The organism is Lysinibacillus telephonicus, assembly GCF_003966145.1.
In the GTDB taxonomy this organism is placed as follows: Bacteria; Bacillota; Bacilli; order Bacillales_A; family Planococcaceae; genus Ureibacillus; species Ureibacillus telephonicus.
The window spans coordinates 1-57671 of sequence record NZ_RXNR01000017.1 but is presented as its reverse complement, the minus strand read 5'-3'; the positions used below and the strand labels follow the sequence as shown (position 1 = coordinate 57671).

The 57671-nt window shown below is 36.3% G+C and carries 47 protein-coding genes, 2 rRNA genes and 1 riboswitch (1 of these 50 running past the window's edge); of the genes, 7 read left to right on the top strand and 42 right to left on the bottom strand.

Annotated elements, in window-relative coordinates; translation table 11 throughout:
* The 10 genes from brxL to EKG35_RS07930 form a co-directional block, all read right to left on the bottom strand.
* Window positions 1–3 carry the start of a protease Lon-related BREX system protein BrxL gene (brxL, locus tag EKG35_RS07975; protein ID WP_126293914.1) on the bottom strand. The gene continues 2055 nt to the left of window position 1, outside the view, so 3 of the gene's 2058 nt are visible here — the first part of the coding sequence; it begins with the start codon at window positions 1–3; its stop codon lies beyond the left edge, outside the window.
* 18 nt (window positions 4–21) lie between these two features.
* Window positions 22–2580, bottom strand: coding sequence for a BREX-1 system phosphatase PglZ type A (gene pglZ / locus EKG35_RS07970; RefSeq protein WP_126293913.1), 2559 nt, complete (start codon window positions 2578–2580; stop codon window positions 22–24).
* A gap of 47 nt (window positions 2581–2627) precedes the next feature.
* Window positions 2628–3464: an abortive infection family protein gene (locus EKG35_RS07965; RefSeq protein WP_126293912.1), complete on the bottom strand. Its 837-nt coding sequence runs from the start codon at window positions 3462–3464 to the stop codon at window positions 2628–2630.
* Window positions 3465–3536: 72 nt separating this feature from the next.
* A complete protein-coding gene (gene pglX, locus EKG35_RS07960) occupies window positions 3537–7022 on the bottom strand; it encodes a BREX-1 system adenine-specific DNA-methyltransferase PglX (protein WP_126293911.1) in 3486 nt (1161 codons plus the stop codon).
* Window positions 7023–7033: 11 nt separating this feature from the next.
* A complete protein-coding gene (brxC, locus tag EKG35_RS07955; RefSeq protein ID WP_126293910.1) occupies window positions 7034–10606 on the bottom strand; it encodes a BREX system P-loop protein BrxC in 3573 nt (1190 codons plus the stop codon).
* 19 nt (window positions 10607–10625) lie between these two features.
* Window positions 10626–11192, bottom strand: coding sequence for a DUF1788 domain-containing protein (locus EKG35_RS07950; RefSeq protein ID WP_126293909.1), 567 nt, complete (start codon window positions 11190–11192; stop codon window positions 10626–10628).
* Between the two features lie 3 nt (window positions 11193–11195).
* Window positions 11196–11792: a DUF1819 family protein gene (locus tag EKG35_RS07945; RefSeq protein ID WP_126293908.1), complete on the bottom strand. Its 597-nt coding sequence runs from the start codon at window positions 11790–11792 to the stop codon at window positions 11196–11198.
* 26 nt (window positions 11793–11818) lie between these two features.
* Window positions 11819–12061 (bottom strand): TIGR04540 family protein, encoded by a 243-nt coding sequence (locus EKG35_RS07940; RefSeq protein ID WP_246020257.1) that lies wholly within the window; start codon window positions 12059–12061, stop codon window positions 11819–11821.
* 157 nt (window positions 12062–12218) lie between these two features.
* A complete protein-coding gene (locus tag EKG35_RS07935) occupies window positions 12219–13316 on the bottom strand; it encodes a hypothetical protein (RefSeq protein ID WP_126293906.1) in 1098 nt (365 codons plus the stop codon).
* Between the two features lie 414 nt (window positions 13317–13730).
* Window positions 13731–14165 carry a helix-turn-helix domain-containing protein gene (locus EKG35_RS07930; RefSeq protein ID WP_185807679.1) on the bottom strand — a complete coding sequence of 145 codons (435 nt, stop codon included), beginning with the start codon at window positions 14163–14165 and terminating at the stop codon, window positions 13731–13733.
* Between the two features lie 448 nt (window positions 14166–14613).
* On the opposite strand from EKG35_RS07930, the gene EKG35_RS07925 reads away from it, so the two are divergent.
* Window positions 14614–14994 (top strand): hypothetical protein, encoded by a 381-nt coding sequence (locus EKG35_RS07925; protein WP_126293905.1) that lies wholly within the window; start codon window positions 14614–14616, stop codon window positions 14992–14994.
* Window positions 14995–15494: 500 nt separating this feature from the next.
* Here the strand turns inward: EKG35_RS07925 and rlmD are convergent, their stop codons facing one another.
* From rlmD to EKG35_RS07850, 16 genes are all read right to left on the bottom strand, one after another.
* Window positions 15495–16871: a 23S rRNA (uracil(1939)-C(5))-methyltransferase RlmD gene (rlmD, locus tag EKG35_RS07920; protein WP_126293904.1), complete on the bottom strand. Its 1377-nt coding sequence runs from the start codon at window positions 16869–16871 to the stop codon at window positions 15495–15497.
* A gap of 810 nt (window positions 16872–17681) precedes the next feature.
* Window positions 17682–17786: a cytochrome bd oxidase small subunit CydS family protein gene (gene cydS / locus EKG35_RS21600; protein WP_400195155.1), complete on the bottom strand. Its 105-nt coding sequence runs from the start codon at window positions 17784–17786 to the stop codon at window positions 17682–17684.
* Between the two features lie 12 nt (window positions 17787–17798).
* The gene (locus EKG35_RS07915; RefSeq protein WP_126293903.1) at window positions 17799–18824 is read right to left on the bottom strand and encodes a cytochrome d ubiquinol oxidase subunit II; all 1026 of its coding nucleotides are present in this window, start codon (window positions 18822–18824) and stop codon (window positions 17799–17801) included.
* Window positions 18821–20167 (bottom strand): cytochrome ubiquinol oxidase subunit I, encoded by a 1347-nt coding sequence (locus EKG35_RS07910; RefSeq protein WP_126293902.1) that lies wholly within the window; start codon window positions 20165–20167, stop codon window positions 18821–18823. Before EKG35_RS07910 ends, EKG35_RS07915 begins: the two co-directional genes overlap by 4 nt.
* A gap of 294 nt (window positions 20168–20461) precedes the next feature.
* Window positions 20462–21388: a diacylglycerol kinase gene (locus tag EKG35_RS07905; RefSeq protein ID WP_126293901.1), complete on the bottom strand. Its 927-nt coding sequence runs from the start codon at window positions 21386–21388 to the stop codon at window positions 20462–20464.
* A 114-nt stretch (window positions 21389–21502) separates the two neighbouring features.
* Window positions 21503–22066, bottom strand: coding sequence for a thioredoxin family protein (locus EKG35_RS07900; protein ID WP_126293900.1), 564 nt, complete (start codon window positions 22064–22066; stop codon window positions 21503–21505).
* A gap of 151 nt (window positions 22067–22217) precedes the next feature.
* Window positions 22218–23663, bottom strand: a complete 1446-nt coding sequence (gene gatB, locus EKG35_RS07895; RefSeq protein WP_126293899.1) for an Asp-tRNA(Asn)/Glu-tRNA(Gln) amidotransferase subunit GatB — start codon at window positions 23661–23663, stop codon at window positions 22218–22220.
* A 2-nt stretch (window positions 23664–23665) separates the two neighbouring features.
* Complete coding sequence (gene gatA, locus EKG35_RS07890; RefSeq protein ID WP_126293898.1) at window positions 23666–25129, bottom strand: Asp-tRNA(Asn)/Glu-tRNA(Gln) amidotransferase subunit GatA; 1464 nt, start codon at window positions 25127–25129, stop codon at window positions 23666–23668.
* Between the two features lie 25 nt (window positions 25130–25154).
* The gene (gatC, locus tag EKG35_RS07885) at window positions 25155–25448 is read right to left on the bottom strand and encodes an Asp-tRNA(Asn)/Glu-tRNA(Gln) amidotransferase subunit GatC (protein WP_126293897.1); all 294 of its coding nucleotides are present in this window, start codon (window positions 25446–25448) and stop codon (window positions 25155–25157) included.
* 315 nt (window positions 25449–25763) lie between these two features.
* The gene (locus EKG35_RS07880; RefSeq protein ID WP_126293896.1) at window positions 25764–26909 is read right to left on the bottom strand and encodes a CamS family sex pheromone protein; all 1146 of its coding nucleotides are present in this window, start codon (window positions 26907–26909) and stop codon (window positions 25764–25766) included.
* Between the two features lie 14 nt (window positions 26910–26923).
* Window positions 26924–28924 carry an NAD-dependent DNA ligase LigA gene (gene ligA / locus EKG35_RS07875; RefSeq protein ID WP_126293895.1) on the bottom strand — a complete coding sequence of 667 codons (2001 nt, stop codon included), beginning with the start codon at window positions 28922–28924 and terminating at the stop codon, window positions 26924–26926.
* Between the two features lie 71 nt (window positions 28925–28995).
* A complete protein-coding gene (gene pcrA / locus EKG35_RS07870) occupies window positions 28996–31251 on the bottom strand; it encodes a DNA helicase PcrA (RefSeq protein ID WP_126293894.1) in 2256 nt (751 codons plus the stop codon).
* 75 nt (window positions 31252–31326) lie between these two features.
* On the bottom strand, window positions 31327–32019 hold the full coding sequence (gene pcrB / locus EKG35_RS07865) for a heptaprenylglyceryl phosphate synthase (protein ID WP_126293893.1): 693 nt from the start codon (window positions 32017–32019) through the stop codon (window positions 31327–31329).
* Between the two features lie 382 nt (window positions 32020–32401).
* Window positions 32402–32719, bottom strand: coding sequence for a YerC/YecD family TrpR-related protein (locus tag EKG35_RS07860; protein ID WP_126293892.1), 318 nt, complete (start codon window positions 32717–32719; stop codon window positions 32402–32404).
* A 16-nt stretch (window positions 32720–32735) separates the two neighbouring features.
* On the bottom strand, window positions 32736–33785 hold the full coding sequence (locus EKG35_RS07855; protein WP_126293891.1) for a DUF3048 domain-containing protein: 1050 nt from the start codon (window positions 33783–33785) through the stop codon (window positions 32736–32738).
* Between the two features lie 14 nt (window positions 33786–33799).
* Window positions 33800–35530, bottom strand: a complete 1731-nt coding sequence (locus tag EKG35_RS07850) for an adenine deaminase C-terminal domain-containing protein (RefSeq protein ID WP_126293890.1) — start codon at window positions 35528–35530, stop codon at window positions 33800–33802.
* A 264-nt stretch (window positions 35531–35794) separates the two neighbouring features.
* Here EKG35_RS07850 and EKG35_RS07845 point away from each other — a divergent pair, with 264 nt between their 5' ends.
* A complete protein-coding gene (locus EKG35_RS07845) occupies window positions 35795–36337 on the top strand; it encodes a hypothetical protein (RefSeq protein ID WP_126293889.1) in 543 nt (180 codons plus the stop codon).
* Between the two features lie 87 nt (window positions 36338–36424).
* On the opposite strand, the gene purD is transcribed toward EKG35_RS07845, so the two are convergent.
* The 13 genes from purD to EKG35_RS07780 all read right to left on the bottom strand — a co-directional run bounded on the left by purD (window position 36425) and on the right by EKG35_RS07780 (window position 50082).
* Window positions 36425–37681 carry a phosphoribosylamine--glycine ligase gene (gene purD / locus EKG35_RS07840; RefSeq protein WP_126293888.1) on the bottom strand — a complete coding sequence of 419 codons (1257 nt, stop codon included), beginning with the start codon at window positions 37679–37681 and terminating at the stop codon, window positions 36425–36427.
* A gap of 185 nt (window positions 37682–37866) precedes the next feature.
* Window positions 37867–39393: a bifunctional phosphoribosylaminoimidazolecarboxamide formyltransferase/IMP cyclohydrolase gene (gene purH, locus EKG35_RS07835; RefSeq protein ID WP_126293887.1), complete on the bottom strand. Its 1527-nt coding sequence runs from the start codon at window positions 39391–39393 to the stop codon at window positions 37867–37869.
* Window positions 39394–39453: 60 nt separating this feature from the next.
* A complete protein-coding gene (gene purN / locus EKG35_RS07830; RefSeq protein WP_126293886.1) occupies window positions 39454–40020 on the bottom strand; it encodes a phosphoribosylglycinamide formyltransferase in 567 nt (188 codons plus the stop codon).
* On the bottom strand, window positions 40020–41075 hold the full coding sequence (gene purM / locus EKG35_RS07825; protein WP_126293885.1) for a phosphoribosylformylglycinamidine cyclo-ligase: 1056 nt from the start codon (window positions 41073–41075) through the stop codon (window positions 40020–40022). Before purM ends, purN begins: the two co-directional genes overlap by 1 nt.
* A gap of 126 nt (window positions 41076–41201) precedes the next feature.
* Window positions 41202–42626 (bottom strand): amidophosphoribosyltransferase, encoded by a 1425-nt coding sequence (gene purF / locus EKG35_RS07820; protein WP_126293884.1) that lies wholly within the window; start codon window positions 42624–42626, stop codon window positions 41202–41204.
* Entirely contained in the window at window positions 42602–44830 is a 2229-nt protein-coding gene (purL, locus tag EKG35_RS07815; RefSeq protein ID WP_126293883.1) for a phosphoribosylformylglycinamidine synthase subunit PurL, read from the bottom strand. Before purL ends, purF begins: the two co-directional genes overlap by 25 nt.
* Window positions 44820–45500, bottom strand: a complete 681-nt coding sequence (purQ, locus tag EKG35_RS07810) for a phosphoribosylformylglycinamidine synthase subunit PurQ (protein WP_126293882.1) — start codon at window positions 45498–45500, stop codon at window positions 44820–44822. Before purQ ends, purL begins: the two co-directional genes overlap by 11 nt.
* 2 nt (window positions 45501–45502) lie before the next feature.
* A complete protein-coding gene (purS, locus tag EKG35_RS07805; RefSeq protein WP_126293881.1) occupies window positions 45503–45751 on the bottom strand; it encodes a phosphoribosylformylglycinamidine synthase subunit PurS in 249 nt (82 codons plus the stop codon).
* A gap of 2 nt (window positions 45752–45753) precedes the next feature.
* Window positions 45754–46464, bottom strand: coding sequence for a phosphoribosylaminoimidazolesuccinocarboxamide synthase (gene purC, locus EKG35_RS07800; protein ID WP_126293880.1), 711 nt, complete (start codon window positions 46462–46464; stop codon window positions 45754–45756).
* 77 nt (window positions 46465–46541) lie between these two features.
* Complete coding sequence (purB, locus tag EKG35_RS07795) at window positions 46542–47837, bottom strand: adenylosuccinate lyase (protein ID WP_126293879.1); 1296 nt, start codon at window positions 47835–47837, stop codon at window positions 46542–46544.
* 14 nt (window positions 47838–47851) lie between these two features.
* Window positions 47852–48976, bottom strand: a complete 1125-nt coding sequence (gene purK, locus EKG35_RS07790) for a 5-(carboxyamino)imidazole ribonucleotide synthase (RefSeq protein ID WP_126293878.1) — start codon at window positions 48974–48976, stop codon at window positions 47852–47854.
* Complete coding sequence (gene purE / locus EKG35_RS07785) at window positions 48973–49461, bottom strand: 5-(carboxyamino)imidazole ribonucleotide mutase (RefSeq protein ID WP_126293877.1); 489 nt, start codon at window positions 49459–49461, stop codon at window positions 48973–48975. The genes purK and purE overlap by 4 nt, the downstream gene beginning before the upstream one ends.
* 192 nt (window positions 49462–49653) lie before the next feature.
* Window positions 49654–49753: riboswitch (purine riboswitch) on the bottom strand.
* A 140-nt stretch (window positions 49754–49893) separates the two neighbouring features.
* Window positions 49894–50082 carry an NETI motif-containing protein gene (locus EKG35_RS07780; protein ID WP_126293876.1) on the bottom strand — a complete coding sequence of 63 codons (189 nt, stop codon included), beginning with the start codon at window positions 50080–50082 and terminating at the stop codon, window positions 49894–49896.
* A 200-nt stretch (window positions 50083–50282) separates the two neighbouring features.
* Between EKG35_RS07780 and EKG35_RS07775 the strand changes: the two genes are divergently transcribed.
* The 4 genes from EKG35_RS07775 to EKG35_RS07760 all read left to right on the top strand — a co-directional run bounded on the left by EKG35_RS07775 (window position 50283) and on the right by EKG35_RS07760 (window position 53917).
* Window positions 50283–50999 (top strand): response regulator transcription factor, encoded by a 717-nt coding sequence (locus EKG35_RS07775; protein WP_126293875.1) that lies wholly within the window; start codon window positions 50283–50285, stop codon window positions 50997–50999.
* The gene (locus EKG35_RS07770; protein WP_126293874.1) at window positions 50989–52359 is read left to right on the top strand and encodes a sensor histidine kinase; all 1371 of its coding nucleotides are present in this window, start codon (window positions 50989–50991) and stop codon (window positions 52357–52359) included. Before EKG35_RS07775 ends, EKG35_RS07770 begins: the two co-directional genes overlap by 11 nt.
* Window positions 52356–53147: a PepSY domain-containing protein gene (locus EKG35_RS07765; RefSeq protein WP_126293873.1), complete on the top strand. Its 792-nt coding sequence runs from the start codon at window positions 52356–52358 to the stop codon at window positions 53145–53147. Before EKG35_RS07770 ends, EKG35_RS07765 begins: the two co-directional genes overlap by 4 nt.
* A 101-nt stretch (window positions 53148–53248) precedes the next feature.
* Entirely contained in the window at window positions 53249–53917 is a 669-nt protein-coding gene (locus EKG35_RS07760) for a PepSY domain-containing protein (protein ID WP_126293872.1), read from the top strand.
* Window positions 53918–54012: 95 nt separating this feature from the next.
* On the opposite strand, the gene EKG35_RS07755 is transcribed toward EKG35_RS07760, so the two are convergent.
* A complete protein-coding gene (locus EKG35_RS07755; protein WP_246020255.1) occupies window positions 54013–55095 on the bottom strand; it encodes a mechanosensitive ion channel family protein in 1083 nt (360 codons plus the stop codon).
* Between the two features lie 276 nt (window positions 55096–55371).
* Between EKG35_RS07755 and EKG35_RS07750 the strand changes: the two genes are divergently transcribed.
* Window positions 55372–55881: a VanZ family protein gene (locus EKG35_RS07750; protein WP_126293871.1), complete on the top strand. Its 510-nt coding sequence runs from the start codon at window positions 55372–55374 to the stop codon at window positions 55879–55881.
* Between the two features lie 1454 nt (window positions 55882–57335).
* On the opposite strand, the gene rrf is transcribed toward EKG35_RS07750, so the two are convergent.
* Window positions 57336–57451: ribosomal RNA gene (rrf, locus tag EKG35_RS07745) — 5S ribosomal RNA — on the bottom strand.
* 101 nt (window positions 57452–57552) lie between these two features.
* A 23S ribosomal RNA gene (locus EKG35_RS07740) occupies window positions 57553–57671 on the bottom strand; the annotation flags it as partial.

The following is a 57671-nucleotide window of genomic DNA, read 5'->3' as shown; positions in this document are numbered from 1 at the left end:
CATTCTCACCCCTCCAATCTATTAGAAATCAAAATCACCGACAATTCCCAAGTTAATCGTGAACGGAACTTTTTCTGTAATTACTCCTGTTTCTCTATCTTTGATGATTAAATAATAGGTCTTATTCCGATCATACGGAATGCTTTTTAATACAAACTGTATCTTGAATGTACGGTCGGCAGGATTATCAAATGAACGATCACCAATAATGGTTTCTTCATTTGAGAGTATGTTCCCTTCTTCGTCAGCCATATAAACGACAACAGTGCGAGGTTTTGTTTTTTCCTCTACTTTTTCTGTTTGGAAGAAGTTTAAGTTAAAGATGCTATTTGTTATTTTCTGAGTCGTACTTGTTAGTTTAATGTCCACTTTCGAAATCGCTTGGACTCCCTTTTGGCCAGCACGTTTATTCTTGAATGATAGTAAAGGTACAACAATTTCTTGTAAACTTGCTCCACCATGATTAAAATTCACCCCTGAACCTTGCATACGATTGCGAAGAATTCCATTCGGTACATAAGCGTATAGTTGCTGTTCATTTTTAATAACAGAAGCCAAATCAATTGTTAATTGTCCTGGAATGTCCTGCTTTTCTTTAGATAAAGCGTACCGACGTTTCACTTCAATCGTTTCCAACTGAACTTTCTCGATTTTATCACTTTCCTCTAAAGGCTCTCTTTGATACAGGAAGCCATGATCAGCAGTAATGTAAATGTTCGTTCCAGAAAGGTCGTCACGAATAATTTTGATAAGCGTAGATAGTTCATCCAGTGCCTTTTCTACTGCATTAAACGTATAAATCTCCGTTGATGCTTTATCACCCATTGCATCAATTGAGTCGTGATAGATGTAAATCAGTTTCTTACCCTTAAATGTTTCACGTCTTCCAGCTTTGTTCATATTCACAACATCTTGGAAACGAATTGCCAAGCTATCTTCAACTGCTGATTCAATTATGGCTTTACGGTTTTCCAGACCAGATGAATCCTGGTCATTGACGAACACTTGCCCCTTCGAATCAATATCAATGGATTTGTGTGGGAGCAACGATGCCATACCTAACTTCGTAACAGAAGGAAGCACTCCAAGCGTCGATTGGATATCACAAGTACCAATCGTTTCAGCGTTTAAACGTTCTGTTAGTTCTACCCCGATTTCATATCGAAATGCGTCGGAAATAATGACGAATACTCGCTCACCTTTTCGAATGTGCGGAGCTACAATGGAAGAATAAAACTGCTGTTGGTTTAACACACCTGGTAATGACCATTGTTCCGTCATTTCTGCCTTTACAGCTTGCGACCAGTTCGCACTTAATTCGCCCATAAACCAATGCGTATATAGATGCTCCACCACTTCTTTTAATTTCTTCAGTATTTCATGATTGCTTTCTTCATCATAGGCTACATAAAACTTACGATAATACGTATCCATCAGATAATACTTACTCTGATATGCTTCATAAATATCTATTGCTCGACCTGTTGGAATTCCATGTTGGTACTCTTTATAAAATTCCTGCATTTTAACGGTATAAAAAAGTGCCTCATAGATATTAGCAAATCGTTCGTAAAAGTGTTTTGCCCGTCTTAGCTTAATTAATTTCGTGTACTCTTCATAATCTTCGAGTTTCTCAAGTAAGCTATTGGCAATATATATAATGATCGCTCTGTCGATATAGGGAAATGTTTCTGCTTTTTTTAACTCTTCGATTGGAACCGATTGTAATACACGAGAAATCTGTATTTCTTTCTCTGCCATTTCGACATACTCATCGAACACTTCATCATCAGTTTTATGGTGCATCCAATGGTCGATGAATACAAGACAGTTCGTTCGATTACGCACAGCAATAAAGTCTTTTAAACTCGTCAAATATTGCTCATTAACAGAATGGCTAAATGCCGTAACAGCCATATGTATAAACAATGTTTTTAATGTTTTTGTTTCACGCTCATAGCCATACTGTTTAAATACATACTCCCAAAATACTTCTATATCGAAAAACTTGTCCATCTGAGTTAAAAACTTATTATCACTATCTTCCAGCGTATCCATTAGTACAGTCTTTAACACTTCTTCAAAATCTGGAACTTTCACGTTACATAACACACTCATAATCGCCAGCTCAATCATTTCTTCACTGTATGATTCAATACCCAATGCTTGAAACTTACGATATCGTTCCTTGTTATGGAAGAAACGTTCATACTTTTTAATAACCCCACGTAGAGATGGATCTATTTGAAGCTCAGCTAAAATAAGTGAAATCCGATCTGCATAAAACGTCTTCGAATAGTACACCGTATCTGCTAACCAGTTATCTTCTAACCCCAATTCTAACGTTGTGTATATCAAATAATGAGAAGATGGATCTTCTTCCTCTAATAAATGCTTCATATAAAATTGATTGTTTTCCGATAATGTTTGGACTTTAACTCCATCCATTGTCAATTGATCAATTTCCTCAATAAACTCTTGATCCTTATCCACCCAAAAGACAATTTTTCGTTGCTCTCCATCCTTTAACGGTTCGCTGAAAATATCTTGAAGGGCAGAAACTATTTGGGTAATATTCATTCTATTCACCTCACAATTCCAAATATCTATCATTGCTTCTCTAACAATCAAAAAGGTAATTCAATAGGAACATTATCAGCTTCACTTTGCTTTTGAGAATCAACTTTTTTTCTATTCGTTTCTATCTTATCAATAAAGGTTATTACGTTTGCCATTGCCCTAACAACAAAGTCTGCTTCGACTGAATTTAAGATTTCATTGTCATGTGCATAGCTTTTTGTATTTCGTATATCATTGTAACTATCGAATAATGAAATACTATTTTGCAATGCCCTTAACGTAAAGGATGATTCAAAAATTTGATCTTTTTCATATTTCTTTTTGAGCATCCCCGCAAGACTATGTAAAGGTAAATAATTACCCTTTCCATCTAAGACGTTGATATCGTTGTCAATACATGCTTGACGCAATAACTTTGTAGCAAATGTATGCAGTCTATCAAGAACTAAGGTAGGTTTGTTTCGTGACAATGAGTCATTGATATCTTCCATGAGTGTTTGCAAAGTCTCTTCAGATTTATGGGGTAAATTTATTGTAATATCTGTTCCCATCAGCTTCTTAGTTACAGTTCGTAATTCGTTAATTGTTTTAATTTGTTGTTCAGATAACGGTTCTGCCATTCTATTATGATAATCTTCATAATAATTTAGTAATTCATCCATTAGCTTCCCGACTACTGCATTAGGTTCTTTGGACCATATCTGTCGTAATTTATTGGCTTTTGAACAATACTCTTGATATCCGTCTCCATCATAAATATCAAGATTTATCGTTTCTGCAATAAATCTTGCAAAAGTAGAATTACTAAAATCCAACACATAACCAGAATCCATACCGAATAACCCTTCGAACAACAACTTCTCCCTATATGATAAGTTCGCCACCTAACATCCCCCAAGCCTTAATCTAATTATAAAGTGCCTATGTCTATGACACAGACACTTTACTACTACATATTAAATCTTCGCCACTAAACCTTTAAACTTCTCGTAATTTACTTTCACACCATCATCCAAATCAATTTCGATTTGCATGTCTGCCATGTGGTGTAATAGTTCATCATAAGCTTTTAACTCGTCGATTTTTTTATCAAGTGATTTCAGCTCTTTTTTCGCATTGCTAATTTCTTTTGCTGAATAGTCACCTTCAATGATTGTCAGTAAATCTTTCTTCTCAGCATCCATTCGTATTTGCACTTCATGTAAATAATCTGTACGAATACGAGACAGCGTTGTTTTATCGTAACGATGCATATAAATAAGACAATTAAACGCCTTTTCTTTACCAGAAGTAAATAGCCAATAAATCGGTCGCTTCTTATAAACTTGGACATGATCCTTATAGAAATCATTTAGGAAATAACGACGCAATGTTTCCCTTGCTGTTTCATTAGCTTTACGACCAATAGCATCCGCAATAAAATCAAGATTCTCCTTAAGCGTTTCCTCACTAAATGTTACTCGTACAAAATCTATAAATCTTGTTACAATATCATCTTCGAAATACGCACCTGGTAATATTGGCAAAATATTATCTTCATCTGCTGGGAACGTTTTGTATTGTAATGGATCAAACTTACCCCCTGCGTAAATTAGACCTTCTTTGTCGAGTGAATACCGACCGAAAGTTATACCAATAAAATAAGATATATATCCAATAATTGTATCTTTTTCATTTAGATTTACAATTTCATCACTATCAAAACTTTCATCTTGCAGGGAATCGTAATCTTTATTTATATTTACTTTATAAGACTCCAACAAAATATTGTTTATTTCATTTTCAATTTCTAACAGTTTAGACTTTCTTGTAGCATGTAGAGCTTTTAAGTTTTCAAAATAGCTTTTTAAATCTTTCACTGACTGGCGATTAAACAAATGTGTGGTAAAGTTCCAGGATGTTTCCCTTTCATCCCATTCATTTTTCGATATTTCTATCGCCTTATTTGCCAGGTCTAAAATTTGGTCGTATTTATCAGAAATTATGACAGGAACTCTTTCTAAATCATAAATTTGTTTATTTAATGTTGGATTTAGTATTTTGAGAAATTCAGCAATAACAGAGGAATTTAACACCGCTAACAAATATTCCACCGAAACTTCATCGTCGTTTATAAAAATTCCTTGAACAGCATCATCAAAAAACTCTTTTCCAGTCATTAAACGACAGCTTGAACCCGACGATGTTATCTTTGAAAAAGTTATCCCTCTACGAAGCATGTACTCAAGATTTTGGGGTCTTGATTTTAACTTACCTTTACTATCTTTGTAATTTTTTATTTCAAAACCATCATTCTCCCAATAAATAACTTTTTCCAAGTTGCCATACCATTTTCTATATCCACCACCTTTATGACATGGATACCACTTACTTTCATTTTTATCGAAACTTATATTATGATACGGTACTTCGAACCAATATTTAATAAATAGATCTGTATTTCCTGTTGCTAAACCTTTTTTTATTTCTGATATCTCTTTTAGTAATTTTGCATTCCCATATGCTTCGTAATGTGACTCATTGGCCCAATATGCAATTGGACTACCTGGAATTTTATTGAAATTTTCTACAGATACTGCACTATTTCGATTCTCTAAAATAGGGAATTTCTTCGGTCTTTCTCCTAATTGAATATCTTTGTATTTTACTTCCGTATAGTTGCCTTTGTACTTTTTAATTTGCACATTTCTAAAAACTGTAGCCGATGTTCCAAAAGCGATTCCCATTACCATATTATCCATATGCAATAAAGTTGTAATTGTTTTTTGATCTATAATTTTCTTTCTAAGCTTTTCGTAGCTTGATAAAAACATCCAAGATTGCATCGTTACCATGCTGTTAAAACCATGTTTTTTTAGTAATCCGAATCCCCTTTCAATAAATGTTGCAAATAAGTCATTCTTGGAATCAGGATAATTACTATCAAGAAACTTTACTAAACTTGAATTCATACCACTTTTACCCATATACGGTGGATTTGTGCATATAATATCGTACTTTTTACTTAATAATTTTACTTGATTTATTAGTGTTGGAAGTCTTTGTACTACAACTTCTTTGTCTATAAATTCGAATAGATTAACTTCCTCTGATTTATATTTTTCATAGTAATTTTTTAATAAATCAAAATTAGAATTATCTACACTTAATAATGAACCGTATTCCTTGGCATTGATAAAGGTATCTTTAATAACCTTTAAATTTTCTTTTACTTCATCATTATTATTAGCAATACTATCAATCATTTCATCAGTTAACCAGTTACTTTCTTGTACTGCATAAATATTTGGTTTAATGGCATTTCTAAAAATTCTACGTGATTTCTCTCTTGCCTTCATCATGACCGCAAATGAAGCTAACTGAACTGCACGATCATCTACATCCAAACCAAATAAATTTTTACTTAAGATTAATTGCGGTATTTCATTTTCCATATATCCTTTTTCAAGATACATCTCGTAAAATACATCAAATGCATATACGAGAATGTGTCCACTTCCACAACAAGGGTCAAGGAAAGTAATTTCTTCAGGGTTTACATTTTGGTAACGGATTTCTCCAAGTTGTTTTTTTGTTTCCTCTTCTTGTTGTGCTTCATCTATAAAATACTTCCACTGATTTTTTAATAAACTATTCGGGTAGCTTTCCAACCAAATTTGACCTAAAGAGTTTTCTACCATAAAACGTACAATCCAATTTGGTGTAAATAATTGCGTGGCCGCAGGAAGTTTATCTTTTGTAATTTTAATATTCTTTTTTAAGTTAGCAAAAACTTCATCTTTTTCCTCTGATATATAATATTGATATAACCATCCGATAATCTCGACATTTTCCCAGTCACTTTCTGCTATGACATCTGTATTTGTCATTTGACGTACAAACGAATCTGTACCAAGTAACCCTTCTGGGAATAAGATTTCCTTATAATCTTCCAGTGTTTCAAACATAAATGGCATATAACGATTCAAATCGTTACAGTGCATTTTAATGAGGTACTTAAACAGTTCGTCTGTTTTGTTGTTCATTTTCAGATCATAAACGTACTCTTTGTCCAATTCTAAATCAAGAGACAGAGCCTCTTTCATCATGTCTGGTTCAGCACTGTCGTTATTTGATGATGACAAAACTCGTACTTTTGTTGGAAGGTAGTCATTCACTTCCATGAAACGTAATGCAATGAAACGGTTAAACCATGTGTATGCTGTTTCTTCCATAACTCTTTCAAAACCAATTTCGTTAATTCGAGCAATAAGTTTGTTTCGTTGTCGTCTTTCCAAATCCGAAAGCTGTCTGCCGTCGATAAAGACGGCGTCGGAGCTTTCTACATTCGCTTTTTGAATAGATTCAGCGGTAATCCCGATTTTTCTTGCTTGTAGTTCTACTTTTTCCAGCAACTCTATTCGTGCTTCCGTTGCAAACTTTTTCAATGCACTTTTATTCATCTATTTCACCCTTATTCAATAAACTCAATTTGTTTATTTGCTTTAATGATTTGCTTTAGCTTGTGGGAGAGCGTATTGATGTATAAATCGACTTCTTCTTCTGTCGACAATGTTTTCACCGTCACAAGCTCTTTTGCTTTCACTGTCTGTTTCTGAACTACTGGTTCAATTGGTGGCTCTACAACTGTGCCTGCAATTTTCTTTTGTTCTTCTGCTTTTTTTCGTTGCCATTCTGCAATTTCTTGTCGTATTTCTTTCAGTGTCTTTTCTTTATAACTGTTACTTTGCGAAATCGTTGCATCCACCTTGAAAATATCGGTAAACTGCTCAATACTTCCTTTTAATCCTTGATAGTATTGTTCCACTCGTTGTTTCGTTTCATTTGAAACACCATACTGCGTAGCCTGTAGAACTAATTCATTATAATCGGCTTGTAGTTTTTCATTGGCATTTGCTTTTTTCTCTACTAATACAGCCTCTATTTGTTGCTCTAATTCGTGAAGTAAATCAGGGATGTCTTTAATGTTTTTATAAGGAATTGGATCTTCCACAATATTTCGTAGTTGATGCATTGCTTTTTCTATTTCGTCACCTGATAAGTACGATTTATTTTCTTCGTACTTTACAAGTCCTGCTAATCCTCGGTCGAAAATATCTTTTTGATTCGATTCGAAGAAGCTCTTTACATACACAATGTCTTCTTCCCAATCTGCTAAATCATCTTCCATTTCTTTCAGTTTCAAGAAGAAAGAGGCGTTATCCAATTGATTGTTAAATTGTTCGAAGTATTCTAAGCCTTTGTTTAATAAACTCAAGCCAGGATATTTTCTACCTTCGTAACGTGCTTTGAAAGAATTGATTTCATCTACTTGCTTAGCAATAAGCGAACGAATATCCTTTGCCAGACCGTCTTCATCATCTGCTAAATCCGTTGTATTAAATACTTCTTTGCAAATTCTTCTCGCAGTACGAAGAAGGGCTTCATCCACTTTCACTCGTTTTGTAATGATTCCTTTATCCGCTTCCGTTGTTTTTCCGAAAACCGTCAATAATTTGTTTGTGTCGATTTCTGGCTCTAAATACTCCGAATTATAACGAATGCGAATGCGTTGCTCTTTTAGCAATTGTGCAAGGAGACCTGCTATATCAAGCTGTTTCCAGCCATAAGGTTTGTCTACAAAACGATCATACACAAGTTTCACTCGGACTTGTTTATTCAATTGCTCCTGCAAGTCGATATATTCATAAACTTCACTTTTCGCAAGGTCATTCGGACTTTGAATCATTTGTTCGTCAAAGGAAATTTGTTGCTCATCCGAAGCTAACATAGAAATGAGTTCTCGTTCATTTTCCAAATGATCTTTCACATAGCCTAATTTCGTGTAGACGTTATCGACTAAATGCTTAAATGCCGTATTTATTTTTTCTTTTACGGAAGAGCCTTTAATATCCATTTTGTCGCCGTTAACGAAGAATGCACCGTCTTTGATCGCTTCTTCTAACAATTCTCGCACTCGTCGTCTTCTTTCACGTGCTTCAGCTTGTTTGTTATTTAATATATTTTGGATGTTTTCAGGTAATTGTGTGATGTTCTTTTTCTTGCGATATTCTTCAATACGTAACGCTTCTTCCATTTCCTCAACATACGCTTCGTTGCCACCCAGTTTCAATATCGTTTCCCCATTGCCTGATGACATCATCATTAGCTCTTGGTCAGACTTAGCATAATGGTCTGATAGTGGTGACAAGATTTGAATACCGATGTTTGACGTTTGATTGCCATAAGGCTTTTCATCCATTACTTGATTGTAAGAGAAAGAATATTGTTTTGAATAAGTGAAACGTTTTTCTTCATATAGATCATTAAAGATATATTGGGCTAATTCACGTTTTACCAAATTTTCATCAACATTCAACTGCTTGATTTCTCGGTTAATATCTTGTTCATCGTCAGTTAAGAATAGGTAGTTGTCCCCGTTCTTTCCAATCAATGTTTGTGACATTAACTTCCGTAGTGCCACTTTGATTTTTTCTTTTAACTCCAATTTATCTTCGTCAATATGTGTGACCATAAGAGTAGCGATATTATCAATGTTTGCTGGAAGTTCTTTAATGTACTTGATCATGAACAGCACTTTTAACAAATCAATGTTAAACGGATCATCTTTTAAAGCAGGATTCATGCTTGCCCCTTCGATTACCCTTGAAATAGAAGGATTTAAAAATTCTTTGATCGTATCGTAAAATGCATAGAACGGAATGAGAGAACCTTCTTCTGCATCCTTATATTGAAGTCCCGCTTCCTTAAATGCGGATAACATCGAACGTTCCCCTTCAGATAAGTGCTTTCCAGAAGAACCATGCTTTCGTACTTGTTCGAACACGTTTTGTAGTAGCTTAAATTGATACGGTACGAACGGATAAACTTCGGCAAATTCCATATCATCTTCATAACCACGAAGATCTGCTGTACTTTCTTTAAAGCTAATTAAATTTTTCAAGATAGCACTTTTATTCGGATAATCGGCTCTTAACTTGTCCAACACATGTGGATATTTTTCTAAAATACGCTTTTTAATCACTTCATCAACTGAGATAGATGATAGGGATAATCGTGTGTCAAAACGACCTTGAATACGTGAAAAGTCATCCCCTTTGACTTTAATAATTGAGTCAATACTTTCTTGAGAAGTGACCATAATCCATACTTTACCTTGTGCATATGTCCCTAAATCTTCCGTTAATGTTTGTAAGTTCAGCATCAAGTTACGGTTATCCCCAATGTACTGTCCAATCTCGTCAACTAAAAACACCAGATGAAAATTTGGACCTTTACTATCAATGTATTCCTTTACATCTTTTGCGAATTTCTCAATGCTAATTTCAAAATTATTAACTCCACTTTCAAACCAATTACGTGCAGATTCTTCTGTCATGTTTGTCGCTTTTACTAATGCTCCAATGACATAATCTGCATCGAAGTAGAAACTGTTTCGACGTTCTTCCCATGCTTCACCCGCAAGAGCATGGAATTCAGTCTTAAATGTTTCGTAAACACCTTGCTTATCTAAATACTTTTCCATCTCAGCAACACCTGGAATGTCACCGTAGTAGCCACGATGCTCGTAAAACACTTTCATGAACACACGTAATATTGCATCTTCTTTTGATTTATTATCTAAAGAGCTTTTCGAATCAATATTAAATAGAATAACTTCTGTATCCACGTCTGCTGTACGCTTCATATTGGCATACACAAGAGCGTCTTTTATTTTTTCTTCAAAGAAATCAACTGGCTTCTTTCCTTGAACTGCTCTGTTTTCTAAAAGGTACGCAAGGATTTTAAGGAAGTGTGATTTACCCGAACCGAAGAATCCGCTAATCCAGACACCCATTTTGTCCGTATTACCTTGGACTCCCTTTAAATAGTTTTCATAAAACTTAGAAAAATGTTTATGTAATTCTTGTGTTACAACATACTCGTCTAATTCTTGATAAATATCCGCTTCGTTTGTTTGAGCGACTTTAATAACCCCACGAATATCACGTTCAATATCTTTTAAAAACATCTCTTTTAGTAGCATCCAATTTCCCTCTCTTCCATTAATCTACTAAGCGGAATGCACGATAGTAGTTATCGTCTTTAATTTTGCTAAATAATTGAAGTGATTGACCGTCATATTGACCTGGAAAAAACATGATGACGGGTGTTTTATCCAATACCTCTTGAAGGTTATTCAAAATATTGTGTGACCGTACGAACGGGTATACTTTCCCTACTCCTGTCAAGAGGACAACATTATGGTCTTCAATCTGCTCCTTAATTTTTTGCAGAAAAACATCTGGCTTTGCAAAGGTTGTCATTGCTTTGAACAGTGAATCTTTTCCTTGCCTTTTCTCCATCTCAAATATCCGATCAAAAATTCTCTTTTCTTTTGTTATTTCAATGAGCATTTTGTATAGATCAAACTCAATTATTCGTCTGTTCGTACCTTCATAAGAAAATTCTTTTTTTATGTGCTTCACATAATCTCTGACTTTTAATTCATATTCAGGTTCATAGTCAAAAACATAGAAGCTTATTTCATTGCCAAGTCCTCTTCCTTCAATGAACTTGTCCTCTCTTATTTTAGGAATAATTTTATCCAGTCTGGCATTGATGTTTGTCATATTCTACTCTCCCATCGCATGGACATACTGTGCATCACCAATATGGATTAGATGCTCTCTTAATTGCTGATCAATGATAAGGCGATTTAACTCGTTGCCACGCCGTTCCTTTAATAGTCCACTCTCATAAAGTACTTGCATAAATGCCCGTTTCAACTTTTCCGTATTAATAGCACTCCAACTTGCAACCTTTTCACTTTGTTCAGCTTTTGCAGTAAAAAATACGTTCATATCTTTTTTCTCAATGAGGTAATCATTATGACGAAATTTCTCGCTTATGACTTCGTTCATAAATTCATAGAACAGTAAATCTGTTTTCATAATGGCGTACAAATTAATTACTTTACTTATTTCAATTGAACCCTCTACCATTAGATCTGCTAATACAGGGTCTATTACTTCCAATCTCCTCATAATGGAAGGTAATGTCCGATTAATTCTTCCCTTTTTCTCAAATTGGAAGAGGTTCTCTTCAATCACCCTTCTTCTAATTTCTTCTGATGTTAAATCCATTCGCTTCAATTTTGCGACCTGCTTTAGTTCAAATAATAAAAAGGAAGCACCATTTAAACTTGAAGAATATTCTAAATCCATTGCCATCTAATCATACCTTTCACACAAGACTATTAACCTATTTCTTTTTCTAAAATTTTTCCAACTACCGCTAATCGTCTTTTTCCGCTTTGCTGTTGAATCACCTTGGTAAACTCATTATTCTTTATCAGCTTCTCCTGATTATGTTCGTACATACTCTTTATGCCCTCGATAAGTTCATCTTCCCTTATTTCTTCCTGCCAATATGCATCAACTATCTTGTTTAAAGCTGTCGCTAAATCACGTTGAGTGCGGTAAAAAAGCCTTACTTCCACGAAGTTCACCTCGTACAATCGAATTTCACTTAACTCTTATTTTACTCTTACTCTATCTTTAATTCAATTTTATCCTGGGCATTCGACTTATTCTCCTAAAATGCTACAAAAAACAAATAAGACTTCACATCTCAACGATATGAAGCCTTCTATGGTGTTACTTTGTTAACAACAGTTCGGATAATTCCTCCATTTCAATTCTGTAACTTTCTTCAGTTGGAAATGGTTGCTCTTGTAACTCGATTGGAACTTGAACAAATTTTTTCATTATATACTCTTCATGATACTTTTCTGAAACAGCCATACCAATTTCTTTTCTTCCAAGAATAAAAGGGGAGAATCCATCTATCATTTTCTGAAAGACTTCCGCAATTTTCTCAAAGGTTGGTTCATAACCTTCCTCTGGCTTGAAATAGACCCCAATTCTCCTTTTCCTAAAGCACAAGTCCTTGTGAATAGTTGCAACAAGTTCCTTTTCAATACCTTTAAATGATTCGTACCAATCCTTTTCTGCTTTGTCGAAGTATAGCTCGACAAATGCAAGATTCCGAACATCCTGTGCAGAGCATCTATAAATTATCCCAGTTTTGCCCGCACCGCAAGTAAGGATTCGATCATTTCGATTTGTCTTTTTATCGTAATGAAAATTAAGAAAATACGGTATTTTGCTACGCAATACTTGTAACATTGCTCGCTTTACATCTTCAGTTCGATCAAAATCAGGTGGTGATGGAATTGTATTAATCTGCCCACAATGCGATGGATGAATTTGGTGGTTCACTAATTCAGTATTTAGCAGGGGATTCAGTTCCCTTAACAGATAAAAGTTCTTATATATATCCAAACGATACATTTCATTTAGTTTTTCCAATACAGCGATGGTATCTTCATGAAGCGAAAGGGCATAAAAATCAACAAACTCTTTTTGATGTAATGAAAACCACTTCCTCAATTCATCCAAAATTTCTTCATCAAATGACTTTGCAATCCATACTATAACCGATTCATTATATCTCTCAATCATTTCTAACATTCGATTCAAATATGCGGTATTAGCTTTCGTGAGCTGAACTTCAATAAGTAAAGGAATTCTTCGTTTAGAATCCACCGCTCGAATATCTATGTTGCGATGAGCATGTCTCTGTTCCAAAACCAAATTGTCTACCTGAAATCCAAGTGCATCTGAAAGCAATTGCGGGTTCTCCTTCAAGAATATTGAAAGTAAATTTTCTTTCTTCGTACCACTCTTACTCATGACACTCCACCCTTTCACAATTTAATTATTCCTTCTCTTTTGGGTTTGGTAAAAAATAAATACATGAAAAAAGCACCTACCAAGATTCTTAACACATTCGGTAAGTGCTTTGCCTTTTACTTATAAAATTGTCCTTTTTTCGGTTCCTAAAAACCATATAATTCACCTCATTTTGCTATTTTCTGTGAATTATAAATGGGTTATTGGCTATAGTCAAGCATTCTAAACAAACGTTTATTAGACTTGAAAATCATATGGATAACATCTATACACTTTCTATATATGTTAAATATAGTTCTATATTCCTTGCATCGGAGAAATCTATATTTTATATGAAGTTTATATTTATACCATTAATAACTTATATCTATTCCATATGTAAACGGCAACAGTAAGCCTGTTACCGCCGAAGAATTAAATCTCCTTTAATTCGCTGATCAATTCCCCGATTTCTTGGAGATCAGATAGAATGCTTTCTTTTGACCATTCGGCATCGAGAATAGCTTCAAGAATTTCAAGTAGTATTTCCTTAACATCTGAACTTAGTAATTTCTCATTATACTTTACTTGGTGATTTAATAATAATTCCTTTAAACCTATTGTCTCGCCTTTGCTCCAGTTGAGACTTGAACCTGCAAGAACCCATGGCTCAACTCCTAATGCTTCTGAGAGTGCCACAAGCTTCCCGAAGCTCACAGACTTTCTTTTTGATTGTTCAAGTCTATTGATGTAAGAACTTGAGATGCCTGTTTTAATTGAAAGGTCATTCAAGGAAAGCCCTTGTTCTACCCTCAATCTTTTTAACATTTTCCCAAAATCATCAGTCATTTGTTGTGTTTCCTTCTTCAAAAACAATCATCTCCTCATTCACGTTTTTCCAAAACGGAAATCCTGTTTTATGATCGACTGATCCTTATTATCATAGATAGGAGATGTTTTTTAATAACACAAGATAGAAAAAAAGAAAGAACTACCCGAAGCCTGGAAGAGGGTAGCTCTTTAAATGGATCTACTTTTGCCGAACCGAACTCAAACAGTTCGGTTAGTGATACGATACTCGCAATATCGTATCCATTTTATTATAAGTAAATTTATTCATCTATTCAATCACTCTGTCTCCAGTAATTAAGCTCTTCCAAATCAGAGGTAATGATATTGGTTATATGAACATTTTTTATGCTCTTTTCAACATATTCTTCCCATAACATCTATTCTCAACAGCATAATGATTTCGTTTATTATTATAATAAGTTGTTTAGAATTAGCAAAATAGCATATATATTGGAGGTTTCAAAAAATGAATTCTAAAATTAAAACGTTTAGTTACCATAGCTCTACTAAGAATGTATTCACTGTCAAAGTATGTGACTGGAGAGAGTACAGTATCCTAAATAAAAATGGTTTAATTGAATTGCTAAATGATTCAGGACCCTCACTCTTTATCGGGTTAGATGAAGATGAGCAAACCAATTATTGTTTAACTTTATCTCATGATGATAAAGAATTTGGTCCGTTGTTCAAATTACAGGCTAAAGCTTTCTTTACATTGTTTGATATGTATAACAAAAACAAATCACAATTTTTCAAAGAAGTTCAGCTTATTGAGCATGGCGGATTATTAATTGATAAGACTAATTTTATTAGACAGTCAGATACTTTAACACAGTCAACTACATGATACCTTTTACGAGCATAAAGATACCGAAGGTTTACCTTTAAGCTTTCATTTTAGCTTCGGTTCTTGAATGCTCTTTTTAAATTTAGGTTCATTATTTATAAAGAAGCATTATAAATTTAATTCATCCCTTTAATCCTTATACCTTAACAAAAATGAGAAAAATCTAAATAGTTTTTTTCTCTTTTTTTGTTATTACTATGTTCATTTAAAATAAACTCACCCCATCTTCACACCCCGCCAACCCGCATTCCACCGTTGCCGTTTAAAATAAAGTCACCATATCTTACCCTCATTTTCACACATTTTCGATCACGTTTTGACCGTTTTTCTACCCTATTTTCACGCTTTTTGTTCTCGTTTTTTTCGATTTAAAAAATAGTTCTGTAAGTTTCATATTGAAGAAAGTCAGTAGTGACAAGGGTTACAGCGATTTAGGATACAAGACTTTATTTTAAACGAGCGAACTTGGATGATGCGACTTTATTATAAAGTACAGGAGTTTATTGCTTGTCTACAAATTTTAACTCCAGCAGTGCGACCGCTTCCACGTGTGTCGTCTGCGGGAACATGTCCACAGGCTGAATCTCCATAGTTTTATAACCGTCATCTTCTAAAATTTTCAAATCCCTTGCAAGTGTTGCTGGGTTGCATGATACGTAAACTACTCGTTTTGGCTTTTGCTCAATAATCGTTGTTAGAAGTGCCTCATCACACCCTTTACGTGGCGGATCGACAACAAGTACATCTGCTTCTTTGTCCTCAGAATACCAACGAGGGATGACTTCTTCTGCTGGACCAGCTTCGAAATATGTGTTCGTGAAGCCGTTCAATTCTGCGTTACGCTTTGCATCTTCAATGGCTTGCTCTACAATTTCAACACCCATTACCATTTTTGCTTTTTGTGCTAAGAAAAGTGAAATAGTCCCGATACCACAATATGCATCAATCACAATTTCATCCCCCGTTAGTTGTGCGTAATCTAATGCTTGCTTGTACAACACTTCTGTTTGCACAGGGTTTACTTGGTAGAATGAGCGAGCTGAAATTTCAAATCGAACCCCGCCAATTGTATCTTCAATAAAATTTTTGCCCCAAAGTGTTACAGTTTCATTTCCAAGAATAACATTGGTTTTTTCGATATTTATATTTTGAACGATTGACGTTACATTTGGAACAAGCTTGCGAATTAATTCAATAGCTGCTTCTTTTTGTGGGAATTTGTGCTTATTCGTTACTAACACAACCATCACTTCCCCAGTTGCCCGCCCTTTTCGAACAACGACATGCCGCAGCATTCCTTGATGTGATTGTTCGTTATATGCCTGTACGCCAATCTCCATTAATTCCTTTTTCAAATTGGCCATCATTGCATCTGCTTCGCTTACTTGAATTAAGCAGCGCTCCATGTCGACTATTTCATGTGTTTTTGATTTGTAGAAGCCAGCAATAGGGCCTGTTTCTGTCATAGAAAATGGAATTTGTGATTTATTGCGGTAATTCCACGGATCTTGCATCCCTTTCACTGGAAGTACTGGTGCATCAATTTTACCGATTCGTTTCATAACGTTTCGAACCATATTTTCTTTCCACTTTAGCTGACCTTCATATGATAGATGTTGAAGCTGACAGCCGCCGCATTTTCCAAAGTAAATACATGGCGCTTTTACACGATCAGGCGATTCCTTAAGAATGTCTACAATTTTTGCGAAGCCGTAGTTTTTCAATGTTTTTAATACGTGGACTTCTACAGTTTCTTCTGGAAGAGCGCCTTGAATAAATAACGGATAACCGTCAATTTTAGCGACTCCATTCCCATCATGTGTTAAGTCTTCTATATAAACTGTTTTTCGATCATTTTTCTTCACTGGTGCTACCATGTTCCGTCCTCCATTTCAGTTCTTCTATTGTATCATGGGGATGAAAAGTTTTTCTATTTTTAAGTTGGGAAACGGAGTGGAGTAAAATACAAGAAACCTCAACAATAAATTGAGGTTTAGTTGTATTTCTGCACCGAAAACGAAGTACTTATGAAAACGGATAAATTAATTGTCTACGAAATCACGCAAAAATTTGAAACCGCGTAAATATTGCCTGATAACGCGTAAAAATTTCTTAAAAGCACGTAAATATTTAACTGAAGTGCGTAATTACCACATGAAATCACGTAAAAATATAAACCGCGTAAATATTGCCTGATACCGCGTAAAAAATTCTTAAAAGCACGTAAATATTTAACTGAAGTGCGTAAATACCGCATGAAATCGCGTAAAAATAAAAACCGCGTAAATATTGCCTGATACCGTGTAAAAAATTCTTAAAAGTACGTAAATATTTAACTGAAGTGCGTAATTACCACATGAAATCGCGTAAAAATATAAACCGCGTAAATATTGCCTGATACCGCGTAAAAAATTCTTAAAAGCACGTAAATATTTAACTGAAGTGCGTAAATACCACATGAAATCGCGTAAAAATATAAACCGCGTAAATATTGCCTGATACCGCGTAAAAAATTCTTAAAAGCACGTAAATATTTAACTGAAGTGCGTAAATACCGCATGAAATCGCGTAAAAATATAAACCGCGTAAATATTGCCTGATACCGCGTAAAAAACACTAAAAGCACGGAAAAAATCCTCAACTTCATTCGAGATTAAAATTTTCAGCTTCAATTAATCATATTTCTATTAATCAGACTTACTCTTCCCGTCTTTCGGTGCTACATAAAAAGCTAGCCCAATCGAAATGATGACCGTTATAAATGGTGCTACGAAAATCATAAAATCATTCATTGTTCATTCCTCCTATGCATGATCGTTTCGTTCACCAGTCACATAATCCTTATTAAACAAGAACAATCTGAACAATAAATAAATGGATGGCAGCAGTAAACATAGACCTGCAATAAATGCAATGACAAGAGCTATTGCCATTTCCTCGTTTGTAAATCCATCATGAATTGTTAAATATGGATACAACAAATATGGATAATGTGAAGCTCCGTATGAAAAGAAGGCAAGTGCAAATTGCAGAATAAGTAAAATTACTGACAAGCCGTAATTGCGCTTCCTCCAAATAAACCAAACCGTTAATAAGAAAAGAATGCCTGACAATCCAAACATAGGCCATAGAGATACCATTCTTTCATAGTGTTCTTCATTATGACCGCGCATTTCTATTACTATTCCAACTGCTGTAATTATTAGTGGTGCAGCCCAAATTAGAGCATATCTTCGCATTAAGTCCGATGCTTTTTTATCTTTTGCCTTCCATGCATACCACGTTAAAAAAACGGCTGAAATATACAATACGGCAGCTATGCTTAAAAGAACAATACTCCATGAGAGTGGATTCGTATATAATTTCCAATAATCGAGCACTGGTTTTCCATTTACTATTTCTATAAATCCACCTTCAGAAATTGTTAAAACAACCGAAAGAGATGCTGGAATTAGTAAACCTGCAACGCCATATGCAAACGCATACCCTTTATGTCCAGTCGAGCCATATGATTCAAAGGCGTAATAGGATCCTCGTACCGCTAATAAAATCAACGAGATGCTCACCGGAACGAGTAAGACCGTCCCATAATAAAAGGCCGTTTGTGGGAAGAAGCCCACAATCCCTACAAAGAAGAAAACAAGAAATACATTTGTTACTTCCCAAACAGGAGACAGATATCGTTTAATAATCTCCGTTAAAATATGTGAACGATTCGTCAACAAGCTGTACGCGTTAAAGAAGCCCGCTCCAAAATCAATCGAAGCGACAATGACATACCCGAAAAGAAAAATCCATAACACCGAAATTCCTAATATTTCAAGATTCATCGCGCTATGCCACCCTTCTCAGACTCTCGATCCGCAATTTCTTTTTCAATTGGATTGGAACGGAACATTCTTCTTAATACAATGATGCTTCCTATTCCTAATACGAGATATAAAATACAGAATAGTACTAACATAAGGTCTACATTGTCGCTTGTTGTTGCCCCCTGCTCTGTTCTCATTAGACCTCGTAATATCCATGGCTGTCTACCTACTTCCGCTAGCCACCAGCCAGCTTCAATAGCTATTATTGATAAAGGTCCTCCCAAAACAACAACCCAGTTAAACCATTTCGTTTTGATAAATGCCCAACGACGTGATTTCGCCATTAAATACACAAGCGAAACGAGTACCATAAGCATTCCAATAAACACCATAATATTAAACAAATAATGAATGTAGAGAGGCGGAATTTCATCTTCTGGAAACTCATTTAGCCCAATTACTTCAGCATTTGGGTTGCTATGAGCCAATATACTTAAAGCATAAGGAACCGTAATTTTATATTTAATTTCTTCGCCATCCAACACCCCGAATAACGTTAGTGGTGCTCCCTTTTCCGTTTCGAAATGCCATTCTGCAGCAGCAAGTTTCTCAGGCTGATATTCTGCTAAATATTTCCCTGAGAAATCTCCAATTAGTGCACTTGCTATTGAAAAAATGAGCCCTAACTTCATCAATAAATACATCGCCTTCTTATGATAAATATGATCAGATCCTTTTAAAAATCTGACTGCTGTAATAGATGCAAGTATAAAGGCGGAGGTCATATAGGCTGTCACTAATACATGTGCAACTTTTGTTGGCATTGCCGGATTGAACATTGCAATTAATGGTTGAATGTTCACAAGTTCTCCATCTAAAATTTCAAATCCTTGCGGTGCATTCATAAAAGAATTCACGATAGTAATAAAAACTGCGGACATCGATGCACCTATTGCAACTGGGATAAGAAGAAGCATATGCTTTTTCTGACTATCAAATCGATCCCAAGTATATAAATAAATGCCTAAGAAAATTGCTTCAAAGAAAAATGCAAAGGTTTCCATGAATAGTGGAAGAGCAATTACTTGTCCAGCTAATTCCATGAAGTTGGGCCATAATAAAGAAAGCTGCAGCCCGATTGCCGTTCCTGTTACAACACCTACTGCTACTGTAATGACAAATCCACGCGTCCATCTTCTTGCAAGCAAAATATAATGTTCATCGTTATTTTTATAGCCTACCCACTGAGCAATCATTATCATTAGCGGAATTCCTACACCAATAGTTGCATAAATAATATGGAACGACAGTGTCACTTCAGTTAGTACTCGACTCCAAAACACTGCTGACTCGTTAATCAAAATAAGTCCTCCTAACTAGAAAATAATCTTCCAATGATGGATAGAAGCATGATCAGTGCAACTCCAAAGCTTAAGTAAATTAGCCATTTTTCTTGTGTTTTATACATGATTAAACGCTCCTTTGCGTTTTAGTATACCCATTTATACAATTGTTGAACGAAAATAAAACAAAGAATTAATCCAAATCAATTACGTCTTTGCGTAATTGGTTTCGGACTCATATTTACATTAAATGTGAATAAAAAAACCTATATAATCGTCGGTATTTTCCAACGTTTATATAGGTAACCTACTTTATTCAACTCTATCCAATTCCCGAATATCAGTAATTGGAGCACAGACTTCAATATGTCGTTTTAGGTTTGTAAAGGTAACTGGTGCATCTCCACCGTACTCGCCGTCAAGATTGATGTGAATTGTCTCATCTTCTGCCATTGGAGACACCTTTACTACACTTGCTTTTCTATAAATTAAATTCGGATCGTTTAAATGCTCACCTCGTAATGCGAGTGATGCAATTTTGATAAAATCAGCAATCGTACATTTTTTTAAAATCATCATCGTAAATAAACCATCGTTAATACTTGCATCAGGTGCTATTTTTTCAAAGCCACCCACAGAATTTGTCAGGCCGCATAAGAACATCATTGCTTCGCCTTCAAATACTTCTCCATCATATTCAATTCGCATGTTTGTTGCTTTTATTGATGGAATCATTTCAATTCCTTTTAAGTAATAGGCCAGTTGCCCAAGGACCGTTTTCATTTTGCTTGGCACCTCATAGGTTAGCTCAGTAATACGTCCTCCAGCTGCAATATTAATGAAATAGCGATCATTATTTATTAAACCGACATCTACAGGTATTGTATCACCTTTGACTATAATATCGATTGCTTCATCAATTTTTCGAGGAATGTGCAGCGCACGGGCAAAATCATTAGTTGTTCCCATTGGTACTAAACCTAGTTTTGGTCTTTTATCATATGGGCTGATTCCAGCAACTACTTCATTTAACGTACCATCCCCACCAGCAGCAATTACAATATCAAAGCCACGTTCAACTGCATTAGCAGCTGCTTTTTTTGCATCACCTTCACAAGTTGTTGCGTGGCAAGATGTTTCATAGCCTGCGATTTCTAGTTTCTCTAACACCTCAGGTAAGTGTCTTCTAAAAAGCTCTCTTCCTGATGTTGGATTATAAATGATTCTTGCTCTTTTCATCGTATCGTCCATCCTATACTTATTTATGTATAAAACGCAATTAATAAAAGGAAAGTTCTCTCCAGGCTAAAAAAATTTTATTAAAGCATTGAAGAGAACTTTCACCTTATCTTTTTATGACAGCGTTTTCGTAATAACAGCTTTCATATCTTCATAAACCCATTGTGCACATTGTGGGTCTATTACGAATTTCTTCTGCAAAGAAGTATACAATTGTTTTTGCTTTTCTTCAAATGTTGGGTCTTCTTTTTCAGGCAGTTCTGCTCTCATATCTACTACTAATTGTTGCAGCTCTGGTGCACGTGGACCCCATTTTCCAATTACTTCACCTTGTTCATTTAAAAATAGATAAATCGGAATCGCTCTTCCTCCATTTGTTAAATAACGGTCAATTAAATCCGTATCTGCATCACGGAAAGCACATCGTATGTCGAGGTCTGCTTCCTCTGCAATTTTTCGAATGACTGCATTGTTCAGCATTGCATCTCCACACCAGTCCTCTGTGATGGCTAGAATGTGAGGTTTTTTCTCTTTTAGTAATTGGAATACTTTATCTTCTGGGTTCACGTTGAAGTTTTTGTAAACCTCAAAACTTGGTTCTTTTAAGTTTGTTGTCATTTGTTCCATATATTCTGCCATGGACATCGATTCTTCAAAATACTGTTGTTCTGTTTTCAAAAGGTATCCCTCCAATTTCTTAATAATTCCATTTTGCATGTGGGATAAGATAATTACAATTGATTTGATTTTTGAGTTACATTTCTGCTTTAGCTTAAGATGAAAAAACGCCCATAAGCTAAGCATTGCTACTTATGGGCGCACATAAACGTTATCGTTTATTAATTTCTTCTAGCAAGATTTTATTTACCATTGGTGGGTTTGCTTGCCCTTTAGAAGCCTTCATAATTTGACCTACTAAGAAGCCAATCGCACGGTCTTTACCGTTTTTAAAGTCTTCGATAGATTGTGGATTTGCATCTAACACTTCAGTTACAAAACCTAATAACGTTGCTGGATCAGAAATTTGAACTAATCCTTTGTCTTTTACGATTTTCGCAGCGTCGCCACCGTTTTTCACAAGTTCTGTAAATACTTTTTTCGCAATTTTAGAAGAGATTGTACCATCTGCAATTAATTTCACCATACCTGCTAAGTTTTCTGGTGTTAATGCAGTTTGTCCAATTTCTTTTTGCTCAGCATTTAAGTATGCAGAAACGTCACCCATTAACCAGTTTGCTGAAAGTTTTGCATCCGCACCTTGAGCTACCATTTCATCAAAGAAATCAGAAATCTCTTTGTTAACTACTAATACACTTGCATCGTAATCGTTTAAGCCAAGTTGTTCAACATAGCGCTTTTTGCGAGCATCTGGTAGTTCAGGTATAGACTGGCGTACATGTTCTAACCATTCATCATCAATATGAAGATCAACTAAGTCAGGTTCTGGGAAGTAACGGTAATCGTCTGTTCCTTCTTTAACACGCATTAAAATTGTTTTGCCCGTTTTCTCATCAAAACGGCGTGTCTCTTGCTTAATTTCTCCGCCAGACATTAATACTTCAGCTTGGCGTACTTCTTCATACTCAAGACCTTTACGTACAAAGTTGAAAGAGTTTAAGTTTTTAAGCTCTGTTTTAGTACCAAATTCCTTTTGGCCATAAGGACGGATAGAGATGTTTGCATCGCAGCGAAGTGAACCTTCCTCCATACGAACATCAGAAACACCAGTGTACTGAATAATTGCTTTTAATTTTTCAAGATAAGCATACGCTTCTGCTGGAGTGCGAATATCTGGCTCAGATACGATTTCTACAAGCGGCGTACCTTGACGGTTGAAGTCAACTAGTGAGTAGCCGTCGCCATGTGTTAATTTACCAGCATCTTCTTCCATATGAAGACGTGTAATACCGATTCTTTTCGTATAACCTGGTTGACCATCTGTGCCTTCAATTTCAATTTCAATCCAGCCATCATAGCCGATAGGTTTATCAAATTGAGAAATTTGATAAGCTTTCGGATTATCTGGATAGAAATAGTTTTTACGGTCAAATTTTGTTTCTTGGTTGATTTTCATGTTAAGTGCAAGGGCAGCTTTCATAGCAAAATCAACAACGTTTTTGTTTAATACAGGTAATACACCAGGGTAACCTAAGTCGATTACTGTTGTATTTGTATTTGGCTCAGCACCAAAGTGATTTGGTGCTGGAGAGAAAATTTTCGAATCTGTTTTCAACTCAACATGTACTTCTAAACCGATAACTGTTTCAAAGTTCATAATTATTTACCCTCCCAAATTTGAGGAGTTTGTTTGTGGAAATCTGTCGCTTGCTCGTATGCGAAAGCTGTACGATAGATTGTTTCCTCATCGAAATGCTTACCGATGATTTGCAACCCTAGTGGCAATCCATTTTCGAAACCACATGGAATCGAAATTGCTGGAACACCTGCTAAGTTAATTGGAATTGTTAAGATGTCATTTGCATACATCGTTAAAGGATCATCTATGTTTTGTCCAACTTTAAATGCTGGAGTAGGCGCCGTTGGACCAACAATTACATCATAGTTCTCGAATACTTTATCGTAATCTTCTTTAATAAGAGTACGAACTTGTTGTGCTTTTTTGTAGTAAGCATCGTAAGTACCTGCACTTAATGAATAAGTACCAAGCATGATACGACGTTTTACTTCGTCGCCAAAACCTTGAGCACGTGTTTCTTTATAAAGTTCCATTAAGTTTTTCACGCCTTCAGCACGGAAACCGTAACGGATGCCGTCGAAGCGAGAAAGGTTTGATGATGCTTCTGAAGATGAAAGAATGTAATATGCAGCTAATGCGTATTTAGAGTGAGGAAGTGAAACCTCTTCTACAGTAGCACCTAATCCTTTTAATACTTCAAGTGCAGCAAGAACAGAATTTTTTACTTCTTCATTAACACCTTCACCAAGGAATTCTTTTGGTACTGCAATGCGTAAACCTTTAATATCGCCATCTAGCTTTGATACATAGTTTGGTACAGGTATGTTAGCTGATGTTGAGTCATTAGGGTCTACACCGGCAATTGCCTCAAGAAGAAGTGCATTATCATATACGTTGCGTGTAATTGGCCCAATTTGGTCTAAAGAAGATGCAAATGCAACTAAACCAAAACGGGATACGCGTCCATAAGTTGGTTTCATCCCAACAACACCGCAATATGCTGCAGGCTGGCGGATAGACCCACCTGTATCAGAACCTAATGAAAATGGTACTTCGCCAGCAGCTACTGAAGCAGCAGAGGCACCAGAAGAACCGCCTGGTACATGATCAAGGTTCCAAGGATTTTTCGTAGTTTTGAACGCAGAGTTTTCATTTGATGAACCCATTGCAAATTCATCCATATTTAATTTACCAACTGTCACCATACCTGCTTCACGTAGTTTTTTCACTACTGTTGCATCATAAATTGGCATGAATCCTTCTAAAATTTTAGAAGCACAAGTTGTTTCAAGCCCTTCTGTTACGATGTTGTCTTTTACACCGATTGGTAAACCAAATAATGGGCCACGTTGTTCAAATGGAACCTTATCCATTTCTTCAGCCTGAGCTGTTGCTTTTTCTTTATTTAAAGCTAAAAATGCTTGTACATCGCCATCAAGTTGTTCGATGCGAGCAAAAGCTTCGTTAGTTAAATCAGCAATTTTAAAATCGCCGTTATGTAAACCTTCTTGTAATTCCTTTGATGAACGTTCAAATAACGTCATGAGTTTACCTCCTTCTTTTCGGGGATTAGTCTTCTAAAATTGGCGGCACTTTTACTTGACCAGCCTCTTGTTCTTTTACGTTTAGCATCATTACTTCACGATCTAAACCTTTTTGTGCTACGTCTTCACGCATTACATTTACGATTGGTAGAACGTGCGATGTTGGTTTTACATCTGTTGTATCTAACTCGTTAAGTTGTTCTGCGAAATCTGTAATTTTCCCTAATTGGTTTGCAAATTTTTCTGCTTCTTCATCTGTAATAGCAAGTCGCGCAAGATGTGCAACATGTTTTACTTCTTCTTTTGATAATTTCGCCATACTTCTACACCTCCGATATTCTACGTGGCAATAATCATTAATAATACCATTTTTCTCATTAGAAAGACACGGTTTTCGCTAATAATAGCGAATATCAACGGTTTTTCTTACACTGATGTCAATATAGAAAATCACTAAATTGATAAAAACATTAATAAACTTTTGATGTATGGAATCAATTTATATTATCGCCCTATGTTTTATAAATTCAAACCTATCTTATAAATCGCATCCACTCTTAATGTTTGAAAAGTTATTTTTGATAACGATGTAGAGGGGCTGTTTTTTTTATAGACAGCCCCGTACTTTATTTCATTATTGATAGATATGAACGAATGGCTCCTGGTCATTTCTTTCTTTTAGGATAAGCGCTTCTGGTCCGTTTACTGATGTAATACTTACTTCGATATCTAAATCCGCCGGCAATTGCGTTAAAATTATTCCGGATAAGTATTGTGAAAATCCAATTATTTCAGTTGAACCGTAAAATTGAATAGGAATTTCTATTGATAATTTTTGAATTGTGTTATTTTGATAAAATCCTCTGCCAATAACGCTAGTATAATTTGCAAAGTATCTATCAACCTCTTGCTTAAAGTTTTGGAAGCTCGTATTCATATCACGATATTGCTCTTCTGGAGAAGACATTGGAAACGTAACATATTCTTCATCAATTGCTGTCCAGTCACTTAAACCATTTTGCCCTGCCTCTGATACGCTGTACGCAAAATATGTTCCCGGTACAATCGAATTTCTTGCTTCCTGTTTAAATAGACCAATTACAATTGGTATATCACTTAAACCTGATTGGGAACGTAAACGTGTAATAACTTCCGCAGCAATTTCTTTTCCTTTTTTCTCTAATTCACTATTTGGAATCGGTTCCTCATAATATTCGCCGTATTGCTCTTTTTGATAATAGTAAATTGAATTTAAGGCTAGCCCGATTGAAATGCCGCCAAGCTTAACCTTATTATCATCAGTTTTTATTAAGTAGTTTTGTTCAACGATATGCGCCAAATAGATAGGGGCTTCTTTTGCACGTACTTCCGGGTCCATTCCTTCAGGAGCTGCCGGATTTAGCCCATCCTCCGTTTGATTGCTTCGAGCGAGCCAATTGCTTAATGTTTCTGAATCTAAATATTGTCCTTCTTGGAAAAAGTAATCTTCTGTACTAAATTCATTTTGAGAAAGGCGCATTAAGCCTTCTTCAACTTCTTTAATATCATACTTTGTATAAATATTTGATACGACTAACCCTCGACTCGCACTTTCTTTATACGGTACAAGAGTTCTATAATATCTATCATTTAATTGCATGCTTGGAATGATTGTAGTTTCAACCACTTCTTTGGTTTCATCTGTATTTTGCAACACTTCTGTATCTTCTTTAATCGAAGGTACACAACCTGCCAGCAATGCAACAACGACTGCTGCCGGAATCCAGCGAAATCGTTTCATCATTTGAAACTCCTTTACTGTTGTAATTGTTCTATTAGGCGGTCTTCGTCCCATACTTCGATACCTAGTTCTCTAGCTTTAGCTAATTTTGACCCAGCATCTTCACCGGCAATAACAAGATCCGTTTTCTTACTTACACTTCCTGTTACTGTTCCGCCCAACTCTTCTATTTTCGCCTTTGCTTCGTTGCGTGTCAATTGCGTTAATTTACCCGTTAATACAATTGTTTTGCCTGCAAAAGGACTATCACCAATCTCAACCTGCACTTTTTTCCCTTTAAATGTCATATTAACGCCAGCTTGCTTTAACCGAGTTATTAATTCTTTCACTTCTTCATTATTAAAATAAGTAACAACCGAGTCCGCCATCTTCGCACCAATTTCAAAAATAGAAGTTAATTGTTCTTCTGTTGCATCCATTAGTGCATCGATTGTTTCGAATTGCTCCGCTAATATTTTTGCAGCTTTTTCACCTACATGGCGAATCCCTAATCCGAATAGCAGTCGTTCCATCGAATTTTCTTTAGAGCGCTCAATTGCATCTACTAGGTTAGTTGCTGACTTCTCTCCCATTCGCTCTAGCTTCATCAATTGTTCCACTTCAAGATGATACAGGTCGGCAACATCTTTAATATAATTTTCGCGAAGAAGCTGCTCAACAACCTTTTCACCTAAACCGTCTATATTCATTGCATTGCGTGATACAAAATGTTTAATACCTTCAGCAATTTGCGCAGGGCAGGTCGGATTTACACAGCGTAATGCTACTTCTCCTTCTATACGCACTAATTCGCTACCACAAGCAATGCAGTGTGTTGGCATTTCATATGGAACAGAATTTTCTGGACGCTGCTCTAAAATAACGCCAATAACCTCTGGGATAATGTCTCCTGCTTTATGCACTATTACTGTATCTCCAATACGGATATCCTTTTCACGAATTAAATCTTCATTATGAAGAGATGCTCGTCCCACTGTTGTCCCAGCTACTTGGACTGGTTCTAGTATTGCGGTTGGTGTAATAACACCTGTGCGCCCAACTGTTAATTCAATATCAAGTAGTTTAGTAACGACCTCTTCTGCAGGAAATTTATAGGCAATTGCCCAGCGAGGACTTTTTGCTGTAAAACCTAGCTCATCTTGATGTGCATAACGGTTAACCTTAACAACTATACCATCAATTTCATATGCAAGATTTGGACGATTTTCAGTCCACTTTTCTATAAACGCCAATACATCATCAATTGTTGCGCACTTTTCCCGTTCCTTATTTGAAGGAAAACCAAGTCCCTCTAAATAATCGAGCATCTCAGCATGTGAATCAATTCCGTATGCTTCTCCATCGCCGCCAATAGCATAAATAAATGTAGAAAGATTGCGGCTTGCAGCAATTTTAGGGTCAAGCTGGCGTAGCGAGCCAGCAGCTGCGTTACGCGGGTTCGCAAAAAGTTCTTCTCCTTTTTGAGCACGTGCATTATTTAAGGCTTCAAATGATTTTTTAGGCATATATGCTTCTCCGCGCACTTCAATTGTCACTCGTTCCTTTAATCGAAGTGGGATTGCACGAATTGTTTTTAAGTTTGTCGTAATATCTTCTCCGACTACTCCATCACCGCGTGTTGCACCTTGAACAAATATCCCATTTTCATAGCGTAACGATATTGCTAACCCATCGATTTTCAGCTCACAAACATACGAAAAATCATCGCCAATTGCTTGTCGGATTTTCCGGTCAAAATCACGCAAATCTGCTTCGTTAAACGCATTTGATAAACTTAACATTGGGTACGTATGTGTAACTTTGCGAAATCCCTCAGCAGCAGCTCCTCCGACACGTTGAGTTGGCGAATCAGGATAGATTAACGATGGATTTTCTTTTTCTAATGCAATTAATTCATGTAAAAGCTGATCATATACCGCATCGGAAACAATTGGCTTATCTTGCACATAATAGGCATGTCCATATTCATGAAGAAGTTTATTTAGCTCTGCAACTCGTTTTTCAATATCGTTCATTATATTCCTCCAAAAATAAAATCAATGACACTTTCCCTAAACCTTTGGTCGTCCATCATTATAAAAATTTATTAAGCCTTCGTAATCGGTGCGAATTTAGCCAGCAAACGTTTAATCCCTATATTAGGAAATGCAATATCAAGTTCAAGCCCATCTCCTTCACCCTTCACACTAACAACTGTACCAGTACCCCATTTTCCATGGACAGCTTTATCTCCAGCCTTCCAGGCAAGCTGGTCTCCCCCCGTAGATTGAAGGTCAGCAATTTGAGTTTTTGTTTGCACATTGCCAATCGTACGGCGATGGCTTTGTTTACGGCTATTTCGCCCTGCACTGAATGGTAAATCATCAGGTTCAATTTGATTTGCAGCTTTCGAAATTTGCTCAATTACATCCTCTGAGATTTCACGCAAAAAGCGAGAAGGCATATTAAAACTAGAGCGTCCATAGAGTGTCCGTGATCCGGCACATGTTAAATAAAGACGTTGTTCTGCCCGCGTTATCCCTACATAGGCTAGGCGGCGTTCCTCCTCCATCTCTGCTGGATCATCCAGAGATCTTGAATGAGGGAAAATATTTTCTTCCATTCCTATGATAAATACTACAGGAAACTCAAGGCCCTTTGCTGAGTGCATTGTCATTAAAATAATGCTGCCTTTAGATGTATCTTGTTTATCAAGAGCATCAATATCTGCAACTAAAGCCAAGTCTGTTAAGAAAGCAATAAGTGATTTGTCATCACTGCGTTCTTCGAATGCTTTTGTAACAGATAAAAATTCTTCAATGTTTTCTAAACGACTCTCTGCCTCTATTGTTTTTTCCTTTTGAAGCATTTCTCGGTAGCCGGATTTGTCAATGACTTGCTCCACAAGTTCTGTTACAGAAAGATATTCCTGCATTTGGGTGAAGCCTGCGATTAACTCACGGAACTTGTCAACTGCATTTGCTGCTTTTGAAGTTAGCCCCATAAATAATACATCCTTCATTGCATCAAAAATCGAACGGTCTTGTTCAATTGCGTACGTTGCGATTTTTTCAAATGAAGTTGCACCGATGCTGCGTTTCGGTTCATTAATAATGCGTGCAAGGGACAGGTCATCATCATTGTTGGCAATTAATCGCAAGTAAGCTAATAAGTCTTTAATTTCCTTGCGATCATAGAATTTCGTTCCTCCAACAATTTGATAAGTCATATTTGATTTAACGAGAACTTCCTCCATTACACGAGACTGTGCATTCGTGCGGTATAGAATAGCGAAGTCGTCCAATGAGCGATTTTCTTTTTCCATCAATTTTTGAATTGTTTGAACAACGAACTGAGCTTCATCTTGTTCAGTGGATGCTTTATAAAGTACTACTTTCTCCCCTTCTAAGTTATCCGTACGCAATTTCTTCGGGTAGCGGCTTTCATTATGTTCAATAAGATCATTTGCTGCCTGTAATATACGTTTTGTAGAACGGTAATTTTGTTCAAGTAAAATAACCTTTGCATTTGGGTAATCTTTTTCAAAGGATAAAATATTTCCAATATCGGCTCCACGCCAACGATAAATTGACTGATCAGAGTCGCCTACTACACAAATATTTTTAAATTTTTGTGCAAGCATTTGAACAAGCTTGTATTGAGAATGGTTCGTATCTTGATATTCATCAACATGAATATATTGGAATTTATTTTGATAATATTCCAGCACCTCAGGAACTCGTTCAAACAGTGTAATTGTCGTCATAATAAGATCATCGAAATCAAGCGACTGGTTTTTGCGAAGTCTTTTTTCGTAACCTTCGTAAACTTGTACGACAACCTTTTCATATGGATTATTTGGATTGCTATTTGCTTTATACATATCAGCAGTAATGCATTCATTTTTTGCCGAACTAATTGCATTTAAAATAGCACGAGGTTCATAACGCTTTGAATCGATGTTTAGCTGTTTCATAACATTTTTCACTACAGATAATTGATCTGCAGAATCTAGTATCGAAAAGTTTTTTGAAATCCCGATTCGATCAATATTACGCCGTAAAATTCTTACACACATTGAGTGAAATGTAGATACCCACATACTTTCTGTTGTTCCATTACCGAGTAAGCCATCAATACGCTCACGCATTTCACGGGCAGCCTTATTCGTAAATGTAATCGCTAAAATTTTAGATGGGTACACTTCTTTTTCCACTACTAAATAGGCAATTCTATGTGTAAGTACTCTTGTTTTTCCTGAGCCAGCACCCGCCATAATAAGCAATGGACCTTCTGTTGTTTTCACAGCGTTTTCTTGCTGTGCATTCATTCCGTTTAGTAAGTTTTTCGTTATTTGCTCCATGATGCACCGCCTTTATACAAACATTTGTTCTTACATTATACTAGATTATATTCTTTATCGCATTTGAAATTTCTGTTAAATAGGCACACTCTTTACAGCTTCAACTGTTTTTAATGCTTGTCTTAAATCATCGTATATAATGTTTCCTACTACTACTGTATCTGCTATACGTGCCATTTCTGCTGCTTGATCTGCAGTAGTAATGCCTCCTCCATAAAAAAGCTTTGTATCATTTAAAACTTCTTTAACAGAAGCTACCATTTCTTTGTCGCCATAAGCACCACTATACTCAATGTAAAAAATCGGCATTTTAAAATAGTTTTCAGCTAGTCTTGCATATGCAATGACATCATCTTTTGTTAGGTTTGTGTCAGCATTTGTTGCCTGTGCCACTTTACAGTCTGGGTTAAGTACACAATACCCTTCAGCAACAAGCTCGTCCCACACCATTACATCTCCGTATTCCTTTATTGCTTGGTGATGTAAATCTTTCACCCATTTTGTTTCCGTACTATTTAATACGGATGGGATAAAGTAATAATCAAAACCGGCTGTTACAGAATCAATATTTGAAATTTCTAATGCAATTGGGACTGTATAGCGGCGAACACGAACCAAAATATCGATGACATTATCTAGGTTGACACCGTCAGTTCCACCTACTAAAATGACATCCGTTCCAGATTCACAAACTTTTTCTAATGCTTCATCCGAAATAGTTTTCGCTGGATCTATCTTGAATACATGCCTCCAATTTTTATAATCCATTCTTTTCCCACCTATCAATGATTTCATAATTTTTTATGTACGATTATCCGTCTACAAGTATATCGTAAAGTCTGCGAAAGCGAAAAAGTTTTCAATCTTGCTGCAAAGAAAAGGGTAAGCATCCTGTTCTTACTCGCCACAAAAGATCTTTTGCTTAGCTCCACCTAGGCGAGGGCGCCATATCGTATGGCATTGTCGGCATTTGCATATCCATTTTTCAAAGAAAGGATGGAATCGATAGCTTTTCCAGTTATGACCGAGAGTAGAGCACAACCTTAGGGGCAAAGTGGCTCATTTTCGATGCTATTAGTCCTTAACAAATACAAAAAGCTGTCTAATAGTCTTCATTTTTGACTTACTAGACAGCCTTATTTGTAAATTGTTATTTAGACGCTTGGAACGGTTTTTCGTCCGGATATAAGCGTCCTAGCATCTCATCATACGTATCATTTCCATAATCGAAGCAGCGGCGAACACGTGAAATTGTTGCGGTAGAAGCTCCTGTTTCTTTTTTTATTGTTTCATATGTTTTCTTTAAACGTAATAAATGTGCTACTTCAAAGCGTTGTGCCAACGATTGGATCTCGCTTATCGTACATAGATCATCAAAAAATTTATAGCATTCTTCGATATTTTTCAACTCTAATACTGCTTTAAATAATTGATCTGTTTGATGCCCTCGAATTTTGTCGATTTGCATTCGTCTCATCCTTTCACTACGAATATGTTACGGAGGCAGCTATTCCTGGATTTGTTGGAACAAAATGAATCCAAGTATGTCCAGGAACTAATTTTACTTCACTACCGTCTTCTTCTACAGCTTTCAATACACCATCAATGTTTTCCCAACGAACCTCTCGCATCAACCCTTCCTGGAACACATACGCTGTTCCACCAGAAGTAATATCAATACTACGGCGTCCTGCGTTATCGATAATGGAATGGTTCATTTCAAAAAATAATACATTTGATAATGCAATCGGCTCATTTGTTAAATAATCTGTCGTTATTTCATCTGCACATTGTCGAGAGTACGTATTCGTATCTGCATCATAAGTATACAGACTATTAAATGAATCGTAATTACTGTACTTAACACTTACTGAATTTGCTTGCACTCCTATTTTAGCATGTTCATCAGGTTCATAAAAAGTATACGATACTTTTTTCTGATAAAGAAGTGAAGCGTTCACCTTTTCTGCAGCTGTTTCTATATTTTCACCTGCAATGTAGGAATTGTGGGGTGCAACTCGATCCGATGAACGTTTAAAAATCGAGCCATCATATTGCATGCCGTTTATATTATCTACAACGCCGTTTGTTAACATTGTTTGAGCTTCTGGACTATAGCCATGGGCAATATAAAATGCATCTAGTCCATCTGCAATTTCAATGAAATAATCCCTGGCGCTTCGAATCGGTCCTATATTATCTGGTATTTCTGATTGAAATAAAGCTAGTAATCTCGTAACATTTCCTTCTGCGAGCATTTCATAAATAACATCAGCAGAACCAATGCCAGATTGCGGGCGTGCAGCCGGATGGTTATTAATGGTTGCAATGATAGGTCTTGTTGTTATTTCATCTGCAATCTTCTCTCCTGTAAATGGAGTGACATAAGGCAACTCTACTTCTGCTGTTGCTGGTATAGTTTGTTCTTCTATTACACTAGTATCTTCTACTAATTCTTCTTTTTCGTCGCATCCTACAATTAAAACTGCTGAACATGCGATTGCACAGCACAACAATCCTTTTTTGCCAAACATTCTTTTTCTCCCCTTTAGCGCATTACAGCTGGTAACATCACTTTCTTTTTCATTACATCAAATATGCCTCTAGGCGTAATACGGATATATGGTAAATGTGTTGATTGTAAAAATAGTAAAGTATAGATAGCATCCGAATGTCTATATCCTCTATCTCTTAAAGCTGTTTTAAGAGCAGTTTCCTTTTCAATAAGATCTTCTACAGCACCTTCATATAACGTTCCATTAATTGTTAGCGGAAGAGAAGCAATTACTTCATTGTTTTCAACAAGTGCAATTCCACCGTTCATTCGCTTTATTTCTTCAAATGCTGCTTTCATATCCTCTATACTTTTACCAATTATGATTATTTCTCCTGTATTCGAGTAAGAGGAGGCAAATCCCTTCACATGAGTGGCAAAACCTTTGAAAATTGTGTTAACTCGCCATTTTCCTTGACGATCAATAAGAAGCAAATAACTTTCATCATTACCAAGCGGAAGCTCCTTTTTATTAATATGGAGATTAATGGAGTACGGTTTTGTAATAACATCATTAATCATTTCGATTCCAATTGGCATTGAAAATTGAAAATCCTCATCTTTTAAGTTAAATGAAATGTTAAATGGCTCGAAGTTTTTCCAATCAATTTTTGGCAGTGCATAGACTTTTTCATTATTTTGTTTTAGCCATACACCTTTAGATAAAACAGCTTCAGGATTCGGTGTAAATTCATCTTTTAAAATATTCAATGTTGCAAAACGACCAGTTGCAATTAATCCGTGCAAATGAGTCATGCCATAATAGCGAGCTACATTATAGGAAGCCATATTATAGGCATCGATTGGAGAAACTCCGCTTTCAAGGGCGATGCGGATACATTTGTCCATAACTCCATCTTGATGGAAATTAGGTGTCGATCCATCTGTTGTCATCATTAGATGATCAAATATATTTAATTTTTTCTCGACAATGCCTTTTAAAAGTTGAGGCAAATCAGGTCGAATAGATGAATGTCTTAATGTAACTGCATAACCATGAAGAATTCGACGTTCTACTTCCTCTACTGTCATGGATTCATGATCGCCATCTGCTCCAAACAGTTTCATTCGTGCAATTGTTTTTTCGGAAGCACCAGGAAAATGTCCTTCAATCTTCTTTCCTTTCATTTTAGAAGCTTGTATCCAGTAAAGCATTAAGTCGTCACCTTGTATTAAGCGCGGCCATCCAGTTAACTCCCCGCCAAGTACTACATCATTTCTCTCAAGCCATTCGAAAATAGATTTGTTTGTAAACAGTTCATCCTCATTTTCGAGTTCAGTTTGAGAATCAAATCGAACCCACCAATAAAATGAAAATGGCAGTTTCTTTAATTGATCCAAAATTGAAAACGCTTTCTCATTTGGGAGTGATAGCACAAATGTCATATTATCTGCGATAAACATTGTTGTTCCTGTTTGAGCTGCAAAATCTGCAAACGATTGTGGATTATATAATTGAAATGGGTGAACATGCGGCTCAATATATCCTGGAACAACTATTTTCCCTTGTAAATCTACGACCTCTGTATTTATTGTATTAGAAGGTAATTCCTGTCCAACATAAACGATTCGATCTCCCAAAATCCAAATATTGCCTGAAATCCATTGTTTAAGCACACTATGTAAATAACGTGCATTTTTTAAAACCATTGTTGGTGCTTCTTGACCATCAATAACGGCAACCTGTTTCCTTATCTCATGTATTTTCCAGATAGGCTCTGGCATTTATAACACTCCCTTCCATTACTTATAAAATTTATTTTGGTTAATTGAATTTTATACGCACATACTAACTTTGCTCATAAATTGTGCGATTTATTTATCTTCATTCAGTATTGTTTGCGACGAAAGCGAAGTTCCACAATAGAAGATTCGCACTTAACCTCAACTTCGAGGAGTAATTGATTGTTGATTTTATCGTATCACAGCAATTTCTTAAATTAAAGTTTTTACACTGGAACAATTTTACTTTTAAAGGAGTGGTGAAAAATGATGGAGGAGAATATCTCTGAAAGAAGCGGTTTTGTACGTTTAGCTTTAGGAACAGGTTTAACAGCATGTGGCATCGCACATTTAGCAAAAGAATCTGGCAATAGAACATTAGGGTCAATTTTTGTAGCTACAGGAGCAATGAAAATTGCAGAAGGCATTTTCCTTTACTGTCCTACAAAAGCATTAATTAACTCAAATGTAAGAGAAGCAGTGGCTACAACATTTGATGAGTTTTTAGATGGCGATAGCTTAATGAATGCTTACAATCAAGCATATAACAATAAATGGAATGGCGGGAGCTCCCAAAGTGGCAGCAATTCATCAAATTCCAGTACTGGACAAAATAATTCAACTATGAAAAATGTTGCAAATACAGCTTCGCAAGTTGCTCAAACTGTTTCTAATGTTGCTCCAAGCGGCACAATGGTAAAAAGCGCTTCACAAGCAATAAAAACTGCGGCAGATACTGTTTCTGGAACTCAAAGCCAGCAAAACAAAAATAAATCAAATAATTCTTCACAAAGTGGCCAATCAAGTTAATCCCCCCTCTTTGAAGAGTTAAGCACTTGTGTTTATTTAAAATGGCAAGCCTGTCGATTTATTTTTCGACGCTTGCCATTTAATTATTTATTGAAAAGTTCTCCAACCAATATCTTTTCGATAAAAGAAATTATCCCACTTCACTTTTTCGATACCAGCATAAACTTTTTCTTGTGCTTCTTTTAAGTTCTCTGCTTTAGCAGCAACTAATAAAACACGGCCACCGTTGCCGACAAAGTTCCCATCAACTAGTTTTGTTCCAGCGTGATATACTTCATAGGTTTCAGTTAACTCGTTCAAATCCGGTAGAGGATTTCCTTTTTCAACATCCCCTGGATAACCATCCGCTGCAATTACAACACCTAACATCGCTTCATTGGACCATTGTAAATCAAAGTATTTTTCTTCCATTAAAGCTTTCATAAATAAACCAAAATCAGAAGTCATTCTAGGTAAAACCACTTGTGTTTCTGGGTCGCCAAAACGGGCATTAAACTCAATTACTTTTGGTCCTTGGTTTGTTAAAATTAAGCCTGCATATAAAATTCCTGTAAAGGAAACTCCCTCTTCTTCCATCGCTTTTACTGTCGGCTCTACGATTTCAATGTAAGCACGGGAAACTAATTCTTGAGGGATTTGCGGTACAGGAGAATATGCTCCCATTCCTCCTGTATTCGGCCCTTTATCACCATCATAAGCGCGCTTGTGGTCTTGTGCGATCACCATTGGGTAGATTTGCCCCTTATGAACAAACGACATAAAGGAGAATTCCTCACCATCTAAAAATTCCTCGATTACAACTCGAGAAGACGATTCGCCAAAACGTTGATTGCCAATCATATCTTTAATGGCGTCGCAAGCTTCTTGTTCAGTCATCGCAACAATAACACCTTTGCCTGCTGCTAATCCATCAGCTTTTACAACAATCGGTGCACCTTGTTGCTTTACATATTGGATTGCTTTTTCCGCATCAGTGAATGTTTCATATGCTGCTGTAGGAATATTGTATTTCTTCATTATTTCTTTTGCGTATGATTTACTGCCCTCGATTTGTGCTGCGGCTTTTGTAGGTCCGAAAATCGATAAAGAACGAGCTTGGAAGAAATCAACAATTCCTGCCGCTAATGGTTGTTCTGGTCCGACAAATGTTAAATCAATTTCATTTTCTTTTGCAAATTGGGCTAATCCATCAAAATCCATCGCATCAATTGGAACAACTTGAGCAATCGTACGCATTCCATCATTTCCTGGAGCAACGAATACTTTTTCAACGGATGGAGAATCATTGAACTTCTTAGCAATAGCATGTTCACGACCGCCACTGCCGATTACAAGGATGTTCATTTTATTAAAGCCCTCCTGTTGGGTTTTTCATTTCTCTTTTCGAGTTTTAGTTTATGAGCGAGTTTGACATGTTTATGTGCGAGTTTCTTGGCTTTATGTGCGGTTTTCACCAAATTATGTGCGATTCTCTCAGGTTTATGTGCGATTTCCTGCACATATGTGAAAATGTAAACTTAATATTAAGATTAATGTTTAAAATGACGCACACCTGTAAATACCATAGCAATACCATACTCATTTGCTTTATCAATTGAATCTTGGTCTTTTATGGATCCGCCTGGCTGAATAATTGCTGTGATGCCAGCTGCTGCTGCAGTTTCTACAGTATCACTCATTGGGAAGAATGCATCCGATGCAAGCACAGCACCTTTTGCTTTTTCTCCAGCTTGTTCTAATGCAATTTTAGCTGCCCCAACACGGTTCATTTGACCTGCGCCGACACCTAAAGTCATTTGTGTATCAGTTACAACAATCGCATTTGATTTTACATGTTTTACTACTGCCCAGCCAAGCTTCAATGCTTTCCATTCTTCTTCTGTTGGTTCACGATCAGTTGCCACTTTAATGTCAGCATCAGCAAAGCCAAATTTATCATCTTCTTGAACTAAAAGACCACCTTCAACTGAAACCATTTTAAATTGATCTTGTTTTTCTTGTGAGAAGTTGATTGTCATTAAACGAATATTTTTCTTTTTCGTTAAAATTTCTAATGCTTCCTCAGTGAAAGAAGGTGCAATAATAATTTCTAAGAAAATATCACTTAATTTTTTAGCAGTAGCTAAGTCTACTTCGCGATTTAAGGCAATAATGCCGCCAAAAATAGAAGTCGGATCTGCTTCGTAAGCTTTATCGAATGCTTCTTCGATGCCAGCACCAGTTCCTACCCCACACGGATTCATATGCTTTACTGCAACGGCAGCTGGCATGTCAAATTCTTTCACGATTTGAAGTGCAGCATTGCCATCTTGAATATTGTTGTAAGATAATTCTTTCCCATGCAATTGAGTTGCAAATGCCAATGAGAAATCTGAACCTAAACGTTTTTGATAGAATGCAGCTTTTTGATGTGGATTTTCACCGTAACGTAAAGTTTGTTTTAGCTCATATGTCATCGTTAAATTCTCAGGGAACTCTTCTTCTGTTAGATAATTTGAAATGTAAGAATCATATGCCGCTGTATGTCGGAATACTTTTGCAGCGAGACGACGACGTGTTTCAATTGTAGTTGAACCCTGTGCTTTTAATTCTTCGAGAACTTGGCAATAATCGTTAGAATCGACAATAACCGTTACATACTGATGGTTTTTGGCAGCAGAACGCAGCATAGTTGGACCGCCGATATCGATGTTTTCGATTGCATCATCCCATGTTACATTTGGTTTTGAAATTGTTTCTACAAACGGATAAAGATTTACACAAACAATTTCAATTGGCTCAATGCCATGCTCATTCATTTGAGCTTGATGTGAAGGATCGTCAAACTTTCCTAAAAGACCTCCATGAATCATTGGATTCAATGTTTTTACACGTCCATCAAGAATTTCAGGAAATTTTGTTACTTCATCAACAGCTGTTACAGGAACATTGTTGTCTTGCAACATTTTTTTCGTACCGCCTGTCGATAAAATTTCATAATCTAATGCTGCTAATTCCTTTGCAAATTCTAAAATACCTTCTTTGTTTGAAACACTAATAAGTGCACGTTTCGTCACGAAAAAGACCTCCAATATACTAATTAGAATGAATACTCCTAAAATGTTCTTCATCCATATCTATTTTTCAAATAATCGTGATAATGTCTTTGTATAAAGTTCATGTTCGATCATATGAATACGTTCTTCTGTTGCTGCCCTATTTCCGTCAACTACTTCAACCGCGGCTTGAGCCAAAATTGTCCCCGTATCCATACCTTCATCAACAAAATGAACTGTTACTCCTGTAATTTTCACTCCGTGATCCATTGCTTGTCCAATGGCATCCTTACCTGGAAATGATGGTAAAAGCGAGGGATGAATGTTAACAATTCGATTAGCAAAAGCTGAAAGTAATGTTCCCCCAATTAAACGCATATACCCCGCGAGAACAATCCATTCAACCTCTTTTTCTAGTAAAACATTCACAATCTCTTGCTCATATGCCGCTTTTGATTCATAAGATTTAGGTGTAAATGTAAACACTGGAATATTAAAGTTTTCAGCCCGTTTTATAACAAATGCATTTGGTTTGTCTGTTACGACGAGCTCAATTACAGCATTTAATTTACCATTCAAGATTGCCTCTTGAATTGCTTGGAAGTTGCTTCCGCTTCCTGAAGCAAACACAGCGATTTTCGTTGTCATTACTTTAAACTCCCGTCATGTTCACCATTAAATATTACACCTTCACCTTTTACTACACGACCTATTTTGTATGCTTTTTCACCATTTTTTTCAGCAATCCCAATTACTTTGTCAGCTTCAGATGCAGGTACAGAAAGTACATAGCCAATTCCCATATTGAACACATTATATAAATCTTTGTCAGCAAGCTCTCCTTTATCTTTTAAAAATTCAAAGATGCGAAGAACCGGCCAAGATCCTAAGTCAATTTCAGTAGCTGAACCTGCTGGCATCATACGTGGCAGATTTTCATAAAAACCTCCGCCGGTAACGTGTGCCATCCCATGAATTTCTGCTTGTTTGAGCATTTCAAGGACAGGCTTTGCATAAATTTTTGTCGGTGTAAGAAGAGCTTCCCCTATCGGACCAAGATCTTCATAACCTTCTACAACTTCATCTACAGCTAAACTGTTATCTGCAAATACGATTTTACGAACTAAAGAATAGCCATTTGAATGTACACCGCTGGACGAAAGACCAATAAGAACATCACCTTCAACAATCTTTTCACCAGTTACAACATTTGATTTTTCTACAGCACCAACGGCAAAACCAGCTAGATCATACTCATCTTCATCATAAAGTCCTGGCATTTCTGCTGTTTCTCCACCGATTAATGCAGCACCAGCTTGTACGCAGCCATCTGCTACCCCTTTTACAATTTGCTCGATTTTCGCAGGCTCAGCTTTGCCAAGAGCAACATAATCTAGAAAATATAACGGTTCTGCACCCTGTGCAACGATATCGTTTACACACATTGCAACACAATCCACACCAATTGTATCGTGTTTATCAACCATAAATGCAAGTTTTAATTTTGTCCCAACACCATCTGTACCTGAAATTAGAACAGGCTCTTTTAAGTTTAAAGAGGACAAGTCAAACATGCCTCCGAAGCCGCCAAACGTCCCCATCACACCCAAACGATTTGTACGTTCAACATGTGATTTCATACGTTTTACTGCTTCGTATCCAGCTTCTATATTTACGCCTGCTTGCTCATATGCTTTTGACAATTTTAATATCCTCCTTAGATAATCAATTGCGCCCCCGACGAAACTGTGTCTTTATTTCGGTCATAAATTACGACAGAAATTATATGACTACGTCGGAGGCGGAAGATAAGATTGTGTTATTAAGTCTTATCTAACTACTTCTTTTTCATGTGGTAAGACTGTATCTGAGAAAATTTCTGTAGGATAATCGCCAGTAAAACAAGCCATGCAAAGACCGCGATTTTCATCATCAAATGGACGGGCCGTTGCTTCTACTAAGCCCTCAACTGAAAGGAAGGTCAATGAATCTGCACCGATTGCTTCACAAATTTCTTCCACATTTTTACTTGAAGCAATTAATTCTTCATGTGTAGATGTATCAATTCCATAGAAGCAAGGATTTTTCATTGGCGGCGATGAAATTACTACATGCACCTCAGTTGCTCCTGCTTCTTTTAACATGTTTACGATACGTTTAGATGTCGTTCCGCGTACGATTGAATCATCTACCATGACAACGCGCTTTCCCTTTACAACTTGAACAACCGGTGAAAGCTTCATCTTAACACCGCGTTCACGAAGCTCTTGTGTAGGTTGAATGAATGTACGGCCTGTGTATCGGTTTTTAATCAGTCCAAGTTCATATGGGATGCCGCTTTCCTCAGCAAAACCAATCGCCGCTGAAATAGATGAGTCTGGAACTCCTGTTACTACATCTGCTTCCAGCCAAGCACACTCTTGTGCAAGTCTTTTCCCCATACGTTTACGAGTCATATGGATATTAATTTGGTCGATATTAGAATCAGGACGCGCAAAATAAACATACTCCATTGCACACATTGCACGTTGTTCCATTTCTACAAATCGATCTTCTTCAATACCTTTATCTGAAATGATTAATAGTTCACCAGGTTCAACTTCACGGACAAATTCTGCACCGATTAAATCAAATGCACAAGTTTCAGAAGCAACAACCCAAGCATCATCTAGCTTGCCGAGAGATAAAGGACGCAACCCGTTGCGGTCACGCGCAACCATGATACAATCCTTTGTAAGTATTAAAAATGAAAAGGCGCCTTTTAGTAATGAAAGAGCTTCTTTCACTTGAGCACGGAAACCAGGCTTTTTACTTTTCTTAATTAAATGTACAACTACCTCTGTATCGGAAGAAGAATGAAAAATGCTCCCCGAACGTTCTAAATGCTGTTTTAAATGATTGGCATTTACTAAATTTCCATTATGAGCAATTGCCATACTGCCAGTCGAAGAACGGAAAAGCAACGGTTGTACGTTTTCAATTCCGCCTCCACCAGCTGTTGTATAGCGAACATGAGCGATTGCTGCTTGACCTTTTGCAGATTTTAAATTTTCTTCACTAAAAACATCATTAACTAGTCCTTCGCCTTTAACCGCGCGCAAAGCTTCACCGTCTGTTACGACGATACCAGCTCCTTCTTGACCACGATGTTGAAGTGCATGAAGACCATAGTAGCTTAATTGTGCTGATTCAGAATGCCCCCATATTCCAAAAACTCCGCATTCTTCATTTAAGCCTCTGATTTCACCAAGCATGGGATTGCTCCTTTCCAAGCAGAACGGAATTCCTCCACTGTACCTTCTACAAGAATGCCAGTATTACCGTTGATTGTGATTTTTCCATCATCTGTTACAATACCGATTTTCTTCGCATCTGATACGATTTCTTCAAATGCAGCAGCATTTTCTTCTTTAACCGTAATGATAAAACGAGATTGAGATTCGCTGAATAACACTGTGACAGCCGAGCCATCAAGAGTTACAAATACACCTAAGCCTTCAGCAGCAAAAGTTTTTTCAGCAAGTGCAACGGCTACCCCGCCTTCTGAAACGTCATGCGCCGATTGAATAAGCCCTTTACGAATTGCAGTTAAGATTGCAGTTTGACGAGACGCCTCAACTTCTAAATCGATGTGAGGAGCTTTACCAAAGATTTTTCCATACACTAATTTTTGAAGTTCAGAGCCACCGAACTCATTTGCTGTATCACCGACTAAATAAACGATGTCTCCAGCTTGTTTTAATTGTTGTGTTGTCACATGTGTTAAGTCTTCTACTAAACCAACCATCCCAATTGTCGGTGTTGGATATACCGCTTCACCCGAACGTTCATTGTAAAGTGATACGTTGCCACCGATAACTGGTGAATTTAATGCAGTACATGCAGCCGCGATACCGTCAGCTGATTTTTCAATTTGCCAGAAAATCTCTGGTTTTTCTGGGTTACCGAAGTTTAAGCAGTCTGTAATAGCAAGAGGCTGTCCGCCAGATGCCACGATGTTGCGAGCTGCTTCTGCTACTGCGATTTTCCCGCCTGTCTCAGGGTCTAAATATATATAACGTGAATTACAGTCAGTTGTCATTGCAAGACCTTTATTTGTACCGCGTACACGTAATACAGCTGCATCAGAACCTGGAGCTACAACAGTATTTGTACGAACTTGGTAATCGTATTGATCATATACCCATTCTTTTGAAGCAACAGTTGGCGCTTGCAGTAATAATTTTAAAGTTTCTTTTAAATCTGCAACTTCCGGTTCACTATTTTCAACCGCTTGGAACTCTGCGAAATAAGCAGGCTCTTTTGATGGTTTATGGTAAACAGGAGCATCTTCTGCTAGTGCATCAGCAGGAACCTCTGCAACTACTTCACCTTTGTGTAGCAAACGAAGCATTTTATCGTCTGTTACGCGACCAATAGCTACTGCATCTAGGCCATATTTATCGAAGATTGCTTTAATTTCATCTTCACGCCCTTTTTTTACAACAAGCAGCATACGTTCTTGTGACTCAGATAACATCATTTCGTAAGCTGTCATACCTGTTTCGCGTTGAGGTACTAAGTCTAAGTTCATTTCTACACCAGAACCCGCTTTTGATGCCATTTCTGCTGAAGATGATGTAAGTCCTGCAGCCCCCATATCTTGAATGCCGACAAGTGCATCAGATTTTACAACTTCTAAACAAGCTTCAAGTAAAAGTTTCTCCATAAATGGATCCCCTACTTGAACTGCTGGACGTTTTTCTTCAGAAGCTTCTGACAGTTCTTCGGAGGCGAATGTTGCTCCGTGAATCCCGTCACGACCTGTTTTAGCACCAACGTACATCACTGTATTGCCGACACCTGCTGCAATACCACGTTGAATATCCTTATGATCGATTAAGCCGACACACATGGCGTTAACAAGTGGGTTTCCTTCATAACAAGGGTCAAATTGAATTTCTCCCCCTACTGTTGGAATACCAATGCAGTTTCCATAGCCGGCGATACCTGCAACAACTTCTTCAAATAAATATTTACCGCGCTCTGTTTGCAGCTCTCCAAAGCGAAGAGAGTTTAACATCGCAATTGGACGAGCACCCATTGAGAAAACGTCGCGAATAATTCCACCTACCCCAGTTGCTGCACCTTGATAAGGCTCAATAGCAGATGGATGGTTATGCGACTCCATTTTGAATACTACTGCTTGTTTATCACCGATATCTACAATCCCAGCCCCTTCACCCGGACCTTGAAGAACCTGAGGACCTTTTGTAGGGAATTTACGTAATACAGGCTTGGAATTTTTATAGGAACAGTGTTCTGACCACATTACAGAGAACAACCCTGATTCAGTCCAGTTTGGAAGACGACCTAAGATCTTTTCCACCATCGCAAATTCTTCATCTGACATTCCCATTCCAGCATAAAGTTTTTGTTCTTTAATTTGCTGTGCTGTTGGTTCGTTCTTAGCTGACATGTGATTCCCTCCACTGTTTTACAATTGATTTAAATAGTGCAAGTCCATCGCTGCTGCCGAGCAATGCATCCACTGCACGTTCTGGATGCGGCATCATGCCTAGTACATTTCCGCGTTCATTAACAATCCCTGCAATGTCTTCAAGACTGCCATTTGGATTTTCACCTGAATAAGTAAAAACAATTTGATTGTTTTCTTTTAAAGCAGTTAATGTTTCTTCGTCACAGAAATAGTTACCTTCACCATGAGCGATTGGAATATTAATAATTTGCCCCTGTTCATATTGGCTTGTAAAAATAGTATTATTATTTTCTACTTTTAATTGAACTGTACGGCACATGAATTTTAAGTTTTTATTTCTTAATAAGGCACCTGGAAGTAGTCCTGCTTCCGTTAAAATTTGGAATCCATTACATACGCCTAAAACTGGTTTTCCCGCTTCAGCAGCTTTTTTTACTTCAGCCATTACGTTCGATTGGTTAGCCATTGCACCACAACGTAAATAGTCACCATAAGAGAAACCACCAGGAACTAAAATGCCATCGAATTCACTTAAATCAGTTGCATCATGCCAAACGTATTCAACTTCTTCGCCTAGCTCATCCTTAATTGCATGATACATATCGATGTCACAGTTTGACCCAGGGAAAACGAGTACTGCGAATTTCATAATTAGTTAGCCTCCTCGACTTCGTAACGATAGTCTTCAATCACTGTGTTTGTAAGAAGTTTTTCACACATTTCTTTCACTAACGTATCGATATCTCGTTCTGTTTCTCCGATTTGAAGCTCTAAATATTTACCAATACGTACATCACTTACTTCGTTATAGCCAATTTTCGCCAAAGATTCCTGTACAGCAGAACCTTGAGGATCTAACACACTTTCGCGTAATGTAACGTAAATTTTAACTTTAGTCATTTCTATTTTCCTCCAAGTCTAGCAAGAATGATTTCATAGCTTTGCGTTAAACTTCCTAAATCACGACGAAACACGTCTTTATCTAGCTTTTGTTTTGTTTCTGCATCCCATAGGCGGCAAGTGTCAGGTGAGATTTCATCAGCAAGTAATATATTGCCATTTTTATCTCGTCCAAATTCAAGCTTAAAGTCTACTAATATAACTCCAACTTCTTCAAAGATTGGTTGAAGTACATTATTAACCTTTAAACCAAGTTCATATAAAGATTGAACTTCCTCTTTTGTTGCAATGCCTAAAATGTCGATATGATCGTTATTGATGAATGGATCACCAAGAGCATCATCTTTATAGTAAAATTCTACAATTGTACGTTTTAAAGGAGTCCCCTCTTCAACCCCAAGTCGTTTCGCAAGACTACCAGCAGCAATGTTGCGGACAACCACTTCGATCGGAATAATGTCTACTTTACGAACAAGTTGTTCATGCTCTGAAATTCTTTCTACAAAGTGTGAGTCAATTCCATATTCTCTTAATTTTTCAAAAATTAAAGTTGTAATGCGATTGTTAAGAACGCCTTTTCCTTCAATTTCTGCTTTTTTCTCACCATTAAATGCAGTAGCACTATTTTTATATTCAACGAACAAAATATCTTCTTGTTCTGTTGCATATAAACGTTTTGCTTTTCCTTCATATAAAAGCTGACCTTTATTCATGACGTGAGCCTCCAATTAATTTGCATTCATCTCTCATCACCATTTAGATGAGAGATGAATGTTTATTAGAATTTAAATTAGTTCAATCCAAGACGTTCAAAAATCATATCCACATTTTTAATGTGATAGTTGTAGTCGAAGCAATCATCGATTTCTTCTTTAGTTAATAAAGAAGTGATTTTTTCATTCGCTTCTACTAATGGACGGAATTGAATTTGTTCATCCCAAGCGCGAGCAGTTAATGGCTGCACTGTATCGTAAGCATCTTCACGAGCCAGCCCTTTATCAATTAACGCAAGTAAAATACGTTGTGAGTAAATTAAACCGAAAGTACGGTCCATATTACGTTTCATATTCTCAGGGAATATTGTTAGGTTTTTCACAATATTACCGAAACGGTTTAACATGTAGTTTAGTGCTATTGTTGCATCTGGAATAATGACACGTTCTGCTGATGAATGTGAAATATCACGCTCATGCCATAAAGATACGTTTTCATAAGCCGTTAACATGTATCCACGGATTAATCGTGCCATGCCAGTCATGTTCTCAGAACCGATTGGATTACGTTTGTGCGGCATAGCGGAAGACCCTTTTTGACCTTTACCGAAGGCTTCTTCTACTTCACGAGTTTCTGATTTTTGAAGACCACGTACTTCAGTCGCAAATTTTTCAATTGAAGTTGCGATTAATGCTAATGTTGAGAAATATTGTGCATGACGGTCACGTTGTAAAGTTTGTGTAGAGATTGGAGCTGCTGCTAGTCCTAATTTTTCACAAACATATTGTTCAACGAATGGATCGATATTAGCGTAAGTTCCTACCGCACCTGAAATTTTCCCAGTTTCGATTACTTTTGCTGCCGTATCGAAACGTTCTAAGTTACGCTTCATCTCTTCACGCCATAGTGCCAATTTCAAACCGAAAGTTGTCGGTTCAGCGTGAACACCGTGCGTACGTCCCATCATTACTGTATATTTATGTTCTTTCGCTTTTTCAGTTAAAATATCGATGAAATTCACAATATCTTTGCGTAAAATCGTGTTTGCTTGTTTGATTAAATAAGATAATGCTGTGTCTACCACGTCAGTTGATGTTAAGCCGTAATGAACCCATTTGCGTTCCTCGCCTAAAGTTTCAGATACCGCACGAGTAAATGCTACTACATCGTGGCGAGTTTCCTGTTCGATTTCATAAATGCGGTTAATATCGAATGAAGCGTTTTGGCGAAGTAATGCTACGTCTTCTTTTGGAATTTCACCAAGTTCAGCCCAAGCTTCACAAGCTAAAATTTCAACTTCTAACCAAGCTTTAAATTTGTTTTCTTCTGTCCAAATTGCGCCCATTTCAGGACGTGTGTAACGTTCAATCATGTTTCCTTCTCCTTTTATTCCGACCAAATGCCGGAATTTTTTATTTGTTCTAATGTTTCCTCGATATTTTCCGTCATTACTGTTACGTGACCCATTTTACGATTCACTTTTGCTTCAGCTTTGCCATAAAGATGAACTGACCAATCAGGATATTTTGTGATGGAGTTTGTTAATGGCACGACATGCTGCCCTAACAAATTCACCATAATCGATGGCGCCCATAGTTTTGGTTTGCGAAGCGGCCAACCACAAACAGCACGTATATGCTGGGCAAATTGTGATACATTACAAGCTTCAATAGAGTAATGGCCAGAATTATGTGGTCTTGGTGCTAGTTCATTAATAATAATCTGTCCATCTTTTAACACAAACATTTCAACTGCTAACGTACCAACAAGCTGTAAATAATCTGCAATTTTTTTAGCAGCTTCTATCGCTTTGTTATATGTTTCAACAGATATACGGGCTGGTACAATCGTTTCGTGTAAAATGTGATGAACATGAATATTTTCTCCAACCGGAAGACAATAGCTTTGACCATTTCCATTACGCTGAACAATGACGGAAATTTCCTTTTCAAATGGGACAAACCCTTCAGCAACACATTGAAAATGCTCCAAAAGCTTTTGTGCAAGAGGCAAGTCTTCTTTTGAATTTAATTGTTGTTGACCCTTACCATCATATCCACCACGTGCTGTTTTCACAATACATGGATACCCAATTTTCTCAATCTGATTCACTAATTCTTCATAATTATTAGCCACTATATATGGAGCAACTGGACAGCCGCTGCTCTCAATCGCGGATTTTTCTGTCACACGGTTTTGTGTTATGCGTACTAGCTCCGCACCTTGTGGAACGTAAGCTTTCTCTGTTAATCTCTTTAAACCTTCATAATCTATATTTTCAAACTCATAAGTAATGACATCGCTGACTTCTGCTAATTCTTCTAATGCAGCGTCATCATTATAAGGAGCTACAATTCTTATGTCTGCTACTTGGCCGCATGGAGAGTCCATAGACGGTTCAAGTACTGCAATTTTATAACCAGCTTCTTTAGCAGCAAGGGCCATCATACGACCTAATTGCCCCCCGCCAATAATGCCAATCGTTTGGCCAGGATAAATCACTTTTGTCACAGTAGGTCACCTGTACTTTCTAACACTTGTTGCTTTATCATTTCTCGACGTTCTTCAAGCTTATTAGCTAGTTCACTATCACTAATTGATAGAATTTGAGCCGCTAGTAAACCTGCATTTGTTGCACCAGCCTTGCCGATTGCCACTGTTGCTACAGGTACACCACCAGGCATTTGTACGATTGATAATAATGAATCCAATCCATTTAATGCTTTTGACTGAACCGGCACACCAATTACAGGTAATGTTGTTTTAGCTGCAACCATTCCTGGAAGATGAGCTGCTCCACCTGCACCTGCAATAATAACTTCTATTCCTCTTGAACGTGCTGATTCCGCATATTCAAACATAAGATCTGGCGTACGATGTGCAGAAACGACTTGTCTTTCATACGGCACTTGCAGTTCATCTAAAATATCACATGCAAATTTCATCGTTTCCCAGTCACTTGAACTTCCCATGATCACACCAATTTTTGGATTCATTTATTTCTCTCCTTCAAACATTTACGTTTTGATGTAAATTTATTGAACCTTATATTTCCTAATCTATTCACATAAAAAAGTCCTCAAATAATCCACTTTCTCTATTGCGAAGAAAGCAGAATACTTGAGGACATTTTTATGTAAGAAAATGTTGTGAATCGCATAAGTACGTACTCACACACCTTTCACATGCCAAAAGTTGCTTTCCCGCATAGTCCAACATTTACGGTGTCGGGTAGAGACACTAGAGCCATATTCTCTAGCATATATGTGGGAGGTCTTAATATTTTATAATGAATAGTCATTTAAACTTAAGATGTTAAATGTTTTCCTGTTCACATTTTAACAAGGCAGGAGAAGAAAATCAATGGTAAAATGCGAACGATAAATTTTCAGAAAACATAAATGTTCGGTTTTTGAGTCGAATCACCTTTAATCTTCTATTAGAATCCCTTTAAACATGATTTTTTGACGCAAGTATGTCGGTTCTCCATCAACTAGATGAAAAATCGGCTCTTCTTTACGTCCGCACGGCTGATAACCAGCTTTTTTCATTCGTTCTAAACACTCTTCAATAGTTTCATTTTCTTCCACTTCAAACCAAATTTGTTTTTTACCCATAGAAAATTCCTTTCATCATTTGTAGCTACTATAATACGAATTGGCAAGAATGAAAAGTGAGGAATACTTGCAACTGAGAATTATAAGTAAAAAGTTCATTAATTATTTGAAAAAGAGAAATATTCCTCATCATTTTTTAATGTTGCTTATGTATTATCTTCTTATAAAGAATGAAAATAAAAAATGCGAGTTGATTTGAAATGGAGCATCGAATTTTAATTATTGAAGATGAAGAAAATATTGCCCGCGTCTTACAGTTAGAATTAGAGTTTGAAGGTTACGCTGCAGATGTGGCACATACTGGAACAGCAGGTTTAATTAAGTATCGTGAAGGGGATTTTGACTTAGTTCTTCTCGATTTAATGTTGCCAGAAATGAACGGTCTTGATGTACTGAAACGTATACGCGCTACAGAACAAGCAACACCAGTTATTTTATTGACCGCAAAAAGCGAAGTTGAGGATAAAGTGAAGGGGCTCGATTTAGGGGCAAATGATTATGTTACAAAACCTTTTGAAATTGATGAATTACTCGCGAGAATACGCTCTGCCATTCGTTTTGCAAAGACTCGTGAAACCGCCAAAATCAACCAACAAAAAGACGAATATCTAATTTCCTATGGGAATCTCTCTATCCATGAGCATACACGCGAAGTTCTTTACTTTGAAAAGCCAGTCGAACTAACTCCACGGGAATATGATTTATTGTTATTTTTATTAAAACATCCAAAGCAAGTATTAACGAGAGATCAAATTTTAGAGGCTGTCTGGGGCTTTGATTATTATGGAGATACAAATGTCGTCGATGTTTATATAAGATACGTTCGTCAAAAGCTTGAGGCATCTAACACTACGCCAATTATTCAAACAGTTCGTGGTGTTGGTTATGTCTTAAAGGTGTCTACTCATGAAACTTAGAACGAAGATTCATCTTTTTACAACGTTGCTAATGTTAATTTTATTAATTTTGATGAATATCGGCGTTTATTTGTTATATGAACAACTCTCTATTAATACTGAATATAAGCAGCTGAAATCACGCGGTGAAGAGCTTTTAACGGCGTTAAACCAAGTTACAGAAGAAACAAATCCGAATATGATTTTACGTGCATATATGCCCACCGCTGGAGCCGTACGTGTTAAAAATGAAGCCGGGGAAGAAATTACTTCGGTTGAAGCCTCTCTATCAATGGCAAACATTCAGTTAGAGATGAAACAAGGTGAGTCTTATATAAAAAGTGAAATAAATGGTTCCCCTATTATTATGACTGAGATGCCAGCAATTTGGATAGATGGAAATGTTGTTAAACTGCAACTTATTCAACGACTTGACGAGCTGGCAGCGAACCAATCATTGTTGAAACTAATCTTAGTAGCGGTTACTGTCTTAGCAGCAATCCCTCTTTTACTATCAAATATGGCACTAAGTAGAATCATTTTAAAACCTTTGGAACGGTTAAGTGAAGCTATGAAAAAAAGCGGTTCTACCGGTACTTATGAAAAGATTGATCATGTAGATGTTGGAAAGGATGAGCTTGCTGAAATCGGTCGTACATTTAATGGAATGATGGAAGTTCTGGAAACGAACTACAAAAAACAAGAACAGTTCGTTTCAAATGCATCACATGAGTTAAAGACCCCGCTTACTGTTATAGAAAGTTATTCGAAACTATTATTGCGGCGTGGGTTTACAAATGAAAAAGTTGCAAAAGAAGCGCTGGAAGCAATTGTAAATGAGTCATCCCGAATGAATGAGTTAATTGTACAAATGCTGGAATTAGCAAAAAACAAAGAAAATATGTCTCTTTCAATTGATAAGATTAATCTTTCACAACTGCTTGAAAATACCCTTTTACAAATGCACCAAGCATATAGCAGAGAATTTGAATTACATGGAGATTCAAATCTTTTTGCTTATACAGACTCACAAAAAATAAAACAGCTGTTTTTCATTTTATTAGATAATGCACGTAAATACAGCGATGACAAAGTTATTGTAACAGCAACTAAAAATGAACACTTTATATCAGTTGCTATCGAAGATTTTGGAGTAGGAATTCCTAAAGAGCAGCTTCCACATTTATTTGATCGATTTTACCGCGTCAATCAGGACCGCAACAGAAAAACTGGCGGTACAGGTTTAGGTCTTGCGATCGCAAGAGAATTAGCTGAACGCCTCGATATCGAAATAAAAGTCGAGAGTAAAGTAGGTTATGGCACTTGTTTTACATTGCTTATACCAATTAACGATGACTTCAGCGAGGTGGATAGCAAATGACGACCTATACAAAATGGATGATTTCTTTAGTTAGTTTAATGCTAGCAATAACAGCACTTGTCATTTGGCTTATTCAAGACCGCTTTTTTAAATCAGATGAAATTTCCATCCAGGAAGCTTCTCAAAAGGTTGAGTCTTTATATGGAGGAACGATTGAATCCTTTGAACAAAAAAATGCTATTTTTTATATGGCCATTAAACGGAACAATCAGCTATATAACCTTCAAATGGATGCTGAGACAGGCGTTGTTTTAAAAGTAAATAAAACAGGTGAAGAAATTGACACTGAGCAAACTGCAAGTCTAAAGACAATTGATGAGATTCGAGCTTTAATAAAGTCCTTAAATAAAGGCACAATTCAATCTATTACTTTACAAAACCAAGATGACAAACAACAATATATCGTTGAAATTTCAGACAACCAAGCACTTAAAACAATAGTCGTACATGCTCAAACCGGTGAAATTCTCTCAGAGAAGATCCAAGAACAAAATGCAACGGAATCAAATAACCCAGTCATTATTACAAGCGAAAAAGCAAAGCAAATTGCCCTTTCACAACTAAGGGGATCTATTGAATATGTCGTTTACAAAGAATCAAGCGATGGAGGATATTACTTAGTTGAAGTTGACGGTGAAGATAATGAAGCAGTTTTCCAAATACATGCTGTTTCAGGTAAAGTTTTATCCGTAACACCAAACTATGATTCGGATGATGATGACTCCGACGAAAGCGATGATGATGCTGAAGAAAACGAGGACAACGATGAAAACGATGATGATGATTAAAGATTATTAATGGATTTCTCATCAATTTCTAATCATCCTCTTCGATTCTTATAATTTTTCACACTTACTATAGAGGTATCAAATAACTAAGGAGTGAAAATATGAGAAAAGTTATTTTAGTACCTGCTTTATTAGGTGTAATGGGAATTGGTGGTATTATTGCGGTTGCAGGGGGAAATATTGTTGGTTCAGCAGACAGCCCTAAAAAATTGTCAGCAAGTGAGATTGAAAAAAAAGCGCTGGCAGAGGTAAATGGAACAATTACTGATTTTGAATTTGAAAGAGAAGGAACAAGAAGTTATTACGAAGTTGAAATAATTACTTCAGATGCTGAATATGATTTGAAGTTTGATGCTTTTACAGGCGAATTATTAAAGAAACGAAAAGAGCGACTTGAGAAGGACGATATTATTAAAGCTTCATATAAACAAGTTTTAATTAACAACACTACTGATGCTAGCTTAAATGATAATCGCGATGATTCAACTTCTGCAAAGAATAGCACAGTTAGCCAAACTTCGAAAGCTACAGCTGGCAATGAAAATACAAGCCAAAAATCAAGTGCAACAACTTCAACAACTCAAAAATCTGTAGTTCAACCAAGATTTGATGATGATTATTATTATGATGATGACCGTTACGATGACTTAGACGATTTATACGACGATCGTTATGATGATGACCGTTATGATGATGATGACGATGATGATTTTGACGACCGCTATGACGACGATGACGATGATGACGATGATGATCGTTATGATGACTAATTTAATATAAATACAAAGTTAAAAATGGGTGACTTATAAATAGTGAGTCACCCATTTTTATATTGACGAACATTAGGATTGCTTTTAAATATCACTTATATTTCTATCAACTCTTTTAATTTCACCTTGTTAGGATCAACTACTTTCATGTTCTCTTCGTCCATTATTTGTTTAATCACAAATAAAATGTCTTGTTGTACGGAATATTTTTCACGAATGTCATTCGTTGGTATGTAAAAGCTAATCAGCATTCGATAATAATCTGTATGATACTCATCTATATACACAAGTATTAAATCTTCTTTTGATATTTGAGGATGCAAAATTATTTGTTTATTAATTTCGTTGCAAACGTTTCGAATTGATTGCTCAGTATTATCCGTAGATAAAAAAACAAATGTTTCAATTTTTCGCTTTTCACGCTTTGAGAAATTATAAATAGGTCTGTTCATTAAATAAGCATTTGGAACATAAACAATCCCTTTATCAGACGTAGAAATCAAAGTAGAGCGAAGATTAATATCCTGGATAACTCCCTCAATTTTATGATCCTCCGTTGAAATAAAGTCCCCTACTTCGAAAGGCTTGTCGAATGTCATCGACAGTCCTCCAAAAATATGCGAAGACGTATCACGAACACCAAACGCCAATGCAACACTTGTAAGCCCGATTCCTGTAAGAAATCCGTTTAAGTTAAAGTTCCACAATGAAGCAATTAACACTATAGCAACAACTGCTAAAGATGCATTAATTATTCTTAATTTAAGTGGTGTTAATTTAGTAGATTTACTTTCATTTAGGTGAAACGATTCAGGATGATTCGCATAGTAAGTTAATACATCGTACATTCCCTTAAAGAAATAGAAAACCATTAATGAATTAAAAAAGTTGCTCATTGGTGATTTAGAAAAAAGAGATACTTCAATTAAAAATCCAGCCGCAAAGAATAAAATGATTGTAAAAAATGCATGTCGGATTTCCCTACTAAAATGTTCGATTATTCGTGCAGTCATCAATTTAGCTTTTCTTTCAAAAAAGCGGGAAATTTTTTTGATGATGTATTTTAATAAATAGTGTTGAAGAACCCATCCTAATACAATGATGGTTAGAAAAATAATAATGTCTGACAAAGTAGGTTTAACCATATCCGGATAAAGCCAACGGAAAGATTCAATCATGTTTCTATTACTCCTATTAACATCTTTTAAGTTATATTATGAAGGATTTCCTCCAAATATAAAAACTTTTCCATCATATCAATTTCAAAGATTTTTACCAAAAGTCAAAATATCTACAAATAATTTTATCTACTTTAGTTGATTGAAAACATTTCGATTCAGTACCCCTTTCTAATCACAAAAGTAAAATTAAGATTTTCATAAGATTTATAATACCTTTTTATTAAGAATCTTTTGCTATATTAGTATAGATTTAAATTTAGAGAGGGTTATAAAATGCAAAAAGTACTGAGATTTTGCTATTGGTTTATATTGCTTTTTTATGTCTTTTTATTAGTTGATACAGTATTTATTTCAAGGGAATCCTTAAGAAGTGTTAATTTAATTCCTTTTAATTCGATTAAAGAATTTATAATGGTAGACAATGGGTTTGGACAAGTTCGAATTGTTGATATGAATATTTTGGGAAACATTTTAATGTTTGTACCAGCAGGGATATATATAATTCTTCATAAAAAACATAGGTCTATCATGAAAAATTTATTTATAATTTTGTTAAGTAGTTTAGCTATAGAAGCAACCCAATTTATTTTCGCTCTAGGTGCATTAGATATTGATGATATCATTTTAAATGTAATGGGGGGATTTATAGGATTGGCATTCTATAAAATGTTTGAAAAACTCTTTAAAGATGAAAATAGAATTAGAACAGCCATTTCTATCCTTTCCTTAATTGTTGGCTTACCAATTCTAGTATTGACACTGTTATTATTCATTGCTAATTAAAATTGTTCGCTAAATTTCTTCCTTCCTTAAAGTGATTTGCTCAATCTATACTGACATTAATTCCTTTTAACTAGTAGATAAAAACACCACTGGATTTTCAGTGGTGTTTAAATGCTTAGCAGTTAGTACATAAAAAAACTGCTGAATACTGGTGCAAAAAGGTAGAAAAATAAGTTGATTTTTTTAAAATTCATCAATTGATTTCTCCAAGCTTTTCATCCTCTCTTTATTCTGTTTAATTATTAATTTTAGAATAACTTTTCTCAAGTACAGGATAAAGAGTGGTATACAACACCACTCAAAACTTCTTCATAGTTGACTTCAATCAGTCTACTACCTATTTTGATTATGTATATCTAATAACTATAAAGCCAGTTATACCAATAACGATTTAGTAGAATGTTATTATTTACTCAAATTTTGTTTTAAGAAAGTGTTAGGGAGGCAAGAGCCAATAATAAAAAGAGCAGCACTTTACCGCTCCTTACCGATTTATCTTCTTAATTTAAAACGTTTCTTCAGCATACTCTTAATTAAAAAGGAGGTAGTAACATTAAAAAGAATATTTATTTCATTTTATTTCTTTCTTTTATTGTAATTGGCATTCTGATTTTTAATTCATACGATCAAAAAAATCAGAATCTCCCCTATTACACTACTGACAAGGGCTTAAAAGAAATACAAGAGATAAACAACACAATCGACAAAGTTGAATTAACAAAAAAAATAGTAAATGAGTTAACAAAAAACGGCTTCTCTCCAGATAAAAGAATACAATATACGATTTATTCAGCAGATGAAAAAACACTGACACTTTCATTACCAAGGTCAGATATTGACGATGAAAAAATACTTAAAATAACTAACATCGTTAATACAATTTCACAACAAAATGGTCTTAATACATTTTCAATTGAAATTATGGAAATAGGAAAAAGCATCTAATCTTGTATTTTATATTAACAGTATCACTAGACTTCAAACCAACAGCTCTTACATAAAAAACGGCTTTTCCATGGGAATCAACATATAGTCTTGCATCCTTCGGAAACAAACTTCTTCATCTACTGTTGTCCCCCCAGTTGGTTATCATCATACATTAATGGCAACATAGCACCTGACGTAATATTTAGCGGTTTCATTAGCGAAGCGACGTCCTATTCTCACAGGGGGTGCCCCCAACTACCATCGGCGCTATCTCGAAGCGCGATAACACTTCGGATTCCTGCGTCAACTTCGTCAGTGCGGTGCTCACGTACTATGTACGCTGCGCTCCGCTCTTCCTCGTTTCCTTGGACTCCTCGGTTCTCGCGCTTCTCGAATCAATACTTATTTCTTTATTCCTTGTCATTCTCTTTTCAATTTTAATACGCGCCGAACTCGCCTTCGGCTTTTGGTAGTTGGGGGCTTTTTTTCTACATAAAAAAAACCGCTGAATCTCAGCGGTTTCATTAGCGAAGCGACGTCCTACTCTCACAGGGGGAAGCCCCCAACTACCATCGGCGCTAAAGAGCTTAACTTCCGTGTTCGGTATGGGAACGGGTGTGGCCTCTTTGCCATCATCACTTCACTTTTCGGCTTCCAAAAATTATTTATTCTTGAAATCCTCTTTATTAAATTGAGAGTTCGTTCTCTCAAAACTGGATAAAGACATTGAATGCGTTCAAAATTTTGGTTAAGTCCTCGATCGATTAGTATTCGTCAGCTCCATGTGTCGCCACACTTCCACCTCGAACCTATCTACCTCATCGTCTTTGAGGGATCTTACTTACTTGCGTAATGGGAAATCT

What these genes read in the sequence shown, in the direction of transcription:
- pglZ (WP_126293913.1), bottom strand. Translation starts at nt 2,580, where the DNA reads ATGAATATTACCCAAATAGTTTCTGCCCTTCAAGATATTTTCAGCGAA.
- pglX (WP_126293911.1), bottom strand. Translation starts at nt 7,022, where the DNA reads ATGAATAAAAGTGCATTGAAAAAGTTTGCAACGGAAGCACGAATAGAG.
- brxC (WP_126293910.1), bottom strand. Translation starts at nt 10,606, where the DNA reads ATGCTACTAAAAGAGATGTTTTTAAAAGATATTGAACGTGATATTCGT.
- EKG35_RS07950 (WP_126293909.1), bottom strand. Translation starts at nt 11,192, where the DNA reads ATGACAAACATCAATGCCAGACTGGATAAAATTATTCCTAAAATAAGA.
- EKG35_RS07945 (WP_126293908.1), bottom strand. Translation starts at nt 11,792, where the DNA reads ATGGCAATGGATTTAGAATATTCTTCAAGTTTAAATGGTGCTTCCTTT.
- EKG35_RS07935 (WP_126293906.1), bottom strand. Translation starts at nt 13,316, where the DNA reads ATGAGTAAGAGTGGTACGAAGAAAGAAAATTTACTTTCAATATTCTTG.
- EKG35_RS07925 (WP_126293905.1), top strand. Translation starts at nt 14,614, where the DNA reads ATGAATTCTAAAATTAAAACGTTTAGTTACCATAGCTCTACTAAGAAT.
- rlmD (WP_126293904.1), bottom strand. Translation starts at nt 16,871, where the DNA reads ATGGTAGCACCAGTGAAGAAAAATGATCGAAAAACAGTTTATATAGAA.
- cydS (WP_400195155.1), bottom strand. Translation starts at nt 17,786, where the DNA reads ATGAATGATTTTATGATTTTCGTAGCACCATTTATAACGGTCATCATT.
- EKG35_RS07915 (WP_126293903.1), bottom strand. Translation starts at nt 18,824, where the DNA reads ATGAATCTTGAAATATTAGGAATTTCGGTGTTATGGATTTTTCTTTTC.
- EKG35_RS07905 (WP_126293901.1), bottom strand. Translation starts at nt 21,388, where the DNA reads ATGAAAAGAGCAAGAATCATTTATAATCCAACATCAGGAAGAGAGCTT.
- gatB (WP_126293899.1), bottom strand. Translation starts at nt 23,663, where the DNA reads ATGAACTTTGAAACAGTTATCGGTTTAGAAGTACATGTTGAGTTGAAA.
- gatA (WP_126293898.1), bottom strand. Translation starts at nt 25,129, where the DNA reads ATGACGTTATTTGAACGTTCATCAAAGGAATTACAAGAAGGTTTACAT.
- gatC (WP_126293897.1), bottom strand. Translation starts at nt 25,448, where the DNA reads ATGGCGAAATTATCAAAAGAAGAAGTAAAACATGTTGCACATCTTGCG.
- EKG35_RS07880 (WP_126293896.1), bottom strand. Translation starts at nt 26,909, where the DNA reads ATGAAACGATTTCGCTGGATTCCGGCAGCAGTCGTTGTTGCATTGCTG.
- ligA (WP_126293895.1), bottom strand. Translation starts at nt 28,924, where the DNA reads ATGAACGATATTGAAAAACGAGTTGCAGAGCTAAATAAACTTCTTCAT.
- pcrA (WP_126293894.1), bottom strand. Translation starts at nt 31,251, where the DNA reads ATGGAGCAAATAACGAAAAACTTACTAAACGGAATGAATGCACAGCAA.
- pcrB (WP_126293893.1), bottom strand. Translation starts at nt 32,019, where the DNA reads ATGGATTATAAAAATTGGAGGCATGTATTCAAGATAGATCCAGCGAAA.
- EKG35_RS07860 (WP_126293892.1), bottom strand. Translation starts at nt 32,719, where the DNA reads ATGCAAATCGACAAAATTCGAGGGCATCAAACAGATCAATTATTTAAA.
- EKG35_RS07855 (WP_126293891.1), bottom strand. Translation starts at nt 33,785, where the DNA reads ATGTTTGGCAAAAAAGGATTGTTGTGCTGTGCAATCGCATGTTCAGCA.
- EKG35_RS07850 (WP_126293890.1), bottom strand. Translation starts at nt 35,530, where the DNA reads ATGCCAGAGCCTATCTGGAAAATACATGAGATAAGGAAACAGGTTGCC.
- EKG35_RS07845 (WP_126293889.1), top strand. Translation starts at nt 35,795, where the DNA reads ATGATGGAGGAGAATATCTCTGAAAGAAGCGGTTTTGTACGTTTAGCT.
- purD (WP_126293888.1), bottom strand. Translation starts at nt 37,681, where the DNA reads ATGAACATCCTTGTAATCGGCAGTGGCGGTCGTGAACATGCTATTGCT.
- purN (WP_126293886.1), bottom strand. Translation starts at nt 40,020, where the DNA reads ATGACAACGAAAATCGCTGTGTTTGCTTCAGGAAGCGGAAGCAACTTC.
- purF (WP_126293884.1), bottom strand. Translation starts at nt 42,626, where the DNA reads ATGCTTGGTGAAATCAGAGGCTTAAATGAAGAATGCGGAGTTTTTGGA.
- purL (WP_126293883.1), bottom strand. Translation starts at nt 44,830, where the DNA reads ATGTCAGCTAAGAACGAACCAACAGCACAGCAAATTAAAGAACAAAAA.
- purQ (WP_126293882.1), bottom strand. Translation starts at nt 45,500, where the DNA reads ATGAAATTCGCAGTACTCGTTTTCCCTGGGTCAAACTGTGACATCGAT.
- purS (WP_126293881.1), bottom strand. Translation starts at nt 45,751, where the DNA reads ATGACTAAAGTTAAAATTTACGTTACATTACGCGAAAGTGTGTTAGAT.
- purC (WP_126293880.1), bottom strand. Translation starts at nt 46,464, where the DNA reads ATGAATAAAGGTCAGCTTTTATATGAAGGAAAAGCAAAACGTTTATAT.
- purB (WP_126293879.1), bottom strand. Translation starts at nt 47,837, where the DNA reads ATGATTGAACGTTACACACGTCCTGAAATGGGCGCAATTTGGACAGAA.
- purE (WP_126293877.1), bottom strand. Translation starts at nt 49,461, where the DNA reads ATGAATCCAAAAATTGGTGTGATCATGGGAAGTTCAAGTGACTGGGAA.
- EKG35_RS07780 (WP_126293876.1), bottom strand. Translation starts at nt 50,082, where the DNA reads ATGGGTAAAAAACAAATTTGGTTTGAAGTGGAAGAAAATGAAACTATT.
- EKG35_RS07775 (WP_126293875.1), top strand. Translation starts at nt 50,283, where the DNA reads ATGGAGCATCGAATTTTAATTATTGAAGATGAAGAAAATATTGCCCGC.
- EKG35_RS07770 (WP_126293874.1), top strand. Translation starts at nt 50,989, where the DNA reads ATGAAACTTAGAACGAAGATTCATCTTTTTACAACGTTGCTAATGTTA.
- EKG35_RS07765 (WP_126293873.1), top strand. Translation starts at nt 52,356, where the DNA reads ATGACGACCTATACAAAATGGATGATTTCTTTAGTTAGTTTAATGCTA.
- EKG35_RS07760 (WP_126293872.1), top strand. Translation starts at nt 53,249, where the DNA reads ATGAGAAAAGTTATTTTAGTACCTGCTTTATTAGGTGTAATGGGAATT.
- EKG35_RS07755 (WP_246020255.1), bottom strand. Translation starts at nt 55,095, where the DNA reads ATGATTGAATCTTTCCGTTGGCTTTATCCGGATATGGTTAAACCTACT.
- EKG35_RS07750 (WP_126293871.1), top strand. Translation starts at nt 55,372, where the DNA reads ATGCAAAAAGTACTGAGATTTTGCTATTGGTTTATATTGCTTTTTTAT.